The organism is Paenibacillus macerans, assembly GCF_050565405.1.
Taxonomy (GTDB): Bacteria; Bacillota; Bacilli; order Paenibacillales; family Paenibacillaceae; genus Fontibacillus; species Fontibacillus macerans_B.
Genome location: NZ_JBNYYG010000009.1, coordinates 57,672 through 115,342, shown reverse-complemented (window position 1 = coordinate 115,342; position 57,671 = coordinate 57,672). Strand labels below are relative to the sequence as shown.

Sequence of the window (57,671 nt, the reverse complement as noted above, 5' to 3'; positions counted from 1 at the left end):
TGACCAACGAATTCAACGGGTATTACCGGCTGGATGGGACGGATAAGGATTTCGGGTACGGCGATTTCGTTCCGGGCATGACGATCGCCGACCTGCATGCGCCGGACTTCATCGTCATCGACGCGCCGCCGTCGCAAACGGTCGATGCCGGGGAGAAGGTTTCCGTAGCCCTGCTGCGTTCCAGCTTTTCGGACCGTTATCATGGCCGGTCGCTGAGCTTGGCCTGGGAATTGTGGTACGACTATCTTGGTGTCCGTACCGTGGCCGACAGCGGCGGTGCCGCCATCGCTTGGGACGGATACGGCGTAGAGCCGATTGCGCCGCTCGGCGTTATCATGCCGGAGCAGGACGCCGTTGCGGTATTGGCCCTGCGTTTAGTGGATGAGGCGGGGGAAACGATTTCCCGCAACTTCACGGCTTTTGACGTACGCAGCGGCACGGCCGAAGGCGTATATGATCTTGACGGCCGCAGCGGCGCGGTCAGCGTTCCGGTTGCCGATTTCGCGGACCAATCGTTTGCACGCCAATGGGAAGCGATTCAGGGAGCCAAGGTAAACGGTGCGGGGAAAGGGGCGTTCGCTTACCGCGTGCAGCTCCCGGATCCGGGGCGGCAGGAGTGGATCGGCGAAATCGAAATCCTGTTCGAGGCCGGCGCCAAAAGAGTATTGGCCCGCGACGTCGAGGGAGTCAAGGCGCACGAACTGGGGATTCACTTCATGCACGGCGCTCCCGCCGACGTGGAATACAACCCGAACACCTACTACATGACGGACGAGGAGCGGCACGAATCGCAGGTTGCCGTGTTCGTGGACGGGGAGCCGGTCGGAACCGTCGCTTTGCCCGATGACCCGGCGGACAGCCGCGGCGTATTGTCCTGGCATTATCAGCCGCAAGCGAAACGGCTGGATGAAGCGGGATCGTACGGTTATTTGTGCAAGCTGAAACTGCCGGGACGCATCGTTGCCAAGCTCGACCGCAGCCGCAGCTTCCGCCTGGAGCTTCGGGCGGACGAAGGCGGGCTTGCCCTGTACGGACGCAATGCCGGGCGTTATCCGCTGGACATTTTGATCCGTTATTGTTAAGGATGAACAGAGCCATAAGGTCAACCGGGAATACCGGTTGGCCTTTTTTTATTTCCCGTACCGTGTCGCATTTGGTTGGCAAGCCGTTTATTTTCAAGTACGCTATGAGATGATTCTTTTAAAACAGGAAACAAAGAGGGAGTTGCGATGAAATTTCCGTTCAGGATGGGCGTGCGCTTCAAGATGATCACGATTTTTATCACGGCATTAATCATCCCTGCCGTCACTTTCGTCATTTTCGTGCCCTCTTACTACAATAAAAACATGACGAAGGATATGGAGTTGTCCACGGAAGCGGCCGTTTCGTCGGCGTTAAGGAACATCAATACCTATATCGAGGACCTGGAGCGGCTCGTCGTGGTGCCTTACATGAACCAATCGATCATGGACGCCTTCATCACCTGGCGGAAAATAGACAAGGGCGAAGAGGTGCCGATGATCGACCAACTCGAGGCCTCGCGGGCCATGAACACGACGCTGCCCAACTATACGCAAAACGTGCGGAAGGATATCACCGGTACGCTAGTGTGTTTCATTCCGAAAAAAGTCTTTGCCGTGTACCTAAATAACAGCAGCCTGGTCGACGATTATCCGTACTCCGAACAGAGCTGGTATAAGCGGGCGTTCCAAGCGGACGGCAAAACCGTCTTCATCAGTTCGCACCGGCAGGATTATCTCATGAATCCCCCGGCGGAGAGGGTATTTTCGATCGTGAAGCTGGTGAAGGATCTCGATACGCGGCAGCCGATCGCCGTGGTCAAAGCGGATGCCGACACGAAAGTCTTATCATCGATTCTTGACGGCATCCATCTGAATGTCTCTTCCGTGATGTCGGTAGTGGATGAGCAGGGAAACGTGATTTACGCGAACAGTCCGCTGTCGGAAACGATCCGGCAGGAACTGAAGAATTTACCCTCGCAAATCGTGGATGACGGGCAGGTGTATAATGTCATCTCCCAGCATATCGAGAAAACGGACTGGAATATGGTCGCGCTGGTTTCGGAGACCGATTATTACCGCAAAATCCTGCTGATGCGGCTCACGGTCATCGGCGTATACGTGTTTGTGTCGATCGCGTCCATTATCCTCGTGGCTTATTTGTCCAAGCGGCTGGTAAAGCCTTTGAAAGAGATCGTCGGCGTCATGGCCGAAGTGGAAACGGGGAACTTCAACGTTCGCGTTCCGGTTAAAAGCCAGGATGAAATCGCTAGTCTGGGAAGCGCGTTCAACATGATGCTCGGTGAAGTCAACGAACTGCTGATCCGCGAGTACAAAGCGGTGTTGAGCCAACAGTCCGCAGAGTACAAAGCATTGCAGTCGCAGATTCATCCGCATTTTTTGTACAATACGCTGAACAGCATTATCGGCATTAACCGGCTCGGGGACAGCATAGGCGTGGAGCGGGCTATCTTGTCCCTGACGGGGATGATGCGCTACATGACGGAGCAGAACGATTGGACCACGCTCGCCGAAGAGTTTCATATGCTGAAGCAGTACTGCTATTTGCAGAAGCTGAGATTTCAAAACAGGCTGGAATACCGGATCGAGTTGGACCCGGATGTCTGGAACGTACGTATTCCGAAGTTGCTGCTCCAGCCTCTGGTCGAAAATGCGATCGTACACGGCATCGAACCGCTGGGAGACCCGGGCCATTTGACGGTAACGGGGACGCTTGAGGGCAGCGACAGGGCCGGCGAGATCGTGATCCTCGTGGAAGATACGGGCATGGGATTAGAGACGCTCGAGGGGGGACACTGGATGGGCGTAGGTTTGTCCAATGTGAAAAATCGTCTGGAGTATGCTTATAGAAACGCCTCGATAGACATCGAAAGCGGGATAAGCCGGGGAACGAAAATCACCATTCGCATTCCGCAGGAAGGAGGAGAGCCAGAATGAAAATCGTCATCGCCGACGACGAGTATTACGTTCGCATGAGCCTGCTGACGATGCTGCAGGAAATTATGACGGAGCCTTACGAAATTATCGAGGCGGAGCATGGAAAGCAATTGCTGGAGATCTTGGACGACACGCGTCCCGACATCGTATTTCTGGATATCCGCATGCCCAAGATGGATGGGCTGGAGGCATTTGAACAAGCCAAAGGCGTATCGCCGGACATTCAATGGGTCGTGATCAGCGGTTATGCCGATTTTGAATACGCCCGGCAGGCGCTAAAGCTCGGGGCGGTCGATTATTTGCTCAAACCGGTCGCGCCGGAAACGTTAAGTCAAATTATCGACAAGGCGAAAAGCGTCATTGCGGCCGAAATTGCGGCCCGAAATAAAACGTTCGCTTACGATCTGACCGCGCTGTTCAACGGGACGATCAACACCGGAGAACTGCCGCCCGGCAGCGATTTGCGGGAATATCAATACCTCCCGTTGGTCTTCGCTTTCGAATCGGTCCTGCCGGAAAACGAGAAAAGCAAAACCCTCTCCGGATTTTGCGCTAGCCTGGAAAAATCGGCGTTCAGCTTCAAAGCCGATCAGGCACGGGCCGCCCTCGTCGTGATCCCGAACGGTCGAATCAGTATCGTCCTGGGCTGGAAGGATCAAAACAACGAGAGGATGGAGTGGGAAATCCGTCGTTTTTTCGGGAAAGTGAACGAGCTCCGGCAGCAGTACAGCAGCGGCTCGCTAAGAATCTACGGGATGATCGGCGAGGTTTGCCGCGGCATGGAAGAGCTGGAACGGTATTTGGAGGTTATGGAGCAGGTGCTGTACATGCGGGTGCTTTGCGATAGCCGGCAACTGCTCAAGCTGCAGGAGCTTGCGGATAAAAAGGATGCTTCCGGCGCCCAGACGGCGGAGTTCTGCCGAAACCTGATCGCCTTGGCGGAAGCGGCGGAACGGAAGGACTATTATCGCTATGTGATGCTCCGGCGCAGTTTGGAAACGATGGCGGGAACCCTTGCCCCGTCGTTGACCGAAAGCATGAGAAGCCATATTGGGGGATACCTGCGCAGCGCGCTCGGCGGTGAAGAGACGACGAAGGATTCTGCCTTTCGGCCGGAGGACGCCCGCTGCTGGCTGAAGCTTATGGACGAAGGGGAGAAGCGGATGCTGGCGGATGCCGGAAACGGGCCCGACCTGATCGACCAGGTGGTGGAGTTCATGGAATCCCATTATGCGCAGGATATCGGCGTCTCCGTCGTTGCCGACGTCTTCAAAATTACGCCGAACTACCTCAGCGCTCTATTTCATAAAAAAACGGGAACCACCTTCGTGAAATATTTGACGCATATTCGGATCGTCAAGGCGAAAGAGCTGCTGTGCGGCCAGAATATGCAGGTGCAGGAGGTAGCGGCGGCGGTCGGTTATGCGAACCCGAAGCATTTCGCCAAAGTATTCAAGGAGCATTGCGGGTGCTATCCTTCGGAATTTCGCGCTTGATCCCAGCGAAGTGGCAGAAAACTCTTGATGCCGGAAACGGTTTTGACTCCGGCCTTGGAGTTTTTTTTTGCTTCTTCCGGCGATCATAGAAAATTGCACCTGCATTGTAGATTACCTACCTGCTCAAGGAATTGTTTGTCCACTAAGATTATTTATGAAATACATTACGATCTATGGGAGGTCATTCCGGAATGCAAGCTAGAAAAACGTTGAGAAGAATGTTAGCGGTTTCATTGACCGCGGTCCTGACGGCAGCGGTTTTTACCGCCTGTTCGGGATCCAAGGGCGAATCCGCCGGATCGGGCAAAGAAGAGAATGTTACCCTGTCCGTTTGGACGCAGCGAAGCGGCGAAGGGGCTGCGGTGCTGGAGAAGGTAGCCAGACAGTTCGAAGCGGAAAACCCCGGCATCAAAATCGATTTCAACGCGCCGGGCAACGAATACGAAAATATGCTGAAAATCAAAATGTCGTCCGACGAAATGCCTGATATTTGGTCCACCCACGGCTGGGCAGTGGGGAAATACAGCGACCGGCTTGCCGATTTGTCCGGCGAACCGTGGGTATCCCGCCTAATTCCTTCCTTGAAAGACCAGGTGACCGACAAGGACGGCCGCGTGCTCGCCATGACGATCGACTCGGACACGTCGGCGCTCGCTTATAACGTCGAGCTGTTTGAGAAATACAATTTGGAAGTGCCGAAGACGATGGATGAGTTGCTCGCTCTTTGCGAAAAGGTGAAGACGGAAAGCGGCGGCAAAGTCACGCCGATCCATATCGGCGGCGGCGACAGCTGGCCGATCGGCCAGGCCGTCGATTACTTCTCCACGACGCTGCTAACGACGGACGCCAGCCACAACTACGGCGAAGATCTGAAGGGCGGCACGTTCGATTGGGAGCAGTATAAGCCGCTGGGGGAATTTTTCAAGACCTTGCAGGAAAAAGGGTACGTCAACAAAGATATTTTGACGGCCAAAAACGACGATACGGCGAAAGCCATCGCCAACAACGAAGCGCTGATTGCCGTTACCGGCTTCGGCATCAAGGACATGGCGCAGCAGTATAATCCGGGCGTCAAAATCGGATTTTTCCCGATCCCATCGTTCTACGAAACGGATGAACCGGTACTGATCGGCGGCGAAACCGATGCCTGGGGGATTTGGAAAAACACGAAGCATATGGAAGCAGCCAAGAAATTCGTCGCTTATTATGCCGATCCCGAAATCAACAAGCAAATATGCGAAGATACATCCATCCGTTCGGCTTTCGCGGACGTGAATGCGGATTTGGGAGATATGACCCCTTATTACGAAGCGGCCAAGGATGCCCGCATCGAGCCTTATTTCGACCGCGTCTACTTCCCGAGCGGCATGTGGGACTCGATGTCCAAGTACGGACAGATGCTGTTTACGGATGGCTACTCGGTCGATCAATACGTCAAAGACATGGGCGACGATTACAAAAGATTGATGAGCAAATAAGGTTCGGCCCGTCATAGGTTCGGCAAGGACCTATGACGGGCTTGCTTTAAACGCCAACCGCCGTACCCTGCCCGCGAAGGAGTCAAGTTTAATGAATATGCTAAATAGGTTCAATCGATCGTCGTCAAGCATCAATTGGATGTATGTCCCCGCTCTTATTTTCTTTATCGTATTTATCGCGTATCCGTTTATCCAGGGGATCATGATCTCCTTCACCGATTGGAACGGATATTCGGAGACGTGGAACATGATCGGGCTCGATAATTACAAACGGTTGTTTTCGGACAAAAACATGGGGCTCGTCATCGCGAATACGTTCATTTTCGGCGTGCTCAGCACGTTATTCCAAAATTTGTTCGGACTGCTGTACGCGTTTTTCGTGGATATGAAATTCCGGTTCCGCGGACTCGTTCGCACGATCGTTTATTTGCCGGTTATCGTTTCGCCGCTCATCATGGGTTATATTCTGTACTACTTTTTCCAATATAACGGCGGAGCGCTTAACGAAATCATGGCCTGGTTCGGCGTGGCCCCCCGGAATTGGCTCGATCAATGGGGCAGTGCCGTCACCAGTATCGTCGTCGTTAATACGTTTCAGTATGTAGGCCCGGCCATGATCATCTATTTGACCGGTCTGCAATCCATCTCTCACGACTATTACGAAGCCGCCGAACTGGATGGGGCTTCTTCTTTCGCTAAATTCAAATCGATTACGCTGCCGCTGCTCATGCCGGCCATTACCATCAACGTCGTATACAACCTGATCGGCGGGTTGAAGCTGTTCGACATCATCATGGCGCTGACGGGCGGCGGCCCGGGTTATACGACCTCTTCGCTGTCCACGTTTATGTACGCCGTTTACTCGGGACAGCAGGACGCCGGATACGCGACAGCGATAGGGAATCTGATGTTCGTCATCATCGGCCTGATCGGCCTCCTCGTGCTGAATACGCTGCGCAAGAAGGAGGTTGAATACTGATGTCCGGCAAAAAGACGCTGCGCCATGCTTTGATCACGATCACCGGCGTACTGATTTGCGCGCTGCAGATCGTTCCGTTTTACATGATGATCAATATCTCGCTGAAGGATATCACGGATTACAAATCGACGCTTGGATTGCCGAAGCAGGTCAATTTTGAAAACTTCGCCAACGCGTGGAGTAACGCCAACCTCAGCGTTGCTTTCAAAAATAACATCATTATCGCGTTATGCACGCTTGTTCTGGTCATTCTCGTCGCATCTATGGCTTCGTACCCGCTGTCGAGAAACAAATCGAAGCTCAACAAAACGATCTATACGGTATTTATCGCTTGCCTGGTCATTCCTTCCTTGACCTTGATCGTGCCGTTATACGGCATCCTGATCGATATTCGCGCTTTGAATACGCTTTGGGGCGCGATTCTGATCCAGACGGCATTTTCTTTGCCGATGGCGATCTTTCTGTATACCGGATTCATTTCCTCGATTCCGCGCGAGCTGGATGAAGCCGGCCTGATCGACGGAGCCGGCCGTACGGGGATCTTCTTCAAACTGATTTTCCCGCTGCTGAAGCCGATCACCGCGTCGGTGGTCATTTTGCAAGGCGTGGGGATCTGGAACGAATACGGCATGTCTCTGTACATTTTGCAAAACAAAGACGTACAGACGCTGACCGTGGCGCTGTCCCGCTTCGTCGGCCAATACCAGTCGCAAATGAACTGGGTGGCGGCAGGCTGCTTGATGGCAGCGGCTCCGATGATTGTGCTGTTCCTGGTGTTCCAGAAACAATTTATCAAAGGCATCGCTTCCGGTGCGGTGAAAGGGTAGGGATCTTATGGGTTATTTGGATATTATGCGGAAACCGGATATCGTTCTGCTGCAGAAGGATGACGGCGGCTGGATAACGATGTCGGACGCGGACGGAAGTTACAATCATGAAGACGTTCGCGTCGAGATTGGGCTGGATGAATCTGAATCGGGGCAACAGCCTGCAACCGGGTTGGACGTCGCCGTCACGGCCGCTTCCTCGGCGATCAGCCGCGTCGCGCTCCGCTGGATCCGGGAGATCGGCGAGCCGGTGCTTCTGCTCGGAGACCATTGGGAAAGAGCGTATGGCGATTTGCAATGGACCGGCTTGATGCCAGACCGCGAAATGCCGTGGTATTTCATGGCGCATCAGGACGGCGTTACTCACGGTTATGGGGTGAAAACCGGGCCGGCCGCCCTTTGCTGCTGGTTTGTTGACGCCCATTGTGTGACGCTGCTGCTGGACGTACGCTGCGGCGGGAGCGGCGTTCTGCTGGCCGGCAGAACCCTGACGGCGGCGACGGTGGTGGCCCGCGCAGGAAAAGCGGGCGAAACGCCGTTCGAATCGACGCACGCCTTTTGCAAGATGATGTGCGAGCGGCCGCGGCTGCCGAAGTTTCCCGTGTATGGCGGGAACAACTGGTATTACGCCTATGGGCACAGCTCGCACGCCCAAATTTTGGAGGATAGCAAGCTGATGTCGTCGCTGGCCGCTTCGGCCGACAACCGCCCCTTTATGGTCGTCGACGACGGTTGGCAAAAAGGCTGGGGCAAGTTCCACGACAGCAGCCATCTGCGCTGGCAGTCCGATCCCGAGCTGTTCCCGGACATGCAGGAGCTCGCCCGGCAGATGGCTGAAGCGGGCGTACGTCCGGGGTTGTGGTTTCGGCCGCTCCTGGCTACCCGGGCATATCCGGGCGAATGGCATTTGCGGGGGCCGCTGGCAAACGCGGACAAGCCGGAAGGGTACATCCTCGATCCAAGCTTGCCCGAGGTGCTGGACACGATCGGCGAAGAGGTAAGGCGTTATGTCGCCTGGGGATACACGTTGTTGAAGCATGATTTTACTACCTACGACCTATTCGGCCGTTGGGGCAGCGGATTCGGCTTTGCGATCACCGATCCGGGCTGGCATTTTGCCGATCGCTCCCGTACCTCGGCCGAGATCATCCTGGAGCTGTACAAGACCATCCGGGCGAACGCCGGAGACGCGCTGATCATCGGTTGCAACACGCTGTCCCATTTGTCCGCCGGGCTGTTTGAGCTCCAGCGCACCGGGGACGACACGAGCGGACTGCAGTGGGAACGCACCCGCCGGATGGGCGTCAACACGCTCGCATTCCGCATGCCGCAGCACGGCGCCTTTTACGCGGTGGACGCCGATTGCGTCGGCCTTACGGGCAACATCGATTGGCGGCTCAACAAGCAATGGCTGGACGTGTTGGCCAACAGCGGAACGCCGCTGTTCGTTTCCGCCGACCCGCGAGCCATGGGGACCGAGCAACGGGAAGCCGTGGCCAAGGCATTCGGCCTGGCCGCCCGCGAGACGCCGGTTTCCGAGCCGCTCGACTGGATAAACAATACCGCCCCGGCCGTTTGGAAATCCGGCGGATCCGAGGGGACCGTCACGCGTTACGACTGGACGAACTACGGGAGCATCGAAGCCTGCTCGGGTTATCATAATTGGAAGTGAACGGAGGAGTTTAATCAACCATGCTGGAGAACCGGTCCATTCAACAAACGATCGAGGCCGTGACGGAAAAGCTGGCGCAACGGCCCAAGCTTGCCCGCCTGTTCGCCAATTGCTATCCGAACACGATAGAAACGACCGTGCAAACGCTTGAGGACGGAAGCACTTTCGTTATTACGGGAGACATTCCCGCGATGTGGCTGCGCGATTCTTCCGCGCAGGTGAGGCACTATTTGCACGCGGCCAAACAGGATGCCGCGCTGGCGGACATGATCCAAGGCGTGATCGCCAGGCAGATACGGTACATCAACCTGGATCCGTACGCCAATGCCTTCAATCTCGAAGGAAACCATCACGGCCATAAAACGGATCTCACGGAACATCATCCGTGGGTGTGGGAACGCAAATACGAAATCGATTCGCTGTGTTATCCGATTCAGCTTGCTTACCTGTTCTGGAAGGCAACGGGGAGGGAAGGCATGTTCGATGCGCCTTTCAAAGAAGCGATCGCCCAAATATTGTCGCTCTGGAGCACGGAGCAACGTCATGAAGAATCGCCGTACACCTTCGAGCGGCGCGATTGTCCCAAGACGGATACGCTGGCGAACGAAGGCCGCGGCACGAAGGTCGGCTATACCGGCATGACCTGGAGCGGCTTCCGCCCCAGCGACGACGCTTGCGCTTACGGCTATCTGGTGCCGGCCAACATGTTCGCCGTCGTGGTGCTCGGGTATATCATCGAGATCAATCTGGTGTTTTTCCGGGACGGGGACATCGAGCGGACGGCCAAACGCCTTCAGCGGGAAATTCGCCAAGGAATCGAGAAGTACGCGATCGTCGAGCATGAGAAATACGGAAGAATCTACGCTTACGAAACCGACGGTTTGGGGAACCACAACCTGATGGACGACGCTAACGTGCCAAGCCTGCTCGCGCTCCCGTATCTCGGATATTGCAGCGCGGAGGACCCGCTCTACCGGAATACGAGACGGTTCATTCTGAGCGAGGAGAATCCGTATTATTATGCCGGCGAGAAAGCACAAGGGATTGGCAGCCCGCATACACCCGCCGGCTACGTCTGGCATATTGCGCTGGCAATGCAGGGACTGACCTCCACCGATCCGGAGGAGATCGAGCAGGTGCTGCGCCTGCTGGAGACGACGGATGCGGATACCGGATTCATGCACGAAGGCTTTGACGTGCAGGATCCGGGCAATTACACGCGGCCATGGTTCGCTTGGGCCAATTCCATATGCAGCGAATTGATCATGAAATACGCGGGGGTAGACGCCTAACAAGGTGGAGGGCGTTCTCACCGAATTACCTAAATCCCCCTTCCGGAGAAAAAAGATGCATTATTGCAGGTTTTCCAGGGTGGAGGGGCAAACCCAAGCCAAAACCAAAAGCGCGAGCAGCAGGGATTATGCAACCCTGCCCTCGCGCTTTTTGGCTCGAAGGCGAACAGGGCACGACGGTTCATTGGCGACCGTTCAAGCCCCCTGCATGCCGCTATGCTATCCGATCAGCAGCTTGGCGATTTCCGTGCCGGACATCAGCTCGCCCAGCGATTTGTCCAGCGGCAGCGGCTTGTTGCCGAGACAGGTTCGCACTGCGGTCAAAAGGACGCGCACGTCGTATCGGCTGGGGTGCACGGGAATCACTTCCTTCTCCAGCTTCAGCAGCCGGTATACCGCCATCATCGCCGTGCGGACGGAATACTCCACCGTAAACACGCAGTCGTCCGGCACCTCGGCAAATTGCCCAAGGAAAGCGAGGTTGACGCTGCCCTCCGGCACGACCTGCGGGCGGTCGCCCATGACGCGCGGCATGAACTGCGAAGTAATGTACGGCATCATGCAAGGAATGACGTTGGTCGTATGGGCCAGAATTTCCGGAATGCGGTCCTTCAGTCCCATATGGCAGCAGAGCTCCTCCAACAGTTCGCGTCCGGTGCAGTCGGACATCTTCTTGTCCACATAGTTGCCGACCGCGTCGGGGAACAATCCGTAGGCCCACAGGACTTTGACGTTATCCGGCTGGTTGATGAAATGCGGCTGCTTCGGGGCGGTCCACGACATCAGCCAATTGGAATCTTTGATCGTCACCACGCCGCCCATCCCCGGCACATCGCCGGTTAGTTCGAGCAAATGCGGGAATACGATATCGTCGTCGGTGAGGGTAATCGTAAAGGACAGCCATTTGGTTTTGTCGATATCTCCGCAAAACACTTCCGGGCGGCCGAAATCCGGGGATTTGGCGGACAGCTTCTCCCATAAGCTCCAGCAGCCCCGCTCGTTTACGGAACGGTTAAGAACGGCGGGGCGGTTCAGGTCGCCTTTCGTGGAGTTTTCCGTCATTGAGCCGTTTGTCACCAGCACGAGATCGTTTCGGGTCGTTGGGATCACCTTGGCCGCCCCGTTCACTTTCAGATGGATGGCGGTCACGACCTTCTCGCCGTTCGTCAAATCGAGATCGAGGTCAATGACCTGATGCCCTTTGTCAAAGTGGACGCCCTGCGCCTCCAGCCATTTCATCAGCGGGAGGACCAGGGAGTCGAACTGGTTGTATTCCGTATGCAAAATGCCCTTCAACCGGTTCATGCCGGAAATCAAATGCATAAACCGTTCCATGTAACGCTTCACTTCCACGACGCTGTGCCAGTTCTCGAACGCAAACATGGAGCGCCAGAAATACCAGAAGTTCGTTTCCAGGAAGCTCGAATCGAAAAATTGCTCAATCGTTGCGGCGCCGAGCTTCTCCTCGGTCAGTACCGCCAGTTTGCCGAGCTGCAAGGCATGCGCGGTCGACAGTCCCAGCGTGGAAAAATCCGCCTTCTGCCCGGCGTTCTCCACCAGCCGGCAATGCGACTCGATCGGCTCCGCCAGGTTCAATTCGCGGAATTCGTCTAGTACGGTCCGGTCGGGATTGGTTAACGAAGGGATAAAGCCGAACAGCTCCATAAAACATTCGAAATGCTCCTCGATTTCGCGTCCGCCCCGCGCGCTGTAGCCGTCTTTGGCGTTGCCCGCGCCGTCCATTGAACCGCCGTAAACAGCGGACTCCTCCAGAATATGGATGTTTTTCCCCGGCATATGCCCGTCGCGAACGAGGAATGCCGCAGCGGACAAAGAACCGATGCCTCCGCCGACCAAATAGGCTTTTTTCGCCGCGATGCCTTCCGGAACCCGCGGGTGAATTCTTTGGTACGTTCCCATAAGTCGTCTTCCTTTCTCCAGTAGAATAGGTGCTCATGCTCATGAGTTGCCTTAAATATATCCGCCGGAAAAAAAGAACACCATGGACACTTAAAAGCAAATGTCCATGGTTTGCACATTCGGGGAACATTGTACCGTTTATGATCAAAGTGTGAATGGAACATGAAGGCCGAGCTTACCCGTGCCGATAGTTCTCCAAACTGCGGACCAGGTTGCCGTCGAGGATCTTGCCGACCTTGTCGACGATTTCGACCGGATCCGTAGCGGCTCCCGCCTTCAGCCACTGGATTACCTGCCCGCGGACAGCCAACGCGTAAAAATCGGCAACTTCTTGTTTAGAACGCAGGCTCAAGCCGCTATCCTTCGTCAGTTCCTGTACGACTTCGATCATGACATCGTAAATCACGCCGTACAGAAACTTCTCCAAATGCTCGCGCCCCAGCGAATGGAAGGTGTTCAGACACATGGTTTTATGGTTCTGCGTATAACGCAGCACGCTTAAGAACCCCTGCTTCCAGCCGGCAACATTGCGGTACGGCTCGAGCCCTTCGATCACTTCCGTTTGGTATACCCAGCCTAGCAACTCGTAAATGTCCTGAAAGTGATTGTAAAAGGTGTGGCGGGTGACGCCGCAGTCCGCCGTAAGCTGCCGGATGGTGATTTTGTTTAGCGGGACGGTCAGCATCAGCTTTTTTAGAGAACGGGCCAACGCGTTTTTGGTGATTTGGGAATACGACATGTTGCCCTCCTATATGAATGCTATTATAAGGAATTTTATGAGGGAATATGGAAATTCGGTCTATCTAGTATAGCATAGTTGCCAGGGAGGGATTTCAGGTTTTTTGCTTGCCCCGCCTATATTTCCCCTCATTGCGCCTTATAGGAAATCGAGCTAGAATATGGGGCATGAGACATCATGATAGGCTTGGCGGGCAAAGGCATGCGGGATTTTCCAAAATGATCGCAGGGAGCGTGAGAGGATGAAATACAGACGGTACGGCACCACGGGGAAACAAGTATCCGAAATCGGCTTTGGCGCCTGGCAGCTCGGCAACAAGCAGGATTGGGCGGCGATGGAGGATGATGAGGCCATCCGGCTGGTGCACGAAGCGCTGGACTTGGGGGTGAATTTTTTTGATACCGCTCCCAATTATGCGCAGGGCAAAAGCGAGGTGCTGCTCGGCAAGGCGCTGGCGGGTAAACGCGGCAAAGCCGTGATCAACACCAAATTCGGCCATTCCCCGGAAGGGACGGACTACTCGGCATTGCAAATCCGGAGTTCGGTGGAACGCTGTTTGACGCGGCTGCAAACCGATTATCTGGATTCGGTGCTGATCCATAATCCGCCGTTTGATCATTTGGACGGCAAATACGGGCATTATCAAGTGCTGGAGGACCTCAAAACGGAAGGCAAAATATTGGCCTACGGCGTTTCCGTCGATTCCAGCCGGGAAATGTTCGAGGCGATCCGCCATTCCAGCCTCGGCGTGATGGAAGTGATGTTCAACATCTTTTATCAGGAGACGGCGGAGGCGTTCGGGCTGGCCAAGGACAAGGACATCGCTTTGATCATCAAGGTGCCGCTCGACTCCGGCTGGTTATCCGGCAAATATAACCGCGCCAGCACCTTCAGCGGGATTCGCAGCCGCTGGTCCCCGGAGGCGATCCGGGCCCGGGCGGAGCTGCTGGACCAAATCGGGTTTATCGCCGACGATCAAACGACGATGACGATGGCGGCTTTGCGGTTTGTCTTGGGGTATCCGGAGGTCGCGACGGTCATTCCGGGGGTGAGAAACAGCGCCCAGCTCCGCGAGAATGCCGCAGCCAGCGGCGCTCTTTTGCCGGAGGACTCCATGCGCAAGCTGCAGGAACTATGGGAGCGGGACATCCGCCACAAAAATCTCGGCTGGTGACACGCGCCAATGCTAACACGAAACGCGTAACCGCATGACGGAAAAGAAGGGTTGCCTACATGAGTTTATGGGTACGGGAAAAAGGATTTTATCAAAGCTTCTTCAGGCTCACTTGGGTCATCGCGCTGCAAAACGTCATTTCGTTCGGCGTCAACCTGTCGGATAACGTGATGCTTGGCGGGTACAGCGAATCGGCGTTGTCCGGGGTAGCCCTGGCCAACCAGATCCAGTTCCTGCTGCAAATGATGGTGATGGGCGCGGGCGAAGGGCTGGTCATCATGTCCTCGAGAGCTTGGGGGGCCAGAGATAGCGAGACGATCAAGAAGGTCGCCGGCATCGGGCTGCGCATCGCTTTGGCGCTCAGCCTGCTGCTTTGGCTAGCCGTCTTTATTTTCCCCCATGGCTGCTTGTCCTTGTTCACCAATGAGGAAAGCGTCATTGCCGAAGGGGTCAAGTATTTGCGGATCATCAGTTATTCTTACGTCTTTTTTGCCGTAACGAACATTTTGCTCGCCTCGCTGCGCAGCGTGGAAACGGTCAAAATCGGCTTCGTTATTTCATTATCCACGTTGACCATCAACGTTTGCCTGAATTACTTGTTCATTTACGGGCATTTCGGCTTTCCCGCCTGGGGAGTCCGCGGTTCGGCGATAGCGACGCTGACGGCGCGGATCATCGAATGCGCGATCGTCGTGGGGTATCTCGGGCGGTTCGACCGCAAGATCGGCTTTGCGCTCAAGGACTTTTTGCGGTTCGATGCCGGGCTATTCAAGCAATATGTAAAGGTCGGATCGCCGATCCTCCTGTCCAACGCCTTATGGGGCCTGGCGATGGCGGTGCAGACGGGGATCCTAGGGCATATGGGAGAGGCGGCCATCGCCGCGAATAGCATCGCCACGACGATTTTTCAGATCGTGTCGGTCGTGACGTACGCTTCCGCCAGCGCAACGGCCGTCATTATCGGAAAAACGATCGGCAGCGGGCACCCGGAGAAAATCAAGCCTTATGCCAAAACGCTGCAGCTGATGTTTCTCGTAATTGGGCTTGGCACGGGGACGGTGCTATTTTTGGCCAAGGATGTAGTTCTGGACTTTTACTCGATTTCGCCGGAATCCAAGGCGCTCGCTCTCCAGTTCATGACGGTGTTATCCGTCACGGCCGTAGGCACCGCCTATCATATGCCGTCCTTGACGGGGATCGTCCGGAGCGGGGGAGACACGAAGTTCGTGCTGTACAACGACTTTATTTTCATGTGGCTGATCGTGCTGCCGTCCGCCGTCCTGTGCGCCGTGGTGTTCGAGCTGTCGCCGCTGGTGACGTTCGTTTGCCTTAAATCGGATCAAATCCTCAAATGCTTCGTGGCCGTGGTCAAAGTGAACCGTTATCGCTGGATCCGGATGTTCGGTTAGAAGCATCAACTCCGAAGGCCCGGCTTGATATCGCAAGAAAAACCGCAGAGGCGGAGGCTTCAAAGAAGAGTTGGTTAACACTGAAACCGGGGGTACGAAATTTCATATACAATCCGCCAAAAACAATGAAAACGGCTAAATCTATTCGATTTTTCGTATAATCTCAGAACCCCTCCGCATACATCAAAGGACCTCGCCAACAGCGAGGTCCTTTATTGTGCCAACATGAAATTCGAAAGAATTTCAACTCCATAACGGAAGAATTTAAACTATACAATAGACAGGCCGGAAAAATAATATAAAGATGTAAGTTTTTAACTTTTTATTCCAAATTTATCTTTTATTTATTAAAACTCCATGTCATGGGCGGGAATAAGAAATTTTATTAATTCATCAAAAGGAAAAGCCGATTTTTGTAAGCGCATACTTGGGTCAGGGAGCTCGATTTGAATTGAATGTTTATTCCTTCGACTCGATGATCACGTCGGTTCGAATTGGAATAATGCTATGCGAAAGGGGAGGTGGGTATCGGCGGCATTTTGTGAGAAAAGGAGGAGTTCTCTTATGCCCGTAAAGGGCCGAACGTAAACAATCAATATTAGGGAGTGATCTCATGTTTTCGAAACTTTTTAAGCGAATGGCGGCGATGATCGCAGTTGCAGCGTTGGCGCTAACGCTATTGCAGCCTATCGGGGTACAAAGGAGTTATGCTGCCGAAGCTCACGTCGATAATCCTTTTCTGGGCGCGACCCTGTATGTGAATCCCGATTATGCGGCGCTGATCGATACCTCCATCGCCCAGGTCAGCGATAATACGCTGAGGGCCAAGATGCAGACCGTCAAGTCGTACCCGACGGCCGTTTGGCTGGACCGCATTGCGGCCATTGCCGGCGGGGAGGCAAACGGCGGTCGGAAAAGCCTGGAGGAGACGATGGACGAGGTGCTTGCCCAGAAGCAGGGAAATACGCCGATCGCCGCCAGCTTCGTGATTTACAACCTGCCGGGCCGGGATTGCCACGCCCTGGCTTCCAATGGGGAGTTGCCCTTGTCAGCGGCAGGTTTGCAGACTTATAAAACGAGCTACATTGATCCCATCGTTGAAGTATTTTCCGATCCGAAATACGCCGGGATCCGGATTGTAGCCATTGTCGAGCCCGATTCGCTGCCGAATCTGGTGACGAACCTGAGCGATTCAAGATGCGCGCAAGCCAATTCGACCAACATTTACCGGGATGCAACGCGGTATGCCCTCGAAAAGCTGCATGCCATTCCTAACGTCTACAACTACATGGACATCGGTCACTCCGGCTGGTTGGGCTGGGACAGCAACCGGCAGCCGGCCATCGACCTCTTTACGTCGGTCGTCGCCGGAACTCCTGCCGGACTTGCCAGCGTGGACGGTTTTATCACCAATACGGCCAACACGACTCCGCTGGAGGAGCCGTTGTTGCCAGACCCGAATTTGACGATCAACGGGGGACAGTTGAAATCCGCCAAGTATTATGAATGGAATCCGTATTTTGACGAGGCGGACTTTACTGCGGCCCTGTATTCCGGGTTCGTGGCAAAGGGCTGGCCGTCCAGCATCGGCTTCTTGATCGATACCTCCCGCAACGGGTGGGGCGGTCCGAACCGGCCGACCGGGGCCAGCGGCACAACGGTGGACGCGTATGCCGATTCCGGGCGCATCGACAAGCGTCTCCATCGCGGGAACTGGTGCAATGCCAGCGGCGCCGGAATGGGCCAGCCTCCGCAGGCCGCGCCGACGGGTTATCCTGGCTCTCATCTGGACGCTTTCGTATGGGTGAAGCCTCCGGGTGAATCGGACGGCTCCAGCACGGCCATTCCCAACGATGAAGGCAAAGGGTTCGACAGAATGTGCGACCCGACTTATACCAATGCCAATGGCACGCTGACCGGCGCATTGCCGGGTGCTCCGATTTCCGGACACTGGTTCCATGACCAATTCGTTCAACTGGTTCAAAATGCATACCCGGCCATTCCCGCCAACGGCGGCGAGACGCCTACCGTTCCGGCGGCGCCAACCGGCCTGACCGCGACGGCGGGCAATGCGCAGGTTGCGCTGAGCTGGGCGGCATCAAGCGGCGCCGCGAGCTATAACGTGAAGCGTGCCACGACCAGCGGCGGGCCGTACACGACCGTTGCGGCGGGCGTTACCGCCGCAAGCTACACGAACACCGGCCTAACGAACGGCACGACGTACTATTATGTCGTCAGCGCGGTGAACGGCGCCGGGGAAAGCGCGAATTCGGCCCAGGTTGCCGCGACGCCGAGCGGCGGCGGAACCGGCACCGGGAATCTGGTGCTGCAATACCGTGCCGGAGATACAAACGCTGCCGACAATCAAATCAAGCCTCAGTTCAATATCAAGAACAACGGGACGACTGCCGTTGATTTAAGCACGTTGAAGATACGTTATTACTTTACGAAGGACGGCAGCCAGGACGTGAACGCCTGGATCGATTGGGCCCAACTGGGCGCGTCTAATATTCAGCAAACGTTTGGCACCGCATCCGGGACGAATGCGGACACCTATATCGAGCTGAGCTTTGCCGCAGCGGCCGGACAACTCGCCGCAGGCGGGCAGTCCGGCGACATTCAGCTGCGGATGTCCAAAACCGACTGGTCCAATTTTGACGAAAGCAACGATTATTCGTACGATGCCGCCAAAACGGCTTACGCGGATTGGGATCATATTACCCTTTATCAAAACGATACGCTGGTTTGGGGCGTAGAACCGTAATAAAATGAAGCGTCTTGCGCTTGGCGGCTCGTAAAGCGAGGAAAGCGGGGAGGCCTGTTCTTCTCCGCTTTCTTAAGATATGTGATGGCGAACCGAAAATCCGCCAGTGTGGCAGGGGGCAAATGTTGTATTTTGTGCAACAAACTAATCGGGTCCAGGGTTTTCAGGCCGAAATGTTGTACACAGTACAACAATATTACAACAGCAAGCCAAACTCCCCGCCAATTATTGCACTAAATACAACAATCTGCGGTTTTCAAGCCGTTTTGCGTCTAAATTGTTGTATGAAATACAACAATCCGAGCTGAACTCCGGCGTTTTTCTGTCCTCCGGTCCTTTTCTACAAGACTTTGGAAAGGTGGCTATGCGGAATTTTCAAAGAAACCTCACTTAGGAAAGAGGGGAAATGTATGTTCAAAATGATTGTCAAAAGTTTTCTGATCGGTTCGCTCGCGTTCGGCGCCATGGGAATCGGAATGACCGGCCCGGTCCCCGGACATGCGGAAGCGGCCGCGAACTATTACCATACGTCGGGAAACCGGATCGTCGATTCCACTGGAAACCCGGCGGTGTTCAACGGGATCAACTGGTTCGGCTTCGAAACGGCGAATTATTCGCCCCACGGTTTGTGGACGCGCTCGATGGATGATGTCCTGGATCAGATGCAAGCACACGGTTACAACCTGATCCGTTTGCCGTACTGCAACCAAATGTTTGACGCCAGGTCCGCCCCCAACAGCATCGACTACGTCAAAAATCCGGATTTAATGGGGCTGACTCCTATCCAGATTATGGACAAGCTGATTGAAAAAGCAGGAGCCCGCGGTATGAAGATTTTTCTGGACCGCCATCGTCCCGGGTCCGGCGGTCAATCCGAGCTTTGGTATACCGCGGACTATTCCGAGCAACGCTGGATCGATGACTGGAAGATGCTGGCGGAACGGTACAACGGCAACGACACGGTAATTGGCGCGGACCTGCACAACGAGCCCCACGGTCCGGCCAGTTGGGGAACGGGAGATCCGGCCACCGATTGGCAGCTGGCGGCGGAGCGGGCGGGCAATGCCATTTTGTCCGTAAATCCGCATTGGCTGATCATCGTCGAAGGGATCGAGAAAAATGTGCAAGGCCACAGCGACGGGTACTGGTGGGGCGGAAACCTTAAAGGAGTCGCCACTCATCCGGTAGAGTTGAATGTTCCGAACCAGCTGGTTTATTCCGCCCATGATTACGGTCCCGGCGTCGCCTCCCAGCCATGGTTCTCGGACCCTTCCTTTCCCGATAACATGCCAGCGATTTGGGACGCGTATTGGGGATATGTCAGCAAGCAAAACATCGCCCCGGTCATCGTGGGCGAATTCGGCGGCCGGAGCGTGGACATGAGCAGCGTTGAAGGCAACTGGCAGAACGGCTTGGTCGATTATATCGGCGATAACGGGCTTTATTGGTCCTATTGGTGCGTGAACCCGAACTCCGGAGACACGGGCGGGCTGCTTCTGGACGATTGGGTCACCTGGAACGAGCCGAAGCAAGCCATGCTGGACCGGATTATGCAGCCGTTAGGCGAGGTGTTGCCCACTGCCCCCGGCGGATTGACGGCTGCGGCGGGCAACGGACAGATCGGCTTGAGCTGGTCGGCTTCCGCCGGGGCGGAAAGCTATAATGTGAAGCGGGCGACGACTAGCGGAGGACCATATACGCCCGTAGCCGCCGGGATTACGGGCACCGCCTTTACCGATCGCGGACTTGCAAACGGCACGACCTATTATTATGTGGTCAGTGCCGTAAATTCCGCGGGAGAAAGCCGCGATTCAGCCGAGGCGGCCGCGGCGCCGAAAGAAGGCCCAAACGTGCCTGACGGAAAGCTGGCCGTGCAGTATAAGGCGGCCGACGCCAATCCGACCGACAACCAGATCAAGCCGCATTTTAATATCAAAAACAATGGGACGACCGCAGTTCGCTTGAGCGACCTGAAGCTCCGCTATTACTTTTCGAAAGACGGCACTCCAAGCATGAGCGCTTGGGTGGATTGGGCGCCAATCGGAGCCGCCAACATTCAAAGCACCTTTACCGACACTTATGTCGAGCTAGGCTTTAAGGCTGCGGCGGGCTCTATTCCGGCCGGCGGGGAAACCGGTGAAATTCAATTGCGCATGACCAAGTCCGACTGGTCCAATTTCAACGAAGCGGACGACTACTCCTTCGATCCGACCAAAACGGCTTATGCCGACTGGGATAAGGTAACTTTATACCTGGAAGATTCACTGGTCTGGGGAGTAGAGCCTTAAGAACCCTTACTGTAAAAAACTTTGCATGCAAAAAGACGATTTCTTCCCGCTAGCATAGCGGGAACGAAATCGTCTTTATTCTGAACGGATTTATTTCGACTGTGCGCCCAACACCGGCTCGAAACCGGCAGGGATGTAAGTTACCGCTTTGACTTCGGAAATCACCTGAGGATAGAAGGAGTCCTGATCCGGGGGCAGCACGCGGTAATCGATGATCGCTTTCCCGTCCTTGAACGCGATGGAGGAAACCTCCAGCCCGTATCCGGGATGCGGAGCCATCGCCGAAATCGTCACCTTCCGAATGTCGCTTGAGATCACGTCCGTGCTCAGGCCGAAATCGTACAGCTTGCCTAGAACCGGATCGGGCGTGGTTTGAGTATCCTTGATGAATTTGAGCGTGCGGTCAAGCATGCCTGCGGCTTCGCTGCGGGATACCGGCTGGTTCGGCTGGAAGTTCTTGTTTTTGTCCAGCGAGACGATGCCCGCGTTCAGCAGCTTTTGAATGCTGTCCATGTAGTTGGCGTTAATCTGCTTGCCGTCCTTGATTTCCGTATATTGCATCGTCCAGAAGAATTCGCCTTTCGTGCTCAGCGCCTTGAACAGCCAGTGGCTGAACTGCTCCTTGGTCACTTTGGCCGCCGGGTTGATGTCCTTCGGAATATCGAGACCGTAGTAATTGGCGATCACGAACGCTTGGGAATACCAGGCGTTATCCTTGACTTTGGTGTAATAGTCGCTGGCTTTCGGCATTTTGACAAACCGGATCGTGTCGAAGTTCAGGTCCAGCGTTTGGACGATCAGCGAAACGGCCGAGGCGCTGGTAACTTTTTGTGCCGGTTGGAAACGGCCCCAGCGGTCTCCCTTGATTATGCCAAGCTTCTCCAGGCGTTCGATCGCCTTCTGCTCCTTATCGCCCTTGACGTCGCTGAAGGCCGAGGCGCTTCCGCCGAACATCAAGCTGAATACGATTACCATCAGCAGCGTCAGCTTGGGAATTTTGGTAAAGGATTTGTTCGATTTCATCGTGGCATTACCTCCTGAAAATAGTCGGGTCAAACGGCTTCATCAACGCCGGGGAACTCGTCGATCTCGGGCCCGGCGCGGTTGAGGTATCAATTCCCTCCCCCCGTAAATGATTGGGTTTAACCTACTGACGCAGGAGAACGCGCAGATGTTTCAGCGTTGGCGTTATTTTTGGCTTATCCGTTCAAGAAATCAGACCGGCATGCCGCAACCCTTGACGGATGCCGCCTTCATCCACGGAAGCCGTCACGTAATCGGCATACGGCAGCAAATCCGGATGCGAGTTGCCCATGGCGATCCCCAGGCCGACCTGCTGCAGCATTTCCAGATCGTTTAATCCGTCCCCGAAGGCGACGGCATCCGCCAGAGAGAGCTGGAGGCGTTCCAGCATCGCCGCAATGCCGACCGCTTTGGAGCCGCCTTTCAGGGTGACGTCCATCGCTTGGGGATGCCAGCGGATCAGCCGCAGGTCGTCGAACGCGTTGTCGTACAGAGGCTCATCCTCGGGTTCGCAATGCAGGAAAGCTTGGTAAATCGGCATCTTGCTCCAATATTCCGGATCGAACCCGGGCAACTCTACTCTCAACGAGTTGACGGATTCATGGATCGCCGGATGTCCTTCGGCATTCGCATAGTACTGTTCATGGCCCTGAAAAACGAGCGGGTGCCGATGCCGCCCGGCTAGTTCGACCAGCTTCTTGAGGCTTTGCGGCGCCAAGGTTCGTTGATACAGCGGCTCGCCGCGGTACACGACGTAGGCTCCGTTAAGACTGACGAACGACTCGATGTGCAGCGATTCCGCGATCGGCTTGAAGAAGTAAGGCGCGCGGCCGGTAGCGATGACCGGCTCGATGCCGTTCGCTTTCAGTTCGGCGACGGCGTCGACCGTGTCTTGCGGCACGCGCTTCTCTTCGTTGACCAGCGTGCCGTCGATATCGAAGAATACGATTTTATAGCTCATAGTCGGTATCTGCTCCTATCCATCTTATATATAGGTTCTCTTACGCAAGTGTACCATTACGCATTTATAACAAGCTAGAGCTGCGGGGGAAACCAGAGGTTCCTTAGATCAACCCACCCCTGGCCGTTGAAGGTCACGCCCCGGACGATAGGGAGATATGCGGTTTGCAGCGGTTTCTCCGATAAAATAAACAGCTCGTTGCCGTCGATCAGCTGCCGTTCCATGCGGGCGAACAGCCCGGCCCTCGCTTCGGGCCCCGGCTCCCGGGCGAGGGTTCGCAGCTGCTTATGCACGTCGGTTTGCCGGTGGGGCTCGACATGCTCGGAAATAGTCTGGTACAGATCGTACAGGCGCAGTTGCTCGTCCTGGTCGCGCAGCAGCGAAAACACGATCAAGTCCGATTGCAGGCGGATGTCGCCCTTGAACTCCTCCGCCGACGAGGACAGGACTTGGCAGGCATAGCCCGCAGCCTCCAGCCGTCGGGCGACCAGATCCGCGTCCGGTCTGTAGGGCGTAATCGTGGCGATGAGAAGCGGAGAGCCGGACCGGGAGTCGTCCGGTTCAGGGGCTGACTGCCGCGCCGGGCTGCCGGCGGGCGCATCGGCGACGGCAGCGGCAACCCCGGCCGGGACTTCGGCTGCTGCCTCGCCGCTTTGCAGAGCGGCAAACACCTTGGCCCGAATCTGCGGATCGCTGAGCGGCCCGGCTTTACGGGTGTTGCAGGTAACGAACTTGCGCACGGACACCTGGGAATGCATTTCGCTCCAGGTGCCATTTTCCGCGGAGGCTTGGCCCGGGATGACATGAAAGGGCGATAGCGTATCGCCGGCTGCCCGCTCTTTGCTGCTCAGCTCCCAAGGCACGTGCACGATTTCGATCCGGTCGAGATGGGCCTGTCCCTGAAAGTAATGAGGAAACGCCTCAAGCACGCAGAGGTCGTCCTCCATCACCGCCACCTTGAACGGACCGGTTCCGACCGGCCGTACGCCAAACCGCTCTTCCCCGCGTTGATCCAGGTTCCGGGGAACGATGGCCGCTCGGGTGGTGCAGAGGCAGGGCAGGAACAATTCGCAGGGTTCCTTCAGCTCCATGCGGACCGTATTGGAACTCAGCGCCGACACTGCGCGGATTTGGCGGAATATCGCGCTGTACAGCGATCTCCGGGAGCTTCGGGCCAACCGCTCGAACGTATACAGGACGTCCTCGGCCGTCAGCAGGCTGCCGTTGTGGAACAACACGCCTTTGCGCAGGTAAAAAGTCCACGTCGTACCGCGGTCATCGGTTTCCCACGCATGAGCCAGCCCGGGAACGATCTCCCCGGTGGCGTTGGCGCGGCGGATCAGCCCGTCAAAGACGTGGCTGGCTACGAAGGACTCGGCCAGCAGGTTCATCTTGAGCGGATCGACGGTATTCAGGGGCTGGCGGATCGGCAACCGCAAAGAATCGATCTGCCGGTCGCGGCGGATTTCGGCATGATGCCCGAAATAGGATAACAGCCAGCCCTGCAGCTGATCCTGCAACGAGGCGGCCCCGGCGTGCTTGCGGATATCGCGGATCGCCAAACTAACGTCCTTGCGGTCGATGGCCTGCATCACCGATTGCGCGGCGATTTCCCCGGGTTGCACCCTGAACCGTAAGGTGGAACGCGCGCCGCGTCCCCGCCGGGAGATCCACTCGATCCACCCGGACGCGTCCATTCTGTGAATCACGGTCAGCGCATTGCGGTGGGTGCAGCGCAAGGTTGCCGCAAGCTCGTCCAGCGTTACCCCGATTATCCCTTCCCCGTCATTATGGCCAAATCGCGCGTGCAACTGCAGAAACTGATGATGCAATTTCACCTTGCCGACCTCCCGATAAAATACGAAATTTCCCCTTCGTTTTCTTCTCTTTATCTTCCTATTTTATCATTTAAAATGGGCTATAAGGAAACCATTGTCTTCCTGCATCACATTCCACGAATGGAGGAATCCAAAGCGATGGATTTGCCAATGAACGAGAAGGACCTTTCTCCCCGCAGCGTGATTTCGGCGCTGATCGCCGCCTTCGGGCTGGCTGCGATTCACCAGTATCTTTTCTACGGGAACGGATTTGGCGTCTCGGTACCGATTTTCGTCTGCCTGTTCTACCTGTACATCGGGTTATTCGCAACGGAGCGTATGCGCAAGCCGTTTCCCCGGTTCGGCTGGTTTTCGTTCGGGGTCGTCCTGCTGTTGTCGCTCACCTTCGCGCTGTTTGCCAATCCCTTATTTTCCGTGCTAAACGTCCTGGCTTTGCTTTGTCTGGTGTTTGCGCATACAACTTACATATTAAGCCCGAAAAAACGCTCCTGGAGCGATATCAGGTTGATCTGGGATACGCTGGACCACATGATCCCGCAGAACCTGCGCCACCTGGCGACGGTGTTTCGGCTCGCCAGGTCCGTGTCCGCGAGGAAGGTCGCGGACCACCGCAAGCAAGCGATCGGCAAGGTGCTGCTGGGCCTATTGATCGCTCTTCCGCTGCTGATCATCGTCGTGGGGCTGCTGACCTCGGCGGACAGCAGCTTCGACCGTTTGCTCTCGGCGATTCCCGACTGGATCAACGAAAGCCTTTCATTCGGGGAAGGGACGTTCCGGACCGTTTATATCGCGGTGTTAGGGTTGCTATTGTTCGGATACCTGTGGGGATTCGTCAGCCCACGGCCCGAGCCGGCCTTGCCCGTTCCCGCGCCGGCGCATGACGAACCGTTAGAGATCAGGATCGACCCGATCGTCGCCGCGACCGTACTGATCGCGATCAATATCGTGTACATACTGTTCGTGTCGTTGCAGTTTTCTTATTTGTTCGGCGCCTGGCGGGGCGTGCTGCCCGCCGGCAGCTCCTATGCGGAATACGCCCGCAGCGGCTTTTTCGAGCTGATTGCGGTGACGGTCATTAACTTTGCGATCCTGGCGGGGACGCTGACCTTCGGCGGTCAGGCCGGAAAACTGCTGCGGAAGCTGAATCCGGCTTTGCTGTATATCCTGGTTGGCTGCTCGGGCGTCATGCTGGTGTCGGCGTTTACGCGACTGCTGCTGTATGAAGAAGCGTACGGATACACGTACATCCGCTTTTTGTCGCACGCTTTTATGATCTATTTGGCGGTGCTGCTGGCCTGCGCCGGATTGCGCATCCGGCTCGCGCGCCTGCCGCTCGCGAAGTGCTTTATCGTCGTCAGCCTGGCGGCCTATGTTATCGTCAATTATGCCAATATGGATCAGGTGATCGCGCGCAAAAATCTCGAGCGCTACCTGGAGAACGGGAATATCGATGCCCAATATCTGACGCAGCTATCGCCCGATACGGTACCGCGGCTTCTGCGGTACAGCCGCGAAGCCGATCCGGAACTGAACCGCCAACTGCATGAGCGCTGGGATTACCTGACGCGGGAAGACCGCAAATGGCCGGCCTTTAATCTCGCCGAGTCCCGGGCGATCCATGCGCTGAAGGAGGATCGCTTGCGGCGGCCATAAGGCAGGCAAGAGGAGACTTCGGCTTAGAACAAACACCTTCAAACGGGAAGGTGTTTGTTCTTGTTGCCGGGAAAGCGTTGTCAAGCTATACTGTGAGCTGTAGCGGCCGACTTCGATGGAAGGGGCCGGAAGACCAAATTTTTATCCGGAGAAAGAAGGAGAGCACATGCCGATCATCGATATGCCGTTGGAGGAGCTAAGACAATATCAAGGAATCAATCCGAAGCTGCCGGATTTCGACGCCTATTGGGATGCCGCTTTGCGGGAAATGCGGGCGACCGATCCGCAGCTGCAGCTCGTGAAGGCCGATTATCAGTTGCCGGGCGTGGAGTGTTATCATCTTTATTTTACCGGAGTCAAAGGGGCGCGGATTTATGCCCAATATGTGCGTCCGGCGAAGTCCGACGGCCCGGGTCCGGCCGTTGTGCTGTTCCACGGCTATTCCGCTAACGCCGGCGATTGGACCGAGAAACTGGGATACGCTTCGCTGGGCTTCCACGTATTTGCCATGGACTGCCGGGGGCAAGGCGGCAAATCCGAGGATGTTGGCGGCACCGTCGGGAATACGCTCCAGGGGCATATTATCCGCGGGGTGGACGGGGATCCGCAAAACATGCTGTTCCGCCATATATTCCTTGATGCCGTCCAATTAGTCGGAATTGCCATGGACATGCCCGAGGTGGACGAGAACCGCGTCGGCGTGACGGGCTGGTCGCAGGGCGGCGGCATCACGTTGGCCTGCGCCGCGTTGGAGCCGCGCATCCGCCGGGCCGCGTCGGTGTATCCGTTCCTGTCTGACTACCGCAGAGTGTGGGAAATGGACTTGGCCCGGAACGCCTATGACGAGCTGCGGCTTTATTTCCGCCGGTTCGATCCGCAGCACGAGCGGGAAGAGGAGCTTTTCGCCAAGCTCGGCTATATCGACGTGCACCATTTGTCCGCCCGCATTCGGTCGGAGGTGCTGATGGGGATCGGCTTGATGGACCAAATTTGCCCGCCCTCTACCCAGTTTGCGGCTTATAACGCCATTCCCGCGCCGAAGAAGCTGGAACTTTTCCCGGACTTCGGGCATGAGGGACTGCCGGGCATGCAAGACAAAATCATGAAATTCATGCTCGGCATGTAATCGTCATCTTGCGCGGGTGAAAGGAGAGGTTCCGATGCAGGGCACCTTGTTTATCAACGGGAAATTACGGAGTCAAGGAGATTGCGGTTGGCCGGGCGAACCGGATGCGGTGTATGCGGAAGGGGGCCGCATCCGCGCCATCGGCCGGACGGCGGAGCTCAAGCTGCAGCTGGCCGGCCGCGAGGTGCGAACCGTCGACTGGGAAGGGGCGGTGGTGCTTCCCGGCCTGACCGATTCGCACATGCATCTGTCCATGCATGGGATGAAGCTGGACATGCTTGATTTTAGCGGCGTCGCTTCGAAGGAGGAGATGCTGCGGCTTGTGCGGGAGCGCGCGGCCATCACGCCGCCGGGCGAGTGGATTCTCGGGCTGAACTGGAACGAGAACCGCTTCGCGCCGGCCGTAGCGCCGTCCCTGGACGAGCTCGACGCGATCGGCGAGCGGCACCCGATCTTTCTGACGCGCACCTGCTTCCATGCCTACCTGGCCAACTCGGAGGCGTTCCGGCGGGCGGGCATTTCGGCGGACGCGCCGGACCCGGCTTCCGGCGCATACGGCAGGGACGCCGCGGGCCGGCTAAACGGCTGGGTGTACGAGGAGGCGTCGGTGCCGTTTGCGAAGGTGCAGCCCGAGCCGGACTATGCCGCGAAGAAGGCGGCCATCCGCCGAGCCTGGCTCGATGCCCTCCGCCTCGGCCTAACGGCCGCGCATACCGAGGATCTGCGCTTTCTCGCAGCATCGATACGATGCTGCGCATTTGCCGCGAGCTGCGCGAGGAAGGGATCGCCTTCCGCACCCATCAGCTGCTGTACCATCCGTTCCTGGCCGAAGCGGAAGGCTTGGGCGTGCGCGCCGGCGCCGGCGACGACTGGATGCGCATCGGAGCGGTCAAGCTGTTCGCCGACGGGGCGATCGGCGGCCGCACGGCGCTGCTGAAGGAGCCGTACAGCGACGCGCCGCAGACGCGGGGCATGGCGATCCAGCCGGAGGAGCGGGTCGCCGAAATCGTCGGCGAAGCGCGCCGGCAGGGCTTCCCGGTCGCGGTGCACGCGATCGGGGACGGCGGCGCCGAGCTGACGCTGCGCGCGATGGAGGCGCACCCGCCGGCGCCGGGCAGCCGGCTCCCGGACCGGCTGATCCACGCCCAGGTGCTGGAAGCCGGGCTGGTGCGGCGCATGGCGGCGCTGCCGCTCGCGGCGGACATCCAGCCGCGGTTCGTGGCCAGCGACTTCCCCTGGGTGCTGGAGCGGGTAGGGGAGCGGCGTACGGAATACCTGTACGCCTGGAAGAAGCTGCTGGCGGCCGGGATCGTCTGCGCCGGCGGCAGCGATGCGCCGATCGAGCCGCTGAGCCCGTTTCTCGGGCTGCATGCGGCCGTCGCCCGGCGCAGGCCGGACGACGCGCACGAGGGCTACCTGCCCGAGGAGAAGCTGACGACGGCGGAAGCGCTGGCGTTGTTCACCCGCGGCAGCGCTTATGCGGCCGGGGAAGCGGATGAGCGCGGGGCGATCGAGGTCGGCAAAGCCGCCGACTTCACGGTGATCGACCGGGATATCATGGACGGCGACCCGCAGCGCCTGCTGGACGCTCAGGTTCGGATGACCGTGGTGAACGGGGAAATCGGCTATCGCGCTTAAGTCGCAAGCGATTGTCCTCCTATGTATGAATTCGTATAATGATATGGATATCGCTATAGCCGGGGCAACTGACTCCAATATGAACGGTGACTGAATGTTGACTGACAAGAGATTCGCGTAAGGAAAATGACAATGACAAGGGGGGTTATCCATTGCCGCTGGAAATCGAACGCAAGTTTTTGTTGCCGGAATACCCGGAAAGATGGATTAAAGAGGGGCAGCTCGTCGTACGGTCGGAGCAAGCGATCGATCAGACGTATTTGGCTTTGCATGAGGATCAGGAGCTGCGGGTCCGCAGAATCGAGGATTTGCGCACCGGAGAGGTCCATTTTACCCATACGTTTAAAAAAGGGTTCGGCTTGTCCCGCGAAGAGGTGGAGGTCACGATCTCGGAGGGGATCTACCGGCAAATCACCGGGATCCACCGGGCGATTCCGCTGACCAAACGACGGGTCACCGCCGAGTGGGGCGGGACCGTGGTGGAAATCGACTGCTATGACCAGCTCGACTTGACGGTGTTGGAAGTGGAGTTCGAGACGGAGGATCAGGCCCGGGAGTTCCAGGCCCCGGCGTGGTTCGGTCCGGATATAAGCACCAATAAAGAGTACAGCAACAAAAAGGTGTGGAGCGATCTGCAGCGGCGCAAAGCGGACGAGTAGGCCGGAACGGTGGGCAAGTTTAGGGGGCAAAGGGCACTCGGTATTGCGGAGGCTGCGGAAACGGAAATAACGGAACTGCCATCCAAATCCGCCAGTACAGCCGACACATGGCCTCCCTGTTAGGAGTGGCGGTTAAACCGAGGATAAATCTGCACGAACACCACGGCGGAAGCGGCAAGCAGCAATCCGGACAGTTCAACCGGTGAAAGGCTGCGATGAAAAACGAGCACATCTAATGCCGTTACCTCTGGCAGCATCAGATTATTGATGAGGCTGCTTTCATAGGCGCGTAGCCGTTTTTGACTCCAAGTCCACAGGGAGAAGGCGATCGATCCGTTGACAGTCCCCAGCCATAGCAGAATACCTGCAAGCGGCCAGGAGAAGTTCGGTACTCCTTCGAGCGCAATCCCCAGTGTCAACATGCCTGCGGCGCCTATGACCATAGGCAGGAATACCAGGTCTCCCGGTTCCGCTTTGCCCGTCTTGAGCAAATATCTCGATAACGCCAAATGTACCGCGTACCCGCTGCAAGAGATCAAAACTAAAAGGAGGCCCTTCAAACTGCTTCCCCCAAAATTCCAAGGGTAATAAAAAATGATGATTCCCGCCACAGCTGCCGCAATGCCGAGATACGACGAGCGTCCCCGTATTTCGCGGAGCCAAAGGATGTCCAGCGCAACTAAGGCCGCAGTATTGCCAACTGCCAGTACCATGCTCGTTTGCGTTGGAGTTATTAGCATTTGACCGGCGTACTGCAGCCCCTGTGCCATCAGATAACCGGTCAATCCAAGCAGAAAAATATAGGCTGGTCTTATGCCGGAGCGCCCCCGGTCTGCTGGAACATCCGCCCTTCGCGCCGGCCGGGATGCGGACAGGCGCAACGGGATAACGCGCACCAGCAGCAGTGTGCTTGCCGACACGGCGTATCGAAGACCGGCTAATGTGAACGGTCCGATATCGTTCCGAAACGCGAACTTGTTTAGAATGTACGAGGTTGACCACAACAATGTGACCAGCACAGCGGCGCCTACGGCAAAGACGTAGCGCTCTCGATGGCTTTTCGAAGCTGCATTGGGTGAGGCGCCGGGGCGAAAAGTTTCCGGTTTGCTCATGCTCGTTCTGCATCAGACAGCGTATTTTCTCCGGATTCCAAGTCGCCAGTACAATTGGCCGACCTATGGCACTGTACTCCTCGTAATGTAAAATGGATCGTCCACCGCTTGAGTATGGCCGGATGGATCGTCTGGGTGCCGGGCCGCGGGCGCGGCAACCGTTCGACGCTCAGCTTGACCGTTTCCGAAGGGGAGGTCGCCTTACTGCTCGCACAAGAAGCAACGTCCAAGGGACGTTTTCACGACGGCATCCGCCTGCTTAACGAGCATGGTGCGGACGAGGAGATACGCCAACGTTTTGCCGAGTGGCTGGAAGGACAATTCGGCTACCGCGTGGACACCGGCGAGAGCCGTCAGGTCGATACGCTGCGCTTGCCCTTTTACCGCGCCATGCCCAACCTAGATCCTGCCTGGACGCTGCGCCGCACCGAGTGGCACATGGCCCGGCAAATCTTCGATACGCTCGTCCAACGGATCGATGGGAGCAACGAGGCGATTCCTAATCTGGCGTATTATTGGGAAACGGACAGTACGGGACAAATATGGACTTTCTACTTGCGTAAAGGCGTTCTCTTCCACGATAAAACCGAGCTCCACGCGGAGGATGTCAAATACACCCTTGAGCGGCTTACCTCTGCGGACTTCGGCCGGACGGAATGGACGGAACTGCCTTTGGCCGGGGTACGGACACTTGGTCCTTACTGTTTCGAGATCAGGCTCCGTCGACCGTATACGCCGCTCCTGCAACTACTCGCTTCGCCCCGTGCATCGATCCTTCCGCGTTCGGCGGCAAGGTTTGCGCCCCGTGAATTCGCACGCCTTCCCATCGGAAGCGGACCGTTTCGGGTGACGAAGAACGACGACTCGCGAATAGTTCTGGAGGCGTTTCCTGCCTATTTTTCGGGCCGCGCTATGCTCGACCGGGTCGAACTGTGGATCCTGCCGGAGACCGGACGCCGTCCATCGGCACTAACCGAGCTCGGCGGGGAGACGATTCCGTATATCCATCCGTTTCAACTGCACGGCCGCAGCGAAAAGCCGCCCGATATCGAACGCGTGGAGCCCGGATGCACCTATATGACCTTTCAACTGAACAGGCCGGGACCGCTGGAGTCAAGCGAGTTCCAGCAATGGCTCATTCGCGCAGCCAATCCATATCTAATGAATGCGGAACTTGATCCCCGGCGCTATAGTCCGGCTTGCAGCTTTTTTCCCGAGTGGAGCGCAATGGAGACGGAAAGGGCTTAACGGAGACAGGCCGGTTGATAAACGTCCCTTTGATGCCGGCCCGGAGTTCCGGGCGGTTCATAATTCGGCGGAGGGGCAGCCTAACCTACCGAGTCCTGCGATTCGCCCGGAGCGGCCATTACGGCTGCTGACCTACCGCATCATGAACAATTCACTGGAGCGAAACGCCCGCTGGTTGAGCGAACAATGCGCGGCCGTCGGGGTCAAACTGGATGTCGAAGTCCGGGATTATGAGGATTTTATTCGGCCGGAAGTAATCGATGCCGCAGATCTTGTACTGGCCAATGCCGTTGTGGACGAGGAAACGGTCATGTCCTTCCTCCGTTTGATGTACGACGACCGTCATGTTGTGCGCAGGCATCTATCCGCTCCCATTCGCGAGCGGCTGAACGCCAGACTGCTGGAGATCGAATCCGAGGCTGGATTCGGAGAGCGAATTCGGTTGGTACGGGAAACCGAACGATGGTTGGGGGATGAAACCGCGCTAGCCTTTTTGTATCACTTAAAACAGTCTACTTACTTCGATAATCGTTTGATTGGAGTACAGGTAAATGCATACGGTTGGCTGGATTTCCAACGATTGGCGCTGCGGCCATGGAAATAAGAAAAACGCCTGATGGCGTCCTTTGATGGCTCCGACTTGCCTACACCATAATGCCGACAGCGCCGATTTCCGGCTTGAGCTTCAAATAACGGCAATATCTGGACCGAAAAGCTGTACATTTGCAATTACTTGAGCAAGATAAGATATCATCATCCCATCACCCCTTCTGGCTCAAATCCCGGAAAATTCCTGTACGATCCGTGCAACCCCTTATAGGATTCGGGCCTTGGTGTCCCTCATGCTGCCTTTGCACGATTATCCCTCTCGTTCAGGGGAGCCAGCGATCAGGGGCCCGGAGTGAGGCGAACTTTGTCCATTTCTCGGCTATCTGATCAAAGGGGATAATCATGCAAAGCGTCCGGCAGCGTGTGTTGATCTTCGAAAGAATACAGACCTCATTTGGAGCTAGTTTTTCTTGCGATATCAGGAAGCCGATGCTCCGAAACTTATACGCTGATAGATTATAAAAAAGCTGTCGAGACTTTCTCGACAGCCTGAAAAATCCAAAACCTGCTTAAGGCCCCCTATTACTCGTAAGCCAAGCCGCCGCCTTCCCGCAGCAAAAACTTGTAGTTGTTGCGGATGAACTCGAGCACCTTGTCGCATATGATCCGGTGCCCGTCCTCGTTTGGATGGATGCCGTCCGAGCAGAGGAATTGGGTATAGTCGGGATGCGCCAGGAACGCGCCGCGCACGTCGATGTACTTCGTTTTGGTCAATTCCGATACCTTCAGGATCGTGGAGTTGTACCTTTCCTGCCACCAGTAGATTTTCGTGACGCTGCCGAGCCACTTCATGATGTTCTTCTCCGCTTCCGGGTCGTTCTTGCTGACCCATTTGAAATACTTGTCGGCATTGAGCGGAGGCAGGCTCATCAGGATCGGGGTGATTTGCTGGCTTCTGACGAACTGGATCGCTTCCGTCAGCATGTTCTCAAACATATTGAAGTCGGTTTTCGGGCTGTGTTCTGCGTCGGGATTGTCAGCAATTTCGTTCCAGTTGAAGTCGCAGTCGTTGCCGCCGTATTCGATCAGCACGATGTTGGGCTTATCCTTTTCGACGTCCTTTTTCAGATTCGTCAGCCCCTTCACCAGGGTGTTGCCGAACCGGGCGGTGTTATGGACCGCGCCCTTCAGCTTCTGCTGCAGCAGCGATACGTAATTATTCTCCAGGACAATGTATTTGCTGCGGGTCTCGTCGTAAATCACGCCTTTGGAGATGGAGTCTCCGCTTACCATATACTTGATTTCGTTTCTGAAAAAAACATGGCTGTCCTCGCTCACAGTCTCACCTCTCTCAAGCCTCGAAACCTAAGGAGTTTCCAGGTAAATGATCCGCTTTTCACGTCGTTACATCTTGTTACATCTATTGTAGATGAATTTTCGCGCTTAAAGCAAGTAAGTTATTCCCCGGCAAGAGAATTCCTTTTACCGTCGAAAGTGGACAAGAGGTCACAGGGAATGAGAGAATACGAGTAAATCATTTCAAAAAGGGGATGACATCACTTTGATACGTTTCGGTACCATTGGGACGAACTGGATCACGGAGCGTTTTATTCAAGCGGCTCTGGAAACGGAACAATTTGTTTTGACGGCCGTTTATTCCCGGTCCGAGGAGAAGGGGAAGGAATTTGCCGCCAAATTCGGCGATCCGGAGGTATATACCGATCTTCGGGCAATGGCTGCCAGCCCCGACGTCGATGCCGTTTATATTGCCAGCCCGAATTCCATGCACGCCGAGCAGGCGATCCTGCTGATGGATCACGGCAAGCACGTGTTGTGCGAGAAGCCGATGGCTTCCAATGCGGCCGAGGTGCGGCGGATGGTCGAAGCGGCGCGCCGCAACGACGTTTTGCTGATGGAAGCCCTGAAATCCACGCTGATGCCGAACTTCCGGGCGGTCCATGATAATTTGTATAAAATCGGCCGGGTACGGCGTTATTTCTCCAGCTACTGCCAATATTCCTCGCGGTATGACGCCTTTAAACAAGGGAAGGTGCTGAACGCGTTTAACCCCGCTTTTTCCAACGGCGGATTAATGGATTTGGGAATCTATTGCATTTACCCGATGGTGACGCTGTTCGGGAAGCCCGAATCCGTGCAGGCTTCGGCGGTCATGCTCTCGTCGGGCGTCGACGGGGAAGGCGGCCTGATCGTGCGGTACCCGGATATGGACGGCGTGATCATGTACTCGAAAATCACCGACTCCTATTTGCCGACGGAGATCCAGGGCGAAAACGGGACGATCGTGATCGATAAGATCAATCAGCCCTACGATGCCAAAATCTTGTACCGCGACGGAACGACCGAGGAGCTGACGCGCTCCCAGCCGCAGGAGTCGATGTATTACGAGGCGCTGGAGTTCATCGAGCTGATCCAAAGCGGACAGCGGGAGAGCCAAATCAACACGCATGCCCGTTCGCTGGCCGTCGCCGAGCTGATGGAGGACGCGAGACGCCAATTCGGCCTGCGGTACGCCGCCGACGAAGGTTAGGGGGATCGGCTGAACGTCCGGATGAGGAGTGCTTCGCGTACCCGAAACGTTCGGTTTGCTCCTGCAGCAGGTAAAGGGTAGCAGGTAACAGGCCAGGCAGCGGGTAAGGGGCGGGAACGCGGAACACCGGATGATCGCGGTACCGGGGGCAAGGTGCGAAAATGCGGGATCCCGGGGCACGGGATGAGGTGTCATAAACGCCGATGCTGATAAATGCGGCGAATCTGTGGCCTGCTCCACACGCAAACGGCAGAATATCATGCGCATAAGTCGCAGTCGACGTTAAACACGCTAGGTCAAAGCCCAAGCCGGTTATTGGTTTGGGCTTTTCGACATATCCGTAACCCGTAACCCGGAACCGGAACGAAGGGGGGGACGCCATGCCGACTAACTCTAATGGACTCCAGTGACGTTAAACGCCTTGAAATGAGGAGTCAGCAAGCGTAACGGACCGTAGAGGCGTATTCCTGTAAAATGTCTGCAAATACCGTAGGATGAGGCTAAATAGCGTTACTAGTGTTCGTTCCAGCGGGAAATAACCGGGAAATGGACAAATAGCGTCGTTACGGTCCGTTAGTGGGGAGGAGCGGGTGATTGAACATATGGCGGTCGGATAAAGATATGGAGAATCGGGGCGTTCCCTTATTTTCCGGATTGGCGGCCCAAACAGCAAAATAGAGCCATAAATTACCCTTATTTTTATCGTGTTGGTGTAGCAGCGGCCGCCCGGATCCCGCATAATGGCACGCGCCCGTACTCGCCGCCTTCTGCTGTAGCGACCACACCGCAGCCGCCTCCCGGTAAGCCGCTCCACACATTGGCGACCATGGCCGCTCCGGGATTGCCGAAAATTTCTCATTGCAACCGTTTTCAGTCATAAGGTAGGATAGTCGATGAGGTGAACAGGATGATCAAGGACAAAAAGTGGCTGGCCGGCCTTATGGTCTGCATCGTGGTTTTGGTATATTTGTTTATCGGCTTTGCCCGCTACTCCGGCAAAATCGGCAGCATCGTCAAGGAACTGCAGGGAGAGCCCGTGGACGGCGAGCAGCGTTACCATATCGTATTGATCGAGCAGGAGCGTTACCACCCTTACTGGGAAATGGTCGAGAAAGGCGCGGCCCAGGCGGCGGAAAAATACGGAATCGACATCGAGTTCACGGGGGCGGTGCGCAACAACATGGAGGAGCAGCTGAACCTCTTGGAAAAAGCGATCGCCGCCCGCGTCGACGCGATCATCGTGCAGGGGCTGAACGAAGAGAAGTTCACCCCGACCATCGATAAGGCCGTGAAACGCGGCATCCCGGTCGTGACGATCGACACCGACGCGCCGGACAGCAAGCGGCTGGCTTACGTCGGCACCGACAACCTGGCCGCCGGCGAGCGCCTGGGCCGCCTCATCGTTCAGACGACCGGCGGCACGGGCAAGATCGGCGTGATCATCGGCAGCGACCAAGCCGCCAGCCAGCTGCAGCGGCTGGACGGGCTGAAGAAGGTCGTCGCCGAGCACGAAGGGCTGGAGATCGTCGATGTGCGCAGCTCCAACATCTCGCATATGGAGGCGATCCAGCAGGCGGCGAACATGCTGCGGACGCATCCGGAAATCAACATTATGGTCGGCACGAGCGCGACCGATGCCCTCGGCGTGCTGCAGGCGGCCAAAAGCCGGAAGCGCGACGATCTGGTCATCATCGGCTTTGACAATCAGAAGGAAACGCTGGCCGCGATCCGCAAAGGCGAAATCGAAGCGACGGTGGCGCAGCAGCCTTTTTTGATGGGAGATACCGCCGTTCGGTTGCTCTACGAGCATTTCCAGGGACTGCCGCTGCAGCCGGAATACTTCACCGAGGTGAAAGTGCTGGATGAGGGCAACGTGGAGGAAGGAGAGAGCTTATGAGCATTCGCCGCAAGCTGTTTCTGTTTATTCCGCTGCTGGTACTGGTGATGAGCTCGGTGTCTTTTTTGCTGTTCGAAAGCGGGCAAAATGTGCAGGAGAGCTACCATCTGATGATGAAGCGCATTTTGCTGTATAAGGAAGTGTCCTATGAGGTTGGCGAAAACATGAGGACGATGAACCGTTTCATCATGCAAATGGACACGGAAAGCTTGCCCGAGGTCGTCCGGCATCTGAACGCGGTCAAGAGCTTAAGGTCCGATCTGGACGGGCTCCAGACGATCGGGGGGAGCGACCTCGCGCTCGAGAACTACCGGAATATCATCGATACGTTCCTGGAGCAGTCCGAAGCGATGATCGACCAGATCGGTTACCAGGACTCCAATACGATGGCGGGGGCTTATATCGAAGCCGAGCAGACCCAGCGCTTTATCCGCGAGGAAGCCCAGGAACTGGTCGATCTCGAGCTTTCGCAATACAAACCGATTTACGAGGATATGATGTTTACTACTGACAAGCTGAACAAGCTGGGCATCCTGCTCGTCGTGACCGCGGCCGCCTTCAGCATCTTGCTGACGATATGGCTGTCCCGCAGCATTACCGAACCGATCCGCCGCCTGGTAGCCACTGCCAAGCAAATTTCCAAAGGGCGGATGGACACCAAGGCTCCGGAAAGCGACAGCAACGACGAGATCAGCATCCTGTGCCGGGCGTTTAACGGGATGATCGATAATATCCAGGAGCTCATGGCCGAGAACATCAACAATCTGGAGAAGGACCGGTTGGTCAAAGAGCTTGAGCTGAAGACGCTGCAAAGCCAAATTAATCCGCATTTCCTGTTTAATACGCTGAACTCGATTTCCAAGCTGGCCTATATCGAAGGAGCGGCCAAAACGAGCGATCTGGCCGTTTCCGTGTCGCGCCTGCTGCGCTACAATCTGCAGAAGCTGGATCAGGCGGTGCCGCTGCGCGAAGAGGTTGAGCATGTGACCGAGTACATGAACATCCAAAAGGCGCGGTTCCGCGATCGCATCGAATTCGTGACGGACATCGACGAGCGGGCGCTGGACCGGATGATTCCGTGCCTGACGCTGCAGCCGATTTTGGAGAACGCTTTTGTGCACGGCATCGAGCAAATGGAGGAAGGAGCCGTTCTGAAGCTGTCCATCGCCTGCAATGACGAGGGCACCGTCGACATCGAAATCCGCGACAACGGCGTAGGCATGAATCGGGAAACGGTTCAGATGCTGCTGCAATCGATTCGCGAGGAGGCGCCGAGATTCGGCGGAAAAGGGCAGTCGACCGGGCTCGGGACGCATAACGTGTTCAAGCGCCTGCATCTTTTTTTCGACGGGGAACAGGAAATCGCCATTGACAGCAAAGAAGGAGCGGGAACGGCCGTCAGGTTTACGCTGCCTTGCCGGACGGGGACGCTGGCTTAGTTAGGGCGGACGGATAGGCTAGAGGCTAGGTTGTTATAGGGCAATAGCCATTAAATAGATTGGGGGATACCAAGTGTACACGTTGCTGATTGCGGACGACGAAGCGCTGGAACGGGAAGGCCTGGAGCTCATGATCGGCCATATGCTGCCGGATACGTTCCGGTTCATCCATGCGGAGAACGGGCGGCGGGCGATCCAACTGGCGGAGGAGGAGCGGCCGGATTTTATCTTCATGGATATCAAAATGCCGGGCATTCAAGGCCTGGAGGCCGTGCGGGAAATCATGGCCCGGCAGCCGGGCTCGAAGATCGTGATCATCACCGCCCATGATTATTTCGCTTACGCGAAGGAGGGGCTCGCACTGGGCGTACGGGATTATTTGCTGAAGCCGGCGCGGCGGGAGGAAGTGCTCGACTTGCTGAAAAGTCTCATGGCCGAGACCGAGGAGGCGAAACGGGCCCGGAACGAGCAGTTGGCGTTGCAGGAGAAGCTGTCCCAGCTGTTGCCGCTGGCGGAAAACGAACTAGCCCTGATGCTGATGCTGGAGTGCGTGCAGGAAGTGGAAGCGGCGCAGCTGGGAAGCATGCTGAATCTGGATTGGAGCAAAGGATACGCGATGGTGCTATCGTTCTCGAAGCACTCCCCGAGGGAATGGGCCAATTTCCAGTTGGTCAAGAAAGAAATCTACGACGCCGTCAAGCAATGGGTAAAGCCGAGCCTGAACTGCATCGTCAGCCCGGTGGTGGGCCATCAAATGGCGCTCTTCATTCCGTTTCCGCCGGGGCGGCCGGGCTATTCCCAGCGGGTCATCGCGCTGGAATGGGGCGAGCGGCTGCGCAGCCAGGTGGAGGAGCGCTTCGGGCTGCAGCTGTCGGTCGGCATCGGCTCCATTCGCGAGGGCTGGGACGGGCTCAGCCGCTCGTATCGCGAAGCGGTCCGCGTTTGCGCCGACGAGCAGGATATCGTTAGCGTCCGCCACTACGACGACATCGCCGAAAGCACGGGCCGCCCCACGCTCCCGCTGGACGAGGAGAAGAGGCTGCTCGACGCCTTGCTGCGGTATGACAAGCAGGAGGCGGAGGAGCGCTTCGGGCTGCTGTTCGAGCGGCTGGAGCAGAGCGAACCGCGGCATTTCCCGCGCTTGCGCGGAGACGTGATCGGGCTGCTCTTGTATTTATGCCGTGGCGTGCAGGCCGGCGACGGCTCCGAATTGATCGAAGGGCTCAGCGCCTTCGAAGACCCGGCTTCACTGCGCGAAGGGGCGCTGCGCCGGCTCGGCGGCTGGATCGACGGGCTGCGGGAGCAGAAGGAACGCAGCCGCTCGCATGTGCTGCAGCGCGCGCTTTTGTACATCGGCCAACGCTTCAAAGAGGATATCTCGATGGAGCAGAGCGCCGAATACGTCAATCTCAGCCCGTATTATTTCAGCAAATTGTTTAAGCTGCAGACGGGGGAGAACTTCAGCGACTATTTGACCCGGCTGCGCATCGAGGAAGCGAAGAAACTGATCGCGGAAAGGCGGCTCAGCCTGAAGGAAATTTGTTACGAGGCCGGTTATAAGGATCCCAACTATTTCAGCCGAGTGTTCAAAAAGGCGACCGGCATGACGCCGACCGAATATCGCCAGCTTATTGAATAGTGTTGTCGCGTCTTCCGGGCAGAGTTCGCCTGCCGGCAGCGTTTAATGCCCGAGTCCTTGTCCTAGACAAGGACTTTTTTGCGCTTTCAGCACAAATTTATCCAGTGAAAATAAGGCCGATGTATTTCATTACATCCGGCAGCAACGAAATGCAGATAGAGCGCAAAGAAGTGCAGGCAATGGCCAACCCGCAGCGGCCGATGCGATGCTAAGATTTATTTGTAAGCGCAATCATCCATGAAACAAGTGAAAAGGGGCGTAGGCATAGTGAAAAAACATAGTCATTTTGTACGGTTAAGCTTGGCGGCCATTTTGTTGGCTTCCTCCCTGGCAGGCTGCGGGGTCGTTTCGGACGGCAGCAGCGCGGGCAATACGAAGAACAATGCGGGCGGCAGCTCGGCGGCCGGCGGAGACGACGGCAAAATCGTCATCGGGATGTCGATGGACACGCTGAAGGAAGAACGCTGGCAGAAGGACCGCGATATTTTCACTTCCAAGGTAGAAGAGCTTGGCGGCGAAGTGAAAGTGCTGGCGGCCAACGGCGATGACGCGACGCAGCTCAGCCAGGCGGAACAACTTATTTCCCAAGGCGTCGACGTGCTGGTCGTTATCGCCCACAACGCGGAAGCGACGGCTCCGATCGTAGAGAAAGCGCACAAAGAAGGGATCAAGGTCATCGCTTATGACCGGCTGATCAACAACTCCGACGTCGACTACTACATTTCCTTCGATAACGTCCGGGTCGGCGAACTGCAAGCCCGCGCCGTGATCGACAAGGCTCCGAAGGGCAACATCGTGTACATCGGCGGAGCGGATACCGACAACAACGCGCACATGTTCAAGGAAGGCGCGATGAGCGTGCTGAAGCCGCTTGAGGAAAAAGGCGACATCAAAATCGTCTATGACCAATTCTCCAAGGACTGGAAGCCGGAAGAAGCGCTGAAAAACATGGAAAACGCGCTGACCGCGAACAAAAACGACGTGCAAGGCGTAGTAGCGGCAAATGACGGTACGGCCGGCGGGGCGATTCAAGCGTTGACCGCGCAGGGCATGGCCGGCAAAATCCCGGTATCCGGGCAGGACGCCGACTTGGCCGCCGTACAGCGGATCGCCGAAGGCACGCAGCTGATGACTGTATATAAACCGATCAAATCTATTGCCACCACGGCCGCGGAAATGGCGGTTTCGGCAGCCAAGGGCGAGGAGATCAAAACCGACAAAACCGTCAACAACGGCAAAGTAGATGTTCCATCCGTGCTGCTTGACCCGATTCCGGTCGACAAAGAAAGCCTGAACACCGTCATCGAGGACGGATTCCACAAGGTGGAAGATGTTTATAAAAACGTTCCAAAGGATCAATGGCCTCAGCAATAAGCGGCCGTAGTTGAACTGGAAAAGACAGTAGGCTAACGTGCGATAACCAGGGAGCGATTAAGCGTCTCCTTGGTTTCGCGCATCTGCCGATTATTGGGCTAAAGAAGGAGAGTTAAGCCTATGCATGTGTTGGAAATGGTGAATATCAGCAAAGAGTTTCCTGGCGTCAAAGCCCTCGATCGCGTCAACTTCAAGGTGCGCAAAGGCGAAATCCATGCGCTTTGCGGCGAAAACGGAGCGGGCAAATCGACGCTGATGAAGGTGCTGAGCGGACTTTATCCGGCGGGTACCTACGGCGGCGATATCGTCATCGGCGGCGAGAAAAAACAGTTTCATAACATTACCGATGCGGAAAAGGCGGGCATCGCCATCATTCACCAGGAGCTTGCGCTCGTGAAGGAGATGACGGTGGGCGAGAACATTTTTCTGGGAGCCGAGCCGACCAAGCGCGGCGCGATTCAGTGGGATGAGTTATACCATAACGCAGCCCAGTGGTTGAAGCGGGTCGGGTTGCATATTTCCCCCGACACCAAAATCGGCAGCCTCGGCATCGGCCAGCAGCAGCTGGTGGAGATCGCCAAAGCGTTGTCCAAGCATACGCAGATTCTGATTCTGGATGAGCCGACGGCCGCTTTGACCGAAAGCGAAGTGGCGATCCTGATGGACATCCTGAATCAGCTACGCCGCGAAGGCGTGTCCTGCGTATACATCTCGCACAAAATGCCGGAGGTGTTTGCGCTGGCCGACTCGATTACGGTGCTGCGCGACGGCCATACCGTAGCGACGCTGGACCGGAAGGAGACGGATGACGACCAGGTCGTGTCGCTGATGGTCGGCCGGGAGCTGACCGAACGGTATCCCCGGGTTCCGCATACCCCGTCGGACGTCGTGCTGGAGGTGCGCAACTACAATGTATGGCATCCGGAGAAACGCAATCAGAAAGTGATCAAGGATGCGACTCTGACGCTGCGCAAGGGGGAAATCCTCGGCATTGCCGGATTGATGGGAGCCGGACGCACCGAGCTGGTAAGCAGCCTGTTCGGCGCTTACGGAGGCCGGGCGGCGGGCGAGGTGCTCATCGAAGGCAAGCCGGTGCGGATTCGTTCCGTGTCGGACGCCATCAAGGCGGGGATCGCGCTCGTCAGCGAGGACCGCAAACGCCAGGGGCTGGTCATGGGAATGGATGTGAAGACCAACACCACGATGGCGACGATGAGCAAGGTATCGAGCCTTGGCGTCATTAACGATAACGAAGAGATTAAATGGGGACTCAAATACGTGCATGATCTGAAGACGAAAACCGCCTCGCTGGAGACCCCTGTAGGGACGCTGTCCGGGGGGAACCAGCAGAAGGTCGTCATCGGCAAATGGCTGATGTCCGATCCGAAAATCCTGATCATGGACGAACCGACCCGAGGCATCGACGTCGGGGCCAAGTATGAAATCTATCATCTGATGAACCAGTTGGTCGAGCAGGGCGTGGCCATTATCATGATTTCCTCTGAGCTTCCGGAGGTGCTCGGCATGAGCGACCGGATTCTGGTCATGAGCGAAGGCAAATTCGTCCGGGAGTACGACTGGCGCGAGGCGACCCAAGAAAATATCATGCAAGCCGCAACGGGAGGGAAATAAACATGGAGCTTCAAAAGGAACTGGGACAACCAACGAACAACTCCGCAGCAAAAACGTCGCTCTGGGGCAGCCTGTTCGGAAAAATGGACGTGCGCGCCTATACGATGGTCGGAGCCCTGGTACTGATTTGGGTGTTGTTCGGACTGCTGGATCCAACGTTTTTGACCGCGAGAAATTTATCCAATCTGTTTACGCAAATGTCGGTGACTTCGATTTTGGCCATCGGCATGGTGCTCGTCATTGTGGCCGGGCATATCGACCTTTCGGTCGGTTCGATTGTCGGCCTTACCGGCGGGATCGCCGCTATTCTCAGCAACTGGCTGGGGCTGCCGGCTATCGTCGTGATTATCGGCACGCTGGCGGCCGGTGCGGTATTGGGCCTGCTGCAGGGCTGGCTCGTCGCCTATAAAATGATCCCCGCATTTATCGTTACGCTAGGGGGTATGCTCGTGTTCCGCGGCGTACTGATGGGCGTGACCGAATCAATGACGATTCCGGTATCCGACAAGGTACTGGCGCTGCTGGGCAACGCTTATTTCGCCCAAGGCTTCGGGATCATCCTCGGCGTATTGGCCATCGGGCTCGTCGTTTGGAGCACGCTGCGCAAACGCCGCTCGCGGTTGAAATACGGCTTCGAGGTATCGCCGTTTGCCGTGGACATCATCAAAATGGCGGCACTATCCCTGCTGGTCGTGGCGTTCGTGCTGGTGATGAACGCCTATAAAGGGATTCCGTTCCCGATCATTTTCGTCATCGTGCTGGCCGCCATCTTCTTCTTCCTGTCGACGAAGACGACCTTCGGCCGCCATATCTACGCCATCGGCGGCAACATCGAAGCGGCCCGCCTGTCCGGCATCAATATCCGCCGCAAAACGATGACGGTCTTCCTGTTCAGCGGCCTGCTCGGCTCGATCGCTTCGATCGTGCTGACGTCGCGCCTCGCTTCGGCGACGATCACCGCCGGAAACATGGCGGAAATGGATGCGATCGCCGCATGCGTCATCGGCGGAACTTCGCTGATGGGCGGCGCGGGAACCGTGCTTGGCGCCTTGATCGGTGCGCTCGTCATGACGTCGTTGGACAACGGGATGTCGCTGATGGGGCTGGAGTCGTTCTGGCAGTACGTGGTGAAAGGCTCGATTCTCGTCTTTGCCGTCTGGTTGGATATTTCCAACCGCCGCAAAGGGGTTAAATAAGTCGAACGGCTAAGCACCCAAAACAAACGGCACTTCTGCCGGGGATCGGATTTCGATCTCCCGTGGAAGTGCCGTTTGTTCGCTTGCGCTTTTTTTGGGGGATGTCAAGCTTTATTAATAGGTTGCAAGCAGCGCGTTGCTGATTTTGCGGCTCGGCGTCGTCAAATATTTGCCGTTGTAATACAAACCGCTGGATGCGCCGCCATCAAGGTTCATCGCTTGATGCGCGCCGGCCTGCCTCATGATTTCCGCCAGCTGCGGGATCGTCGTGCCTCCGGTGGTGGTCAGCAGGATCAGCTTGTGGTCCCGCGTGAGGCCGAGGGCGCTTCTCGTGCCGCCGCCGCTAACGATGTAGCCGTATGGGGCTTTATAGGCATCGGGCGTATACGCATTGAAAAACGTCCCGTTAGGCGATCCCTAAGGACAGCATGTTTTTCATGGTGCGGGTTCTCTTCATCGAAACGGTTTCTCCTTTTCCCTTGTGTGGTTAGCTATCTCTTTATGTAATATCGGAAAAAGCCGGGAAATGATGAAATTTCGTACAAACCGGCTTTTTCCGGTCCATGGATAGCCAATAGGCACGATTTTTCGTATAAACCCCTCCATTTACTTGCCACCCCCTCCTTTTTTGTACGATAAATCGTACAAACTCATTCCATTTCCCCTAAAACGGACGGTAATTGTACGATTTTTCGTTCAATATATTATCGGAGTAAAAAACGGGGAATGGCGATGCAGACCCCCCTCGCATCGCCATTCCCTTCCTTGCTTTTGGTTATTTCCGGATGTACAGCTTCCGGTAATACTCTTCCAGCATCCGTTTCGTCGAAAAAGCTTCGCGCGTCGTCTCGATGCTTCTTCGCATCATCCGCACCCACTTGGGTTGGTCCTCGTAATAGGTTGGTACCACGCGGCCGAGCAGGGTATCGTACAGCGCTTCGCTGTCATGGCGGTCCAGCACCCCCGGATCGTCCGATTCGAAGCCGTCCCCGATTTGCCACCCGTTATCGCCGTCCAGGCACGCCTCCGGCCACCACCCGTCCAGGATCGAGCAGTTGAGCACGCCGTTGACGGCCGCTTTCATGCCGGAAGTGCCGCTCGCTTCCAAGGGCCGGCGCGGATTGTTCAGCCAGACGTCCGCACCGCGGGTGAGCATGGCGCCGATCGTCATATCGTAGTTTTCCAGGAACACGACGCTCTTCGGATATTTTTTCATCATCCCGACCAGATTGCTGACGATTTGCTTGCCGGTTTCGTCGTTCGGATGGGCCTTGCCGGAGAAGACGATTTGGATTTGGCCGGATTCGAGATAAGGGGCGATCACTTCGGATTTGGAAAAGATCAGGTCGCTGCGTTTGTAGGGTGCGGCCCGGCGCGAGAAGCCGATCAACAGCCGGTCGGGATTCAAGGCGATGCCCGAGCGCTCGCGGATAAATCCGATCAACTCGCGTTTGATCTCCATATGGGCGGACCAGAGATCGCCGTTCTCTTCATAAGCGCGGATGATCCGCGGATCGGCCCAGGTCGGCAGGTGGATCGCGTTCGTAATTCCGATGATTTCCGAACGACCGGCCACGTCCTTCCACATGCCGCGCGCGGTCTCGGCATGCAATGCGGCGACGGCGTTGGAGAGCCGCGACAACCGCAGGCCCGCTACGGTCATGTTAAACGGATTGCCGCCGATCCGCTCCATCTGGTCGCGGCTTAACCCGTTGTAAGCGGACATGCGCTCCAGCAGCTCCAGCGGATGGGCTTCGTTGCCTTCACGCACCGGCGTGTGGGTCGTGAATACGACCTCTTCGCGAGTCTCGCGCCAGGCGGACTCGAAGGTCAGTCCGGCCTGCATTTTTTCCCGGATCAGCTCCGTGGCGGCCAAAGCGGCATGCCCTTCGTTGAAATGATAGACCTCGACCGGGATCTGCAGCGCCCGCAGCGCCTTGGCCCCGCCGATGCCTAGCACGATTTCCTGGGCGATCCGCTCTTCGCCGAAGCCCCCGCCGTACAGGCGCTCGGTGATCCACGCGTTCCCGGTTCCCGGAAGGTCGGCGTCCAGCAAATACAACGGATTGTTGCCGAACTTCTCGGTCTTCCAGACCTTGCAGGCTACCTCGGCGTTTTTGATCGTAACCGTGACGGTTGCCCCGGTATCCTCAAGAAAATCATATTCGTTGCTCGCAAACGTATCGTACGGTCGGCCGTCGTCCCCGATCCGCTGATCGGTATACCCTTGTTTCCATTTGATGCCGATGCCGACGAGCGGCGCGCCGATATCTTTGGCTCCTTTGATGAAATCGCCGGCCAGAATGCCGAGCCCTCCGGCGTACATTTTAAAATCGGAATGAAGTCCGTACTCCATGCTGAAATAAGCAACGGTGGGCAGTTGCCGTTCGTTCATGGGAATACCTCCTTGTGGTATGCCATTTGTCATGCTGCTTGTAAACGGATTTCTGCTATTAGTGTAGTACGCTGGGCCATGGAAGGTGACTAAAGTCACCGGAGGACAAGGGGAAGGGAGAGGCAAGAGGGGGCACGCGGCATTTCAAGCCGGATCGGGCTCATCCGGGCGATAATCGCTGTCGGCGTAAGCCAGTTCCTGATCGTCATTGGCGATCGCCTGGATTTCCTCGGAACCGATGTTCAGGTAGATATAGCCGGTTTCGGCTTGCTTCTTCAAGGCGCGTTCTTTGAAAAATTTCGGGCTGGCCTCCCCCGCATCTTCATCGTAAACGAGCAGGAGCCCGTCCGTTTTACGGAACAACAGCTCGTCCCGGGCGGTAAACTGCCAGCGTCCAATGTACCCCTCCTTGCTCGCAGCCGCATAATGGTCGACTTGGCGAAGGATTTGTTCGTAGTAGCTTTTTTTCTCGTCGCTCCATTTTTCTTCCTGATGGCTGTAGGCGGTGATGATCGAGCATTTCAGCTGGGGATACCGCTTCTTCAACTCGAACACGGCTTCGCAGGCCCAAAGGTCAACGCCGTATTGTCCGGGGGTAATCACCCACTCGAGCCCCTCCTCCAGCAGGGGGACGAGGCGGCCTTCGATCGCCTGGCGGATATATGGAATGCCTTGGTGCTTATTGCTGTATATGCCGAGTTCATGTGCGCGGTAACCGGTGACGAGTATATTTTTCAAGGGTTGAATCTCCTTATTGTTCTTAATGAAAAAGGTGGAGCAACTATCATTATAAACTTCCGTTGAAGTTTTCTGAAAGCACGAAAGTGCTCTAACGTTGAAATCCCAGGCAGGACAAGAGTTGTGAATGTTTTCACTAAAGGGAAATAAGCACTAATCTAGTTCGAATTAACTAAATAAACAGGACCGTAATCCGCGTTGAAATTGGACTATTTGACCTGTTACCCGACCGGGGTCATTGATTAATATGATGAAGAATACATAATTTAGGAGGACAACTCAGTGAGAAGATGGACCGTAGTACTATTGGGAGTGATTTTGGCATTCGGCATGACCGCATGCGGACAAGAGAAGGGGGCAAATGGAGCTGGCGACGGGGGAGCGGCCCAGAACGGGACGAACAATGCGCAAGGCGCAGGAGAAAACAACGCGTTGACCTTGGATGAACTGATTCAAAAAACCATGGAGGCCAGCGACGGACTCAACAGCTTTTCGATGGAAGCGAGCGTGAACCAGAATATTTCCATGACCCAGGGAGATCAGAAACAGGATCAGAAGGTCGACATGACGATGAAGATCGATACAACGAAAGATCCGCTGGAAATGTATCAGGAAATTCAAATGTCGGTTCCGGGCAGCGGAAACCAGGAGATCAAGCAGTATATTACCGACGAAGGTGTCTTTTCCAACATGGACGGGAACTGGATGAAACTTCCTGATAATACAAAGGATCAACTGCTAACGGGACTGGAACAATCGGTCAGTCCGGAGAAGCAGCTTGAGCAGTTTAAGTCGATTGCCGGCGAGACGAAGGTGACGGAAGAAGGAGACGAATACGTCCTTACGGCCGAAGTGTCCGGCGATGGGGTAAAAGAACTCGCCAAATCGCTCATGGACCAATCAGGGAGCGCTAACGAACAAACGGCAGCGATGATGGAACAAATGAACATCAAGGATATCAAAATCACCTATGCCGTTAACAAGGAAACCTTCTTCCCTACAAAGTCCAACATCGAGATGACCCTGGACATGGAAGCGGAAGGCCAAAGCGTATCGCTTGAAATGAAAATGAACAGCACGATTTCCAAGCATAACGAACTCGCCGAAATCAAAGTGCCGCAAGAGGTATTGGACAGCGCAGCCTAAGCTGGTCCACCCAACCTGCAACATTCCATACATACAGCTTGCTTAACTCGACATAAAGACGTTATGGGATTTGAATCATAGTGAATCATAGCTTGGAAATCAAACCGCCGAACCTGGTCTTTTGCGACCGGCTCAGCGGTTTGTCTTTAGGCGAAAGTGTTGTGGGTCTGCAGACAAAGACGGCAGTATCGGCGCTCATTTTATGGTGATAGCGGTTACAAAAGCGGGGGGTTACTGGCCGTGAATCGAGAGTAGAGTAAACACCGTATAGAACACGGCATAGAACGTGCCCAACCCAATAATCCACAGAAAAGCATTGCCATTTAGTTTGTGTCCCGGTTGCCACATGAGGATCCGCCCCTTTTCATTTCACTGGCCTTCAAATTGTGAACAATTTGTGTCATATCTAATTATTGAACATTTTGTGTCTAAATTCAAACATTTTTTTGAACAAATTTGAATTATTTTTTTTAAGGGGTTTGGCGAAATAAAAAACATGCCGCCGCGGCGGCATGTTCAATGGGTGAAGCGGATGAACAGGGAACGGTGCAATCGAGAGACTCCATAACACCAACCGGCTTCGGCGCGAATCAGCCCTTTTGCGGCGCAAAGCCTTCCTCTTGCAAATATTCGCCGGCTTCCTCGCGGGTCTCGAAAGCCATTTCCAGGCTCAAGCCGGAGTAAATATACCAAAGATCGTCCTCGTATTTCAGCGTCAGCTTCTCGCCTTTGGCATTGGTCCACAGTCCGCCGGGGGAGCTGCTGCGCGAAGCGGAGGCTTCGCTTTCGGCTGTTCCTTCCGAGCGGCCCGGAGAGCCAGGGGCGGTTGCGGAGAGAGTGCCGGGCAATCCGCCGTCCCGAACGGATAAGGAATCGATCGACTGCCGTACCAGACTGCGCAGCTCCTTCTCATCCAAATCGCGGATATTGACGAAGCCTTTGTCATCGGCGTCATAGCCCTGCAGCAGGCCGGCGTAAACGAACCCGTTGCCGCCCGGATGCAGGTGGTAGACGACGGTTTTTTTCTCGTAAGCGCTGCCTTCGTAATGGAAATTGATCCGCCCGAGCGATACGTTTTTGCGCTCAAGCTCGGGGAACGATTCCAGGATGCCAAGTTTTTGCTCAAATGTCAGCATGTTTGTCCAACCTCTCAAGACCTTTTTAGCGGGACTATGTTTGCCCAAAGCCATTAACCTGTATGCACCCGGGGCAATTCCGGCATACCTGCCCGGAACAAATCACGCCCATCGATTATATCACAGACCGCTATTTCGGCGGGAAGGGGATTCCATTATAATAGGCTTGCATGCCTGAATCGAAATGGAGGATTGAGAGCGATGGCGTTTAAGGAGAAGGATGTCATCCTGTTCCAAGGGGATAGCATTACGGACTGGGGCAGGAATTATGAGGACGGGGCATCGCTTGGCGCAGGATACCCGCTGCTGATTGCTTCGCGGTTGGGGTATTTGTTTCCGGAGAAAAACCTTACGTTTTTGAATCGCGGCATTAGCGGAAACCGGGCCGTCGATTTGCAGAATCGTTGGGATCGCGACTGCCTGGAGCTGAAGCCGACCTGGGTGTCGATCTATATCGGCATTAACGATACCTGGCGGCATTACGATAATAACGACGAGACGACCGCGGAGCAGTTTGAGGCGGTGTACCGCAATATTCTCGAGCGTACGCGGGAGAAGCTGGATGCGGGACTGATCCTGATCGAGCCGTTCGTGCTCCCGGTGCCGGAGGACCGCCGCGAGTGGCGCGCCGATCTTGATCCGAAGATTGCGGTCGTGCGCGATCTGGCGCGCGAGTTCGGCGCGTTGTACGTGCCGCTCGACGGCTTGTTCGCCGCCGCCTCGACGAAGGCGGAGCCGGCGTACTGGTCGCCGGACGGCGTTCATCCCTCGCCGGCGGGGCACGCGTTGATCGCCGACGCCTGGATCAAGGCCGTCCGGATCTAGGCCCCGATTTCCTACGGCGGCCCGGTAAGAGGTATAATCGAAGGGGATAAACGATCGTTAAACTTCATAAGGAGGTTACTATGGGAGAGAAGACGAACATCAAATGGGGCATTTTGGCTTCCGGGGGCATTGCCGAACAGTTTGCGGCGGACCTCGCCTATGCGAGCAACGGCGAAGCTTATGCCATCGGCTCGCGGAGTCTGGATAAAGCGAAAGCCTTCGCCGACAAATTTCACGTACCCCAGGCTTATGGAAGCTATGAGGAGCTGGTAACCGATCCCGACGTCGACGTCGTGTATGTGGCAACGCCGCATCCTTATCACAAGGAGAACGTCATGACCGCGCTGCGGGCGGGCAAAGCCGTGCTGTGCGAGAAGCCGTTTACGGTCAACGGCGCCGAACTGGAGGAAATGGTCGCCTATGCCCGCGAGCACAAGCTGTTTCTGATGGAAGCGATGTGGACGCGGTTCCTGCCGCCGATCCGTAAGGTGCGGGAATGGCTGGCGGAGGGACGGATCGGCGAGGTCCGCCTGGTGAAGGCCGATTTCGGTTTCCGTATCGGCTGGGATCCGGCCGGAAGGCTGCTAAATCCGGAACTGGGCGGCGGCGCGCTGCTGGACGCCGGGATTTACCCGATCTCGTTCGCTTCGATGGTGCTGGGTCCGCATCCGCTCAGTATCCAAAGCACGGCCCATATCGGGGAAACCGGGGTCGACGAACACTTCTCCGTGTTGTTGACCTATGAAAACGGCGTGACCGCCTCCTTGAACGCGGCAGTCCGTCTCGCGATCGGGAACGACGCTTACATTCACGGTACGAAAGGGAAGATTTACATTCCGGGTTTTCTGAACGCGAAGTCGGCCACCTTGTACATAGACGGCGAAGCCGCCGAGACGTTCACCGACGACCGTGCCGCCAAAGGATATGCCTTCGAGGCAGAAGCCGTCGGCCATGCGCTTCGTGCCGGCTTGACCGAAAGCGCGGACATCCCGCTGGACGAATCGCTGGCCGTCATGCGCCTGCTCGATCAGATCCGCGGGCAGTGGGGATTGCGTTATCCGTTTGAATAAGGTTGGATCAATTCATCCTGCCATGCCCCTTAGCCAAGGGGCGGCGGGATTTTATAAGGGCGTATAGCCTAATAAAATGAATTATGACGATAGTGGTATATAATAGAGCAAACAGAACGTTCTGAAAAAGGAGTATTTTTGAGCATGCCGGATAAACAGGACCAACTGCTTGAGCAGAATAATATCAAACACGCGATTATTGGCGAAAAGCTTTACGGGTTGCCCGACATCCTGCACGGTCTTGCCAAATTGAGACTTGCTTCTCTGGCTTCCGTCTACAACGTGAACGGCCGCTCCAAAATGAAGCGGGAAGAGCTGGTGGACGCTTTGCTGGAAAGGATCGAGGATCCCGAGGTACTTCAAGCCACCCTGATTAAATCCAAGCCTAAGGAGTGGGAGCTTTTTGAATCGCTCTTGAAAGGGTCTTTTCAACAAAGCAATTCTACTCCGTACGGCTACTATTATTACTTCCTGGATCGGGGATTGTTGTTCACTTTTTTTGACGCCAACCGGTTGCATTTGATCATCCCTGACGAGGTAAAGACTGCATTGGATAAGCTGAATGAGGATGATTTCATGCAAGTCTTGCGAAGAAGCCACCTGATCTATTCCTATATTTTGGCGTCGGTCAATTTGTATGGGGTCGTCACGCCGGCCAAGCTGGCGGAGATTTATAACGCCCAGAACGAAAGTCCGCTAACGGAAGAGGAGCTTTTGCAGTACCTTTTGGCGTTTCTTGGCCGAGGTGATCAGTATTTTGGAATGCATCAAGGATATATCGTTTCGCTGGATATGGGAGACGCGGAATTCGACGACCTGCTCGGCCAGGTTCAACATAAACCTCCTTATGTTCCGGACAAGCGGGAGTTCTTGAACTATGCGGATCACGATTACTTCGAAATGACCCCGCAGCTTGCGGCGTTACGCGATTTCGTGCGTAAAGAATTTCGCCTCGATCGGGAGATGGCGGAATATTTGGTCGACGATATTCAACTCGGATGCTCGATGGAAGCCTCGTTGCAGAATCTGATCTATGAATTTGAAAGACGGGATCTTGAGTTTGAGACGCAAAAGCAAGCGCAAAAAGCCGTAGCTCTGATCACTGACGTGTACAACCATACAAGGATGTGGTCCAACGCCGGACATACGCCGATGGAACTGCGCCAGATGCATGAGAACTCCGGGGTTCAAACGGCAAATGCGCCTTTGCGCGTTAGTATGAACAACCAGATTCGCGCGAACAAGGTCGGTCGTAACGACCCTTGTCCCTGCGGAAGCGGCTTGAAGTACAAGAAATGCTGCGGTAAATAAAATCGTGAGTATCCAATGAGGCTGTCCATGCGCGGTGAATAACTGCAATTGGACGGCCTCTTTTGCGTTGCCTGCATCGGGACGTATTCCTCATCTGGCGTCGGCCGCATCCGATAACGGCGGTTCGCTTGATACGGCCTGGGAATACAGCTTACGGTATTGGCCCGGAGTCAGGCCGGTTTCCTTCTTGAACTTGCGGATGAAGTTTGGCGTGTCCAGGTAGCCCACGCGCTGAATGATATCTTTGAGCGGATCGCTCGTGGACGTCAGGTCGTTCATGACCGCCATCATCCGTTTTTGCCAGATGTACTGTACGAAGTTGATCCCCATCTGGTCCTTGAACGATCGGCTGAAGTAGGAGACGGATATCGAATATTTGCAGGAGATCGCCTCCAGGCTCAGGGCGTGGTCCATGTAGTTGCTGTCGAGATAAGCCACGATGCGGTCCATGAGCGAATGCTCTTCTTTCTTCTCGTTCTGCAGGGCGAGATCGCAAATGCGGGAAGCGAGGTTCAGGTAGTGGAGCTTCAATTCCTCCAGCGAATTAAAAGCGTCGTACGTGGGGATGTCGGCCGCCAAATCGCGGATGCCCATCTCCATGCCGGTCCGCAGGATCGTATTCAAGATGTCGAAGCTGATGCAGCGCTTCAGCAAAACCGGCAGCTCCGGGTCCTGCAAATTGTCGAGGGCTTCGCCGATCGTTTGCGCGGCTACCTCGTAGCTGCCCAGCTTCAAGCTTTGGGACAGCTTGAGCAGCTCGTTTCTCGGTACCCAGGACGACTCGCCCGGAGCATGGGACAGCTTCTCGAAGAAAGTGATGCTGCCGTGCCCGGCAAAGACCCGAGATTCATAAGCCGAGCAGGCCTCGATGAACGACTGGTTCAGCTGATCGGGATCATGGTAATACGTGCCCACGCCGATGATCGGATCGATAGGAACCTGTTCCGTAATCCGGTCGTGAATATGATGGACGATCCGGCGGAATTGGTCCGTGCCGGACCAGGCATCGGCTTTGTCGAAGCTGACGATCAACGCCATCTGCCCGGGCTTAGGCAGCTCCACGCTGTACAGGCTGGCGGCGTATTCGGGAATCTCCGCCTCGGACAAGCGATCGATCATCGCTTGCCAGTCATGGCTGTCCAACCGGCTTCTCGGCGCCTCGTCCCTGCCGATGACCATCGCGAAATGAAACGATTTAGACAGCGGGATATCCAGCGATTGAAGCAGCTCCGGCACCAGACTGCGGGCGTTGCCGTATTTAAGCAGCATCAGCAGGAAATGGTTGCGTGCGTACGGCTCTTGCAGATCGGCCCTTGAGCTGTATTCTTGCAGCGCCGTGCGGATGCGGTCCAGCTCGTTGCCGGTTTGGCGGGGCTCGGCGGCGGAGCGGCCGGGCTTCGAGCGGGAATTGGCGAATTCGACCAGATCGAAGATCGGATTGAACTGCCGCCGCGCGAGGATCAGGGCGGCTACCGCCCCGACGACGACCAGCACCGAAAACAGCAGGATCATCAAGCTGCGCAGATGAAGCACGCTGCCGAGGAACTGCGAGCTGGGCATCAGCGTCACGTATTCCCAACCGTTATTGTCCGATTTGACCGAAACGACCGAATGGGGCTCTCCGTTGATCATAATGCTGTGGATCCCGTTTGAAAGCGAATACAAATCTTCTTGGTCCGCTGCCTGGAGCGGCTGTTCCTGGTTGTTTTTGAAGGCCATGATCCGTCCGCTGTTGTCGAAGATATAAGAAGAGCCCTCGTAATTGCCCAGGATCGTATCGATCAGCCCGGTCAGCTCCGAGGCTTGGATCAGATACAATAACGTCCCGTGCGGATTCGGATTGTTCGGCGTGATGGGGACGAGGTAAGCCAGAACGGATAGCGGATTCGCCCCGTTCTTCTTCAGCATTTGCGTCGGTTGGAGGACCGGATATTTGACGGTGTTCAGATCCTGGATCAGCCGAGGCCGCTCCCAATCGAGAAAGTGGTAATTCTCGCTGAAAACGTCGAGGCTGGTCATCCCTGCGGAGGAATAAATCTTCTCGTCTTTATGGAAATACAAAAACAACTCGCCGATGATCGGGCTGGCGGCCTTGTAATTTTTGAGCGCATTGATCGCTTCGAGGCTGTAATACGGGTCATGCACGCGGTACCTTGCCAACTGCTCGTCGTAAGCGACCCGGGAAGCGATGTCGCCGAGCTGCTTCAGGTGGGTGTCGACGATCGTCTTTGCCTGGGTCAGCTGGTTCAGATGGGATTGCTCGATTTCGGAGCGGAGATTGCGGACCGCGCTATTATAAATGAAGATCGATAACAAAATGAGTGGAATCAGCAGCATGAACAAGTACGACCAGATGTATTTTTGGAAAAGCTTCGACTTGAAATAATTCAGCTTCACGTTGCTTCTGCCCCCTGTCCCCACTATTTTTTTATATAAAATGTAAAGGAGTTCTCCGGATAACGCAAGGGAAGAAAGTAGCGGATCGCGGGGGAGGGGCATGTTATTTTTGCTGCCCCCGGCTTGTCCGTCAGCCCCTTTCACCGTAAGTTCAAGGGATCTCCGGTCAAAAAATACATATTTTCGCCCCTATCGAAGGACAGGGATATGTTATCTTTCATGACATCAAAATCGGCCGGTTTGTAAAATCTGCCCCCTGGCGTGTTAACGAGAAATAAAATGACATATTTACGAGTCCGGAGCGCTCCGGTAGACTTCGGTAAAAGTGCGTGTTCAAAAAGTCGGATTTTCAGGACCAAGCGTATGCTTCCGATGTGCGTTTATTCAAAATGCTTTAGTTGGATGAAGCTAGGGACTGAGTAGCGGAGCGTAGACAGATCTACGTGAGCAACTGAACTGCTTCCTCAGGAAACATGCTTCGGAAGCATAGGCTAGGCCCGGCTGAATTCAAGATTCGACGTCGAGTTTACTCCTTGAACTGCTTCGCCATGGAAAGACGTCTTTTTGAACAACCTCTAAAAAAGGAGGAGTGAAGTCGATGCAGAAAAGCATGCCGACCGTGATCGATGCCCGTCCTATCCCTCAGCCCGCAAACCGAAGAAAGCTCAGGAAAAAGATCCTCCATAACTGGCAATTGTACTTGTTTATTGCTCCTGCCTTATTAAGCATTCTGATCTTCAGTTACGTGCCGATGTACGGCATTCAGATCGCGTTCAAGAACTTTATTCCCGTCGACGGGATTATGGGCAGTCCGTGGGTAGGCTTCGACCACTTCGAGCGGTTCTTCAATTCCTATTATTTTTGGGATTTGCTGTGGAATACGCTAAGCATCAGCCTATACGGGCTGGCGGTGGGGTTCCCGCTGCCGATTATCCTGGCGCTGGCGTTCAATGAAGTGAAAGACGGTTTCTTTAAACGCACCGTGCAGACCGTGACTTACGCGCCGCATTTCATCTCCATGGTCGTAATGGCCGGGATGATCATCACGTTCCTGACCCCATCCTCGGGGATGATCGTCAATTTGATCGAAGCGCTGGGCCTTAACCCGCCCGACTTCCTGACCGATCCGCGCTGGTTCAAGACGGTCTATGTGCTGTCGGACGTCTGGCAGGGCACCGGCTGGGGAACGATCATCTATCTGGCCGCGCTCACCAGCGTCGATCCGGGGCTGCACGAAGCGGCGATCCTCGACGGGGCATCCCGACTGCAGCGAATACGTTACATCAATATTCCGGCGATCATGCCGACGATAACGATCTTGATGATTCTCAACATGGGCAGCCTGCTTGGCGTCGGTTTCGAAAAAATCCTGCTGCTGCAAAACCCGCTGAACATGGAATCGTCCGACGTGATCTCCACGTTCGTGTACCGATCGGGCTTGCTTGACGCGCAGTACAGCTTCTCGACGGCGGTCGGTTTGTTCAATTCGGTCGTCAACGCCGTCTTGCTCATCGTGGTGAACCAGATCGTCCGCCGCACCAGCGAAAACAGCCTATGGTAAGGGAAAGGAGTGGACTATCGTGATTACGGCAATCAAGGAAACCCGGCGGGATCGCCTATTTCTGGCCTTCAATTACCTGTTTCTCATGCTGGCGCTCGTTATTGTGGCTTATCCGGTGATCTATATCGTCAGCGCCTCGATCAGCACCCCGAAATTCGTGTCCTCCGGAGAAATGTGGCTTTGGCCAAAAGGCATTACTTTCGAAGGGTATCAAAGAGTGTTCCGCGATCCGCAAATCTGGACCGGATACGGCAACACGATTCTCTATACCGTCGTCGGCACCATCGTTAACCTGGCGGTGACGATCCCGGCCGCATATGCGCTTAGCCGCAAAGACTTCGTCGGCCGAAATTTGTTTATGGGCGTCTTTATGGTCACGATGTTTTTCGGCGGCGGACTGGTGCCGACGTATTTGCTGGTCAAGGACCTGGGGCTCGTGAACAGCATGTGGGCGCTTATTCTGCCGGGGGCGACCTCGATCTGGAATCTGATCGTCTGCCGCACGTATTTCCAATCGTCGATACCGAAGGAGCTGCAGGAGGCG

The 57,671-nt window shown here is 55.9% G+C and carries 41 protein-coding genes and 2 pseudogenes (2 of these 43 cut by a window edge); 31 read left to right on the top strand and 12 right to left on the bottom strand.

The window, feature by feature from the left end; all coding sequences use genetic code 11:
* From ACQ4N8_RS08890 to ACQ4N8_RS08855, 8 genes are all read left to right on the top strand, one after another.
* Nucleotides 1-1,082 carry the final stretch of a glycoside hydrolase family 2 protein gene (locus tag ACQ4N8_RS08890; protein ID WP_430703990.1) on the top strand. 1,678 nt of this gene lie to the left of the window's left edge, so the window shows 1,082 of its 2,760 coding nt (coding positions 1,679-2,760); its start codon lies beyond the left edge, outside the window; its stop codon occupies nucleotides 1,080-1,082.
* 147 nt (nucleotides 1,083-1,229) lie between these two features.
* Nucleotides 1,230-2,978, top strand: coding sequence for a sensor histidine kinase (locus ACQ4N8_RS08885; protein ID WP_430703989.1), 1,749 nt, complete (start codon nucleotides 1,230-1,232; stop codon nucleotides 2,976-2,978).
* Nucleotides 2,975-4,474 carry a response regulator transcription factor gene (locus ACQ4N8_RS08880; protein WP_430703988.1) on the top strand — a complete coding sequence of 500 codons (1,500 nt, stop codon included), beginning with the start codon at nucleotides 2,975-2,977 and terminating at the stop codon, nucleotides 4,472-4,474. The genes ACQ4N8_RS08885 and ACQ4N8_RS08880 overlap by 4 nt, the downstream gene beginning before the upstream one ends.
* Before the next feature lie 191 nt (nucleotides 4,475-4,665).
* Entirely contained in the window at nucleotides 4,666-5,952 is a 1,287-nt protein-coding gene (locus tag ACQ4N8_RS08875; protein ID WP_430703987.1) for an ABC transporter substrate-binding protein, read from the top strand.
* A 91-nt stretch (nucleotides 5,953-6,043) separates the two neighbouring features.
* The gene (locus ACQ4N8_RS08870; RefSeq protein WP_430703986.1) at nucleotides 6,044-6,931 is read left to right on the top strand and encodes a carbohydrate ABC transporter permease; all 888 of its coding nucleotides are present in this window, start codon (nucleotides 6,044-6,046) and stop codon (nucleotides 6,929-6,931) included.
* Complete coding sequence (locus ACQ4N8_RS08865) at nucleotides 6,931-7,758, top strand: carbohydrate ABC transporter permease (RefSeq protein ID WP_430703985.1); 828 nt, start codon at nucleotides 6,931-6,933, stop codon at nucleotides 7,756-7,758. The genes ACQ4N8_RS08870 and ACQ4N8_RS08865 overlap by 1 nt, the downstream gene beginning before the upstream one ends.
* 7 nt (nucleotides 7,759-7,765) lie before the next feature.
* Nucleotides 7,766-9,430 (top strand): hypothetical protein, encoded by a 1,665-nt coding sequence (locus ACQ4N8_RS08860; RefSeq protein WP_430703984.1) that lies wholly within the window; start codon nucleotides 7,766-7,768, stop codon nucleotides 9,428-9,430.
* 20 nt (nucleotides 9,431-9,450) lie between these two features.
* Nucleotides 9,451-10,722 (top strand): glycoside hydrolase family 125 protein, encoded by a 1,272-nt coding sequence (locus tag ACQ4N8_RS08855; RefSeq protein WP_430703983.1) that lies wholly within the window; start codon nucleotides 9,451-9,453, stop codon nucleotides 10,720-10,722.
* 219 nt (nucleotides 10,723-10,941) lie between these two features.
* Here the strand turns inward: ACQ4N8_RS08855 and ACQ4N8_RS08850 are convergent, their stop codons facing one another.
* Nucleotides 10,942-12,642 carry an oleate hydratase gene (locus ACQ4N8_RS08850; protein WP_430703982.1) on the bottom strand — a complete coding sequence of 567 codons (1,701 nt, stop codon included), beginning with the start codon at nucleotides 12,640-12,642 and terminating at the stop codon, nucleotides 10,942-10,944.
* A 175-nt stretch (nucleotides 12,643-12,817) separates the two neighbouring features.
* Entirely contained in the window at nucleotides 12,818-13,381 is a 564-nt protein-coding gene (locus ACQ4N8_RS08845) for a TetR-like C-terminal domain-containing protein (RefSeq protein WP_430703981.1), read from the bottom strand.
* A 241-nt stretch (nucleotides 13,382-13,622) separates the two neighbouring features.
* On the opposite strand from ACQ4N8_RS08845, the gene ACQ4N8_RS08840 reads away from it, so the two are divergent.
* The 4 genes from ACQ4N8_RS08840 to ACQ4N8_RS08825 all read left to right on the top strand — a co-directional run bounded on the left by ACQ4N8_RS08840 (nucleotide 13,623) and on the right by ACQ4N8_RS08825 (nucleotide 21,016).
* Nucleotides 13,623-14,555 carry an aldo/keto reductase gene (locus tag ACQ4N8_RS08840; protein WP_430703980.1) on the top strand — a complete coding sequence of 311 codons (933 nt, stop codon included), beginning with the start codon at nucleotides 13,623-13,625 and terminating at the stop codon, nucleotides 14,553-14,555.
* A gap of 59 nt (nucleotides 14,556-14,614) precedes the next feature.
* Nucleotides 14,615-15,964, top strand: coding sequence for an MATE family efflux transporter (locus tag ACQ4N8_RS08835; protein WP_430703979.1), 1,350 nt, complete (start codon nucleotides 14,615-14,617; stop codon nucleotides 15,962-15,964).
* A 613-nt stretch (nucleotides 15,965-16,577) separates the two neighbouring features.
* Nucleotides 16,578-18,728: a glycoside hydrolase family 6 protein gene (locus tag ACQ4N8_RS08830; RefSeq protein WP_430703978.1), complete on the top strand. Its 2,151-nt coding sequence runs from the start codon at nucleotides 16,578-16,580 to the stop codon at nucleotides 18,726-18,728.
* A 410-nt stretch (nucleotides 18,729-19,138) separates the two neighbouring features.
* Nucleotides 19,139-21,016 (top strand): cellulase family glycosylhydrolase, encoded by a 1,878-nt coding sequence (locus ACQ4N8_RS08825; RefSeq protein ID WP_430703977.1) that lies wholly within the window; start codon nucleotides 19,139-19,141, stop codon nucleotides 21,014-21,016.
* Between the two features lie 90 nt (nucleotides 21,017-21,106).
* On the opposite strand, the gene ACQ4N8_RS08820 is transcribed toward ACQ4N8_RS08825, so the two are convergent.
* The 3 genes from ACQ4N8_RS08820 to ACQ4N8_RS08810 form a co-directional block, all read right to left on the bottom strand.
* Nucleotides 21,107-22,039, bottom strand: coding sequence for an S-layer homology domain-containing protein (locus ACQ4N8_RS08820; RefSeq protein WP_430703976.1), 933 nt, complete (start codon nucleotides 22,037-22,039; stop codon nucleotides 21,107-21,109).
* Nucleotides 22,040-22,223: 184 nt separating this feature from the next.
* The gene (locus ACQ4N8_RS08815; RefSeq protein ID WP_430703975.1) at nucleotides 22,224-23,000 is read right to left on the bottom strand and encodes a Cof-type HAD-IIB family hydrolase; all 777 of its coding nucleotides are present in this window, start codon (nucleotides 22,998-23,000) and stop codon (nucleotides 22,224-22,226) included.
* 74 nt (nucleotides 23,001-23,074) lie between these two features.
* Nucleotides 23,075-24,838, bottom strand: coding sequence for an ABC transporter substrate-binding protein (locus ACQ4N8_RS08810; RefSeq protein ID WP_430703974.1), 1,764 nt, complete (start codon nucleotides 24,836-24,838; stop codon nucleotides 23,075-23,077).
* 138 nt (nucleotides 24,839-24,976) lie between these two features.
* Between ACQ4N8_RS08810 and ACQ4N8_RS08805 the strand changes: the two genes are divergently transcribed.
* From ACQ4N8_RS08805 to ACQ4N8_RS08790, 4 genes and pseudogenes are all read left to right on the top strand, one after another.
* Complete coding sequence (locus tag ACQ4N8_RS08805) at nucleotides 24,977-26,491, top strand: DUF4153 domain-containing protein (RefSeq protein ID WP_430703973.1); 1,515 nt, start codon at nucleotides 24,977-24,979, stop codon at nucleotides 26,489-26,491.
* Nucleotides 26,492-26,657: 166 nt separating this feature from the next.
* The gene (locus ACQ4N8_RS08800) at nucleotides 26,658-27,617 is read left to right on the top strand and encodes an alpha/beta fold hydrolase (protein WP_430703972.1); all 960 of its coding nucleotides are present in this window, start codon (nucleotides 26,658-26,660) and stop codon (nucleotides 27,615-27,617) included.
* Nucleotides 27,618-27,651: 34 nt separating this feature from the next.
* Nucleotides 27,652-29,255: pseudogene (locus ACQ4N8_RS08795) on the top strand (amidohydrolase).
* Between the two features lie 152 nt (nucleotides 29,256-29,407).
* A complete protein-coding gene (locus ACQ4N8_RS08790; protein ID WP_430703971.1) occupies nucleotides 29,408-29,914 on the top strand; it encodes a CYTH domain-containing protein in 507 nt (168 codons plus the stop codon).
* A gap of 119 nt (nucleotides 29,915-30,033) precedes the next feature.
* On the opposite strand, the gene ACQ4N8_RS08785 is transcribed toward ACQ4N8_RS08790, so the two are convergent.
* Nucleotides 30,034-31,026 (bottom strand): DMT family transporter, encoded by a 993-nt coding sequence (locus tag ACQ4N8_RS08785; RefSeq protein ID WP_430703970.1) that lies wholly within the window; start codon nucleotides 31,024-31,026, stop codon nucleotides 30,034-30,036.
* A gap of 54 nt (nucleotides 31,027-31,080) precedes the next feature.
* Here ACQ4N8_RS08785 and ACQ4N8_RS08780 point away from each other — a divergent pair, with 54 nt between their 5' ends.
* Together ACQ4N8_RS08780 and ACQ4N8_RS08775 are read left to right on the top strand one after the other, a co-directional pair.
* A complete protein-coding gene (locus tag ACQ4N8_RS08780; protein ID WP_430703969.1) occupies nucleotides 31,081-32,274 on the top strand; it encodes an ABC transporter substrate-binding protein in 1,194 nt (397 codons plus the stop codon).
* Between the two features lie 142 nt (nucleotides 32,275-32,416).
* On the top strand, nucleotides 32,417-32,878 hold the full coding sequence (locus ACQ4N8_RS08775; protein WP_430703968.1) for a hypothetical protein: 462 nt from the start codon (nucleotides 32,417-32,419) through the stop codon (nucleotides 32,876-32,878).
* Between the two features lie 527 nt (nucleotides 32,879-33,405).
* Here ACQ4N8_RS08775 and ACQ4N8_RS08770 read toward each other — a convergent pair.
* Nucleotides 33,406-34,161: an SGNH/GDSL hydrolase family protein gene (locus ACQ4N8_RS08770; RefSeq protein WP_430703967.1), complete on the bottom strand. Its 756-nt coding sequence runs from the start codon at nucleotides 34,159-34,161 to the stop codon at nucleotides 33,406-33,408.
* 226 nt (nucleotides 34,162-34,387) lie between these two features.
* On the opposite strand from ACQ4N8_RS08770, the gene ACQ4N8_RS08765 reads away from it, so the two are divergent.
* From ACQ4N8_RS08765 to ACQ4N8_RS08735, 7 genes are all read left to right on the top strand, one after another.
* Nucleotides 34,388-35,371, top strand: coding sequence for a Gfo/Idh/MocA family protein (locus tag ACQ4N8_RS08765; protein ID WP_430704003.1), 984 nt, complete (start codon nucleotides 34,388-34,390; stop codon nucleotides 35,369-35,371).
* A 907-nt stretch (nucleotides 35,372-36,278) separates the two neighbouring features.
* Nucleotides 36,279-37,268: a sugar-binding protein gene (locus ACQ4N8_RS08760; RefSeq protein ID WP_430703966.1), complete on the top strand. Its 990-nt coding sequence runs from the start codon at nucleotides 36,279-36,281 to the stop codon at nucleotides 37,266-37,268.
* A complete protein-coding gene (locus tag ACQ4N8_RS08755) occupies nucleotides 37,265-38,707 on the top strand; it encodes a sensor histidine kinase (RefSeq protein ID WP_430703965.1) in 1,443 nt (480 codons plus the stop codon). The genes ACQ4N8_RS08760 and ACQ4N8_RS08755 overlap by 4 nt, the downstream gene beginning before the upstream one ends.
* Nucleotides 38,708-38,780: 73 nt before the next feature.
* A complete protein-coding gene (locus ACQ4N8_RS08750) occupies nucleotides 38,781-40,346 on the top strand; it encodes a helix-turn-helix domain-containing protein (RefSeq protein WP_430703964.1) in 1,566 nt (521 codons plus the stop codon).
* Between the two features lie 267 nt (nucleotides 40,347-40,613).
* Entirely contained in the window at nucleotides 40,614-41,720 is a 1,107-nt protein-coding gene (gene xylF / locus ACQ4N8_RS08745) for a D-xylose ABC transporter substrate-binding protein (protein WP_430703963.1), read from the top strand.
* A 120-nt stretch (nucleotides 41,721-41,840) separates the two neighbouring features.
* On the top strand, nucleotides 41,841-43,352 hold the full coding sequence (locus tag ACQ4N8_RS08740) for a xylose ABC transporter ATP-binding protein (protein ID WP_430703962.1): 1,512 nt from the start codon (nucleotides 41,841-41,843) through the stop codon (nucleotides 43,350-43,352).
* 2 nt (nucleotides 43,353-43,354) lie between these two features.
* Nucleotides 43,355-44,548, top strand: a complete 1,194-nt coding sequence (locus ACQ4N8_RS08735) for a sugar ABC transporter permease (protein WP_430703961.1) — start codon at nucleotides 43,355-43,357, stop codon at nucleotides 44,546-44,548.
* Between the two features lie 114 nt (nucleotides 44,549-44,662).
* On the opposite strand, the pseudogene ACQ4N8_RS08730 reads toward ACQ4N8_RS08735, so the two are convergent.
* The 3 genes and pseudogenes from ACQ4N8_RS08730 to ACQ4N8_RS08720 all read right to left on the bottom strand — a co-directional run.
* Nucleotides 44,663-44,956: pseudogene (locus ACQ4N8_RS08730) on the bottom strand (phosphodiester glycosidase family protein); the annotation flags it as partial.
* A gap of 367 nt (nucleotides 44,957-45,323) precedes the next feature.
* Nucleotides 45,324-46,943 (bottom strand): alpha-glucan family phosphorylase, encoded by a 1,620-nt coding sequence (gene glgP, locus ACQ4N8_RS08725; RefSeq protein WP_430703960.1) that lies wholly within the window; start codon nucleotides 46,941-46,943, stop codon nucleotides 45,324-45,326.
* Nucleotides 46,944-47,087: 144 nt separating this feature from the next.
* Nucleotides 47,088-47,681, bottom strand: coding sequence for a DUF1273 domain-containing protein (locus tag ACQ4N8_RS08720; RefSeq protein ID WP_430703959.1), 594 nt, complete (start codon nucleotides 47,679-47,681; stop codon nucleotides 47,088-47,090).
* A 282-nt stretch (nucleotides 47,682-47,963) separates the two neighbouring features.
* Here ACQ4N8_RS08720 and ACQ4N8_RS08715 point away from each other — a divergent pair, with 282 nt between their 5' ends.
* The gene (locus ACQ4N8_RS08715; protein WP_430703958.1) at nucleotides 47,964-48,827 is read left to right on the top strand and encodes a DUF6612 family protein; all 864 of its coding nucleotides are present in this window, start codon (nucleotides 47,964-47,966) and stop codon (nucleotides 48,825-48,827) included.
* Nucleotides 48,828-49,417: 590 nt separating this feature from the next.
* Here ACQ4N8_RS08715 and ACQ4N8_RS08710 read toward each other — a convergent pair.
* Nucleotides 49,418-49,963 (bottom strand): hypothetical protein, encoded by a 546-nt coding sequence (locus tag ACQ4N8_RS08710; protein ID WP_430703957.1) that lies wholly within the window; start codon nucleotides 49,961-49,963, stop codon nucleotides 49,418-49,420.
* Nucleotides 49,964-50,164: 201 nt separating this feature from the next.
* Here ACQ4N8_RS08710 and ACQ4N8_RS08705 point away from each other — a divergent pair, with 201 nt between their 5' ends.
* The 3 genes from ACQ4N8_RS08705 (at nucleotide 50,165) to ACQ4N8_RS08695 (ending at nucleotide 53,169) form a co-directional block, all read left to right on the top strand.
* Nucleotides 50,165-50,788, top strand: coding sequence for an SGNH/GDSL hydrolase family protein (locus ACQ4N8_RS08705; protein ID WP_430703956.1), 624 nt, complete (start codon nucleotides 50,165-50,167; stop codon nucleotides 50,786-50,788).
* 80 nt (nucleotides 50,789-50,868) lie between these two features.
* A complete protein-coding gene (locus tag ACQ4N8_RS08700) occupies nucleotides 50,869-51,858 on the top strand; it encodes a Gfo/Idh/MocA family protein (RefSeq protein WP_430703955.1) in 990 nt (329 codons plus the stop codon).
* A gap of 144 nt (nucleotides 51,859-52,002) precedes the next feature.
* Nucleotides 52,003-53,169 carry an SEC-C metal-binding domain-containing protein gene (locus tag ACQ4N8_RS08695; protein ID WP_430703954.1) on the top strand — a complete coding sequence of 389 codons (1,167 nt, stop codon included), beginning with the start codon at nucleotides 52,003-52,005 and terminating at the stop codon, nucleotides 53,167-53,169.
* Between the two features lie 90 nt (nucleotides 53,170-53,259).
* Here ACQ4N8_RS08695 and ACQ4N8_RS08690 read toward each other — a convergent pair whose 3' ends face one another.
* Nucleotides 53,260-55,566: a helix-turn-helix domain-containing protein gene (locus ACQ4N8_RS08690; protein WP_430703953.1), complete on the bottom strand. Its 2,307-nt coding sequence runs from the start codon at nucleotides 55,564-55,566 to the stop codon at nucleotides 53,260-53,262.
* A gap of 598 nt (nucleotides 55,567-56,164) precedes the next feature.
* Here ACQ4N8_RS08690 and ACQ4N8_RS08685 point away from each other — a divergent pair.
* Nucleotides 56,165-57,127, top strand: coding sequence for an ABC transporter permease (locus tag ACQ4N8_RS08685; protein WP_430703952.1), 963 nt, complete (start codon nucleotides 56,165-56,167; stop codon nucleotides 57,125-57,127).
* Between the two features lie 19 nt (nucleotides 57,128-57,146).
* Nucleotides 57,147-57,671, top strand: partial view of a carbohydrate ABC transporter permease gene (locus ACQ4N8_RS08680; RefSeq protein ID WP_430703951.1) — the 5' portion only. Its footprint extends 381 nt past the window's final position; only the first 525 of its 906 coding nucleotides appear in the window; it begins with the start codon at nucleotides 57,147-57,149; its stop codon lies off the right edge, out of view.

Bases quoted from the DNA above. Each gene is read 5' to 3' on its own strand.
- ACQ4N8_RS08775 (WP_430703968.1), top strand. From the start codon at position 32,417: ATGAACAATTCACTGGAGCGAAACGCCCGCTGGTTGAGCGAACAATGC.
- ACQ4N8_RS08815 (WP_430703975.1), bottom strand. From the start codon at position 23,000: ATGAGCTATAAAATCGTATTCTTCGATATCGACGGCACGCTGGTCAAC.
- ACQ4N8_RS08710 (WP_430703957.1), bottom strand. From the start codon at position 49,963: ATGCTGACATTTGAGCAAAAACTTGGCATCCTGGAATCGTTCCCCGAG.
- glgP (WP_430703960.1), bottom strand. From the start codon at position 46,943: ATGAACGAACGGCAACTGCCCACCGTTGCTTATTTCAGCATGGAGTAC.
- ACQ4N8_RS08885 (WP_430703989.1), top strand. From the start codon at position 1,230: ATGAAATTTCCGTTCAGGATGGGCGTGCGCTTCAAGATGATCACGATT.
- ACQ4N8_RS08840 (WP_430703980.1), top strand. From the start codon at position 13,623: ATGAAATACAGACGGTACGGCACCACGGGGAAACAAGTATCCGAAATC.
- ACQ4N8_RS08760 (WP_430703966.1), top strand. From the start codon at position 36,279: ATGATCAAGGACAAAAAGTGGCTGGCCGGCCTTATGGTCTGCATCGTG.
- ACQ4N8_RS08860 (WP_430703984.1), top strand. From the start codon at position 7,766: ATGGGTTATTTGGATATTATGCGGAAACCGGATATCGTTCTGCTGCAG.
- ACQ4N8_RS08685 (WP_430703952.1), top strand. From the start codon at position 56,165: ATGCAGAAAAGCATGCCGACCGTGATCGATGCCCGTCCTATCCCTCAG.
- ACQ4N8_RS08875 (WP_430703987.1), top strand. From the start codon at position 4,666: ATGCAAGCTAGAAAAACGTTGAGAAGAATGTTAGCGGTTTCATTGACC.
- ACQ4N8_RS08850 (WP_430703982.1), bottom strand. From the start codon at position 12,642: ATGGGAACGTACCAAAGAATTCACCCGCGGGTTCCGGAAGGCATCGCG.
- ACQ4N8_RS08755 (WP_430703965.1), top strand. From the start codon at position 37,265: ATGAGCATTCGCCGCAAGCTGTTTCTGTTTATTCCGCTGCTGGTACTG.
- ACQ4N8_RS08865 (WP_430703985.1), top strand. From the start codon at position 6,931: ATGTCCGGCAAAAAGACGCTGCGCCATGCTTTGATCACGATCACCGGC.
- ACQ4N8_RS08820 (WP_430703976.1), bottom strand. From the start codon at position 22,039: ATGAAATCGAACAAATCCTTTACCAAAATTCCCAAGCTGACGCTGCTG.
- ACQ4N8_RS08825 (WP_430703977.1), top strand. From the start codon at position 19,139: ATGTTCAAAATGATTGTCAAAAGTTTTCTGATCGGTTCGCTCGCGTTC.
- ACQ4N8_RS08880 (WP_430703988.1), top strand. From the start codon at position 2,975: ATGAAAATCGTCATCGCCGACGACGAGTATTACGTTCGCATGAGCCTG.
- ACQ4N8_RS08695 (WP_430703954.1), top strand. From the start codon at position 52,003: ATGCCGGATAAACAGGACCAACTGCTTGAGCAGAATAATATCAAACAC.
- ACQ4N8_RS08845 (WP_430703981.1), bottom strand. From the start codon at position 13,381: ATGTCGTATTCCCAAATCACCAAAAACGCGTTGGCCCGTTCTCTAAAA.
- ACQ4N8_RS08700 (WP_430703955.1), top strand. From the start codon at position 50,869: ATGGGAGAGAAGACGAACATCAAATGGGGCATTTTGGCTTCCGGGGGC.
- ACQ4N8_RS08870 (WP_430703986.1), top strand. From the start codon at position 6,044: ATGAATATGCTAAATAGGTTCAATCGATCGTCGTCAAGCATCAATTGG.
- ACQ4N8_RS08785 (WP_430703970.1), bottom strand. From the start codon at position 31,026: ATGAGCAAACCGGAAACTTTTCGCCCCGGCGCCTCACCCAATGCAGCT.
- ACQ4N8_RS08830 (WP_430703978.1), top strand. From the start codon at position 16,578: ATGTTTTCGAAACTTTTTAAGCGAATGGCGGCGATGATCGCAGTTGCA.
- ACQ4N8_RS08735 (WP_430703961.1), top strand. From the start codon at position 43,355: ATGGAGCTTCAAAAGGAACTGGGACAACCAACGAACAACTCCGCAGCA.
- ACQ4N8_RS08835 (WP_430703979.1), top strand. From the start codon at position 14,615: ATGAGTTTATGGGTACGGGAAAAAGGATTTTATCAAAGCTTCTTCAGG.
- ACQ4N8_RS08740 (WP_430703962.1), top strand. From the start codon at position 41,841: ATGCATGTGTTGGAAATGGTGAATATCAGCAAAGAGTTTCCTGGCGTC.
- ACQ4N8_RS08855 (WP_430703983.1), top strand. From the start codon at position 9,451: ATGCTGGAGAACCGGTCCATTCAACAAACGATCGAGGCCGTGACGGAA.
- ACQ4N8_RS08800 (WP_430703972.1), top strand. From the start codon at position 26,658: ATGCCGATCATCGATATGCCGTTGGAGGAGCTAAGACAATATCAAGGA.
- ACQ4N8_RS08805 (WP_430703973.1), top strand. From the start codon at position 24,977: ATGGATTTGCCAATGAACGAGAAGGACCTTTCTCCCCGCAGCGTGATT.
- ACQ4N8_RS08705 (WP_430703956.1), top strand. From the start codon at position 50,165: ATGGCGTTTAAGGAGAAGGATGTCATCCTGTTCCAAGGGGATAGCATT.